We start from the raw sequence: 57,671 nt of genomic DNA, 5'->3' as shown, positions 1-57,671 counted from the left end.
GCAGTCGCTTAAAAGGTTTTTAAAGCGCCTCATTGCAAGTAAACAGAATAGTTCTCTCAAGGCTTCGAGAGGACGCAATCTGGTGGGGGTACCACCAGAACTAACCAATGCGGATCTGGAACAATTGTTTATCCAATTGTTAGAAGGCGTGCATCAAGCACGAGGACGACAGTGGGCATTGAGGTATCTGCAACGAATCGAAAATCGCATTCCGGCTGAACGTTGGATAGACTGGTTGGTGATGTTTGGTGAAAGCTTACTAGCTTCACCTACACCAAATCCTCTTTTAGCAACACAAATGGTGCAATTAGGGGAACTTGGTGTTGGCAGAATTGGAGAAGTTGCTTATGACATTGGCATTCGGCTAATGCAAAACTTACCTACAGAGATAGAATATCAGGACAATCAGGCACAAGATGATCTAGATGGTCTAGAAATCACTCCTGGGCAAGAACTGATCCGCGATTTGGGCGAGCAGTTATGGGAGTATGATGAGCCAGATGTAATCGAAACTACTCCTGGGCAAGAACTGATCCGCGATTTGGGCGAGCAGTTATGGGAGTATGATGAGCCGGATGTAATCGAAACTACAACCGATGAAGAAATTATCCCAACTTCTCCCGGACAAGAGCTAATCCTTAGCTTTGGCGAACAATTATGGGAATATGATGTGCCAGATGTTGAACCAATAACGTCAGCACCTCAAAATGCCTCTTTTGAGGAGAAATCGCCCGAAAAGTTCGAGGAACTGGTATCGGAATATGAAAGGGAAGACACCCAAGCCACAATACCAGAAAATATCCCCCTACCGACAGCAGAAGATACAATCAGCTTGTTAACTCAACTTCGGTTCGACGAAGAAATTGTTCAAATTACTACACCGGCAAATCTTCTTTCCACGAGACAAAGGACTGAGTTAGCAACGTCTCCCTCGGTGGAAACCTGGGATAACACTTTGACGAATTTAGAGCCAAATGTGGCTAATACTTTAGATGAGTTATGGGTGAAGTTGGATCAAAGTACCAATTTAGTCCAGCAACTTGCTTCAGATTTGGCAGTTCAAAGCAGTAATTCTCCTGGTATTATTGAGCGGCATAACGATAATCCGATTACCCACGCTCAAGGGTGGTTTTACCAAGGTTTAAGCCAAGCGAAAACAGGCGATTTGCTAGGCGCGATCGCATCTTATGACCAAGCCATTGAAATGCAACCCGAATTTTCCGAATATTGGTTTAATCGAGGCTTAACGCTGTTCCATTTAGAACGTTTTGATGAAGCGATCGCGTCTTATGAAACAGCCATAGAACTGAAACCAGACTTTTACAAAGCTTGGTACAACCGGGGTGGAACTCTCGGAGAATTAGGATACTTTGAAGAAGCGATCGCTTCTTTTGACAAAGCTATAGAAATCAAGCCAGACTATCAAGAAGCGTGGTCTAGCAAGGGTTTGGCACTGCTGAAATTAGGTTGGCTACCAGAAGCTATTGCTAGTTATGACCAAGCGCTACAACTCCAACCAGAAGACCAGGAAAACTGGTATTACCGAGGCATAGCCCTAGCTGTCAGCGAACAATTTGCCGAAGCGATTATATCTTACGATAGAGCTATAGAAATTAACCCAGAGTACCACGAAGTGTGGATAGATCGGGGTGTAGTGCTGTTTAATTTAGGCAGGTGGTCAGAAGCGATCGCTTCCTGGGACAAAGCACTTTCAGTTCAAGCTGACTTCTACTTAGCTTGGTACAACCGGGGTATAGCATTAGACAACTTAGGGCGGAGACAAGAAGCGATCGCCTCCTATCAACAAGCGATCGCCATTAAACCCGACTTCCACTTAGCTTGGTATAATCAAGCAGTAGCACTGTTTTATTTAGAACAATTTGCCGAAGCGATCGGCTGTTATGACAACGCTTTGCAAATTAAACAAGATTATTGGGAAGCTTGGATTGGTCGGGGAACTGCGATCGGTCATTTAGTAGTAGATTCTGACGAATTACTAAATTTGTCGAGTAGTATCATCGCGACAAATCCTGCCTTACAACAGGGCGGCTACGAAGGAAAATTAGCCAGCTACGAAGAAGGGTTAAAGCATCTGCGAACAGATACCCATCCAGAAGGTTGGGGTAGATTGCATTTTGCGATCGCTAATACTTACTATGAGCAAGGCAAAAAACATACCAATCCCCGCGATTATTGGCGCAAAGCTGCATCTGAGTATCATCAAGCGCTGTTAACCCTGACACTAGAATATTTTCCCCAGTTGCATCTAGAGGTTTTACAATCTCTAAGCAAAGTGCTGATGGGTTTGGGACACACAACACAAGTTCAAGAATTGCTGCAACGTGGGACAGATTTATTGCGACAATTACTGAGTGAAGAAACTCGCTCAGACGAAAGTAAAAAACAGTTAGCTTTAAAATTTACCGGCTTCGATCAATTAGCAGTTGATTTAGCTGTGGAGTCAGGTGATTTAGTAGAAGCTTGGGAAATTGCCGAACAAGGTAAAAATGCTTGTTTAAACTGGCTGCTTTCTGGCTGGAATGATAATATTTACTCGCCTTATTATGGCGCAATTCAACAACTATTCAATCCCACAACAGCAATTATTTACTGGCATATTAGCCCAGTTGCCCTACATACTTTCATTCTCAAAGACCAAGCACCATCACCAATTCTCCTGTTTACACCCATGCAAGATACTGGGGTAATACCTTTAGGAGAAGATGCTATCCGTCTCAATGAATTGCCTCTACCCGAAGCAGTGCAACGCCTAATTGAATTTGAAATTTGGTTAGAAGATTGGCATCAACAATACCAAGAATATCGCAGCACAGCCCACGACAAAGAAAGTAAAAGTCACCATTCTTGGCGAGTTGAGATGGAAGAGAAGCTGTTGCAACTGTATGAAATATTGAATATTTCCACAATTGCACAGGAACTCGAAGGTATCACCCAACTGGTTTTAATTCCTCACCGTGACTTGTACAGATTGCCCATTCATACACTTTTCCATCTTTCTTCGCCATCGCCGGAAGAGTTACCGAATGTGGAATCAAATTTCAGCGTCACCTATCTACCTAGTGCCCAAATAGGTTTATCAATTAGAACTGAGGATATTTGGCAGTGGCAAAATAAGTTATTGCTCAGTGTTGAACATCCTGAAAGTACAGGTTATCCCACGCTTAAATTTGCCAAATTAGAGTCTGAAATTGTTAGTCAGATGTTCAATAATATCCAACGAATTCAAGGGGCAGAAGCTACGAAAAGTATTGTTGAAAATGCCCTATCTGATAATTATAATATCTTGCATTTTACAGGTCATGTTACTAATAATTTAACTGAACCTAAAAAATCAGAATTAGCATTAGCGGGTGAAGACAGACTTACTCTAGATGAAATCTGCCAACAAAATCTAGATAGTTACAACCTTATTACCCTCTCTGCCTGTGAAAATTTAAGTACTAACAACTACACTATCAGCAGCGAATATGTGAGTTTAGTCAGTGGTTTTGTCACTCAGGGCGTACCTCATGTAGTGAGTACTCTTTGGAGTGTAGAATCTTCGGCTAGCGCCTTAGTGATGATCGAGTTTTACCGACGATTACAGCCCAATAAATCAGCAGTTACTGCCTTAGCTGAAGCAACACGATGGCTGAAAGAACTAACTGCTGGAGAACTGACAAAATGGTATGAAGATATTTTGAATAATCTGCATCCAGAAGAAGTAAGAATTCAAACTTATTTAGCGACCCAACTATATAGAAATAGTAAAATGGCATCAGATAAAAATCTTTATAATCATCCTTATTATTGGGCAGCTTTTACAATTATGGGTAAGCCTAATTAATACTTTGAAACTTTTATTCCAGCCATAAAATTAGCCAGATACTTGTTTTTAGCTTCACCTCTCTAAAAGTTCAATGATTTCACTAAAATAGTCTAATTATATACAAAAATTGGATGAATTCACTGTGGTCTTAAAATTAATGGCAAAAGTGAAAATTAAAAATAAATATGAAATCAGAAACCAGAAATATAGTACTTAAAGCTTACGCAGAACTATATAAGTAAGTCGGCAGAAAAAACCAAACTAAGTAAGTTGGCACAATAAAACTAAACTATGTGAAGAGAGGTAAACTAGACTAAAACTTTCTTTCCTCCTGCCTTATCGCAACGATAAATTTTTACGCCGAACTACAGCTTTGTCTAAACCTATAATTACCGTTCGCCTAATTACACGCGACGAACTTCCCCAACTTTTGGCTTTATATAAGCATCTAAATCCTGTCGATGCGCCTCTACCGACTGATGATGTCTTACAATCTATCTGGGATGGAATTTTAGATGATCCCCGTTTGTATTACATTGTGGCTGATGTTGATAAGCAGTTAGTAGCAACATGTAATTTAACTATTGTTCCCAACTTGACGCGTGGCGCACGTCCATACGGCATTATTGAAAATGTTGTTACCCATCTCGATTATCGACAACAGGGATTTGGTACACAAGTGCTGCATTATGCCTTAGCTTTAGCATGGCAGCAACAGTGCTATAAAGTGATGCTTCTAAGCGGCTCAAAAAACGAGGAGACGTTGCACTTCTATGAAAAAGCAGGATTCAAGCGTGGACTAAAAACAGGATTTGTTGCCCTACCTCCAGAGGAGTTGTGAGCAAAATTTATACAGATTAGCCAGCTTACAAAAATCCTAGTTTATCTTTGGGTTCGCTTTTATAAAATAGTCTTTTGGAAAAAAATAATTCTTAGCCAAAAATCTTGGCGCAATCAGGCTCGAAATTTTGGATTGCGATCGCTAATTTCCCGTCTAGTATTTGAAAATTTACCATCAAGGACAACTATCTAAAGAGTGAAAGTTTTTCTTCAAAATCCAGCCCTGAGTTAGTTGTATAATCACAATAAAAGATTAACAATACACCATATCGCCAAGATTGATTTTATTTCTTAAATCTTGCTAAAGATCATGATACATTGAGTTTAACGGCATTAACCCTCCTCGGCAATTATAAAGAGACGGCTATTAAAGGCCAATTATTTTACTGCTTGACTGCAATTTTAGAACTGAATAAAATCGCCTACTTGCATTAATTCTCTTTATTGTTGCGACATATTATATTACCACAGGAGCCATGCTTATTTTTAGTGTACTCTGCGGTTCTTAAAAAAAAATAGGAATTCGATACTATGTGTGGTGCACATGAGGATAAACGTTATGAGATATCAGAGCAGCTACTCATAATGTCCAGCGTATTAATTTTCCAGAGCTAACAGGTTTCATTTCTGGTTTTCATGTCGAGGCGAACCAAATAATCATCTAGATATTTGTATTCACTTAACCTTGCATCCAGTATTTTCCATATAGTCAACCCAAGAAATTGAAAAGAGGATATTTCCATGTCTAGTTTGTCTCGTTGGTCATCAACAAAGGTTGCTTTGCTAGTTCTGGGAATGACAGCTGCTACAATAACCCCCATCATAATTTCTGCCCCAGCTTCATCTCAAACCCCTGTTCCATCTACGACACCATCACCTGATACACCATCACCTGCAACACCATCACCTGCGACACCATCGCCTACGTCAACAGTTAACCTGTCTGATGTTTCCTCAGATTATTGGGCGCGTCCCTTCATTCAAGCCCTAGCTGAGAATAACGTGATTAGTGGCTTTCCTGATGGCACTTATAGACCAAATCAGCCTGTGACTCGTGCAGAATTTGCTGCTTTGATTCAAAAAGCTTTCAGTAACCAAAACCGAGTCCGACAATTAAGTGCAGGTGGATTTAGTGATGTTCCTGCTAACTACTGGGCCGCTGCTGCAATTCAAAACGCTTACGAAACTGGATTTTTGGCAGGCTATCCTGGGAACGTGTTTAGACCAAATCAAGAAATTCCTAGAGTGCAGGGGATCGTTGCTTTAAGTAGTGGTTTAGGTTTAACTGGTGGCGATACAAGTACTCTCACTACTTACTACAACGATGCCTCAGCTATCCCAGAGTATGCTGTTGGCAGTGTGGCAGCAGCGACAGTAAGTAATCTTGTTGTCAACTACCCAGATGTAAAACAACTCAATCCGCAACAGTCTTTGACTCGTGCTGAAGCAGCAGCACTTTTATATCAAGCTTTAGTTAAACAAGGACGGGCGCAACCCATTGCTAGCAATCTTCCAGCTAGTCAGTACGTTGTAGCTGGAACTCCTGCCGGTACTGATATTGTTGCTCTAGCGTCATCCAGTAGTTCTTTTACAACTCTGACTTCTTTATTAAAGACAGCCGGTTTAGCAGATATTCTTCAACAGCCAGGCCCTTATACAGTCTTTGCTCCCACCAATGACGCATTTGCTGCTTTACCTGCTGCTACCTTACAACAGTTAGAGCAACCAGAAAACAGAGAAGCGTTAGTTAAAATTTTGAGATATCACGTGGTTCCCGGTGCGGTAACTTCTAGTCAACTCTCAGCAGGGGAGTTGACAACCGATGAAGGAAGACCTGTAAATATTAAAATCGATTCCGCTAACAGTCAAGTCTCGGTAAATAATGCCAGAGTTCTCCAGGCGGACGTGAAAGCTAGCAATGGTGTTATCCATGCAATTAACCAAGTCCTGATTCCGCCTGATGTTAACATCAGTCAGTTAAATCAGCCACCAACAGGAAATGGGACACCTGATGTTAACGTAGGTAGAAGTACTCGTGGTGGCAGAAGCTATATCGGAGTTGGTGGTAACATTGGTTTGAGCGGCGATGATACAGCTCTGAGCGACACTAACTTTACAGTGATCAGTAAACTTGGTCTGACAAACAATATATCAGTGCGACCATCGGTAATCTTCGGGGACGATACAATATTTCTAGTTCCCGTGACTTTAGATTTTTCTCCCCGCAGAGCAGGTTCAGTGGGTGAAAGAACCTTTGCTATATCTCCTTACATCGGTGCTGGTGTAGCAATTGAAGCTAATGCTGATACTGATATTGGATTACTACTAACAGGTGGTGTAGACATTCCTCTCGGTTCTAGACTTACGCTAACAGGTGGTGTAAATGCTGCTTTTGTAGATGATACTGATGTAGGACTACAGTTAGGAATTGGCTATAACTTCAGGTAAATAGAAGTAGAACATGCAATAAGGGCGCACAGTTAGTTGTGCGCTCTTGCTGTATTAACGTCGCTTGATTGCTAAAGTAAGTCCATCGGCGATGGGGACAAGGGAGAGGGTAACTCGTTCGTCATGATGTAACTTTTCGTTTAGCGCCCGGATTGCTTGGGTGCTTTCATCTTGATTTTGCTTATCAGCTACTTGTCCAGACCATAAAACATTATCGATCGCAATTAATCCACCTGGACGAACTAATTGCAGCGATCGCTCATAATATCCATCATAATTTTCTTTATCAGCATCAATAAAGGCAAAATCAAAAGTTTCGGCTTGTCCAGTTGCTAATAACTTATCTAAAGTTTCCAAAGCTGGTGCCAATCGGAAATCGATTTTATCAGCAACCCCAGATGCTTGCCAATACCGCCGAGCAATCGCAGTAAATTCTTCACTCACATCACAAGCGATAATCTTGCCATCAGGCGGTAGTGCCAAAGCTACAGAAAGCGAGCTATAACCCGTAAAGACTCCAACTTCTAAGGTTTTTTTCGCTCCAATCAACTGCACCAGAAGGCTCATAAACTGCCCTTGTTCTGGTGAAATCTGCATTCCACTCCGGGGATGATTGGCGGTTTCTTGGCGCAACTTCCCAAGAATTTCTGGTTCTCGTAGCGAAACAGATAAAAGATAATTGTAAAGTTGGTTATCAAGACCTATAGACTGTTTTGGCATGATAGATCGGAGAATTGAGAGAAACTACAGTTATACTATCGCTGATAAGTGGAATCTCAGGAATAACATGGTGCGGTTAGTTTTGACAGCAATATTGCTGGTGCTAGTGACAGCTTGTGGCAGTATTGGACTGCTACCAACTAGCGATTTAGTGCAAAAAGCGATCGCCCTTGGGCTAGAACAAACTCAACAAAAACTTAGCCAACAGTTGGATTTAGATTTTCAAGGATTTGAAATCAAGCGGCTATCAATTACCCAAGAACAACCACTGACGATTGAAAATTTACCAGCTTTCCACGTTCGGGGAACCTACGACTTGATTCTCAAGCTACCAAAACGGCGCTTGACGCAACCAAAACAACCCTTTGACGTTTACTTGCAAATTCAGCAAGAAGGTAAAACTTGGCGATCGCTAATTCCAGAAAAGGGTAGTAAAGATACTCAACCAACCTGGCGCAGTTACTTAGTTGAGTAAACCTGTGTCATCAAAGTGCTTTTTTACGGTTGTGTAAGAATTGCAAACCAGTAGCGTAAACACCAAATGCCAGTAAACCTGACATAAAATTGGGTTCAGGAACACTAGCAGTAGATACAGAATTGATACCAACAGCAAAGTCTTGATTTAAATCTACATTATCAACAAATGAACTGTCGGCAGCACCAATAAATATAAATTTTGCATCAATGGGAACTTGTACAATAGCACCATTAAAATCTACACGTGAGATGTAAAAAATACTATTGTCTAAACACTGCAATGGAAGACAACCGTTGGGAAGAATTGGATTAATAGCACCAGGAACTCTGTCAGTCGTTGCGCCATTATACTCTCCGGTATTTGGTAGCAATCTATTGTCAGCGCTGAAAGTAGCCCACATTGCACCAAAGTATTCGTCAGTCGGATCGTCAAAGGGTGAAAAACTGCCAAACCGTTCCAGTTTAATTGTGTCCCCTGAATTAACTCCCAAGTTTGTTAGAGAAAAAGGTACGCTGTCAGGACTAAATGTATATGAGGAAATAAAACTTGCACTGGGGTCAATATTGAATTTGGCTGCCAAAGCTTGAGCAGAATCAGTTTTGAATAATAGTATTAAGCTGAAAGCGGTTTGAGCTGTTACAACTGATAATTTGGTGAATAATTTAGGAGCTTTTTGATTAAAAAAAAAGATTGACATAGTGATTTTTTACAAATTGTTAATTACTGAAGTTAGACAAAAAGTGAGGTATTAAAGGATAACTCAGCTATCTTACTGTTTAATTTTTATTTATGAGTATATTTAAATATTTAATCGTCAAAATATCTTATAAAAAATAAAATTGTCAATCTACCAATAGCTAGTTGACAATTAATAACGAGACTAAATTAGAAGTTTTTATTTAAAATTTGGTTGATGAATTGAAATTTTTTTATCAGGGTAAAAGTTCTGCGCCACCTCTTGTAAATTTTGATCAATGATTGCATGAGGCTATTGTTCCGAAGTCAAAAATACAATGTCTTCGGATAGAGAAACTTTTTATTGGTAATTAACGCTTAAAAAGTTCAAGAAATAAAGCTAAGTTTGTCGCAGTTGTGGAAAAACTAGATTAAGGGTTTTTAAATTTTGAATGACGTACAGTGGAATATGTGCTATTAAAAAAACTATCACAAGGATTCTGAACACAAAAATTTTTAAGGTTTGAATTCCGCACAGTAGGATATGTGCTACTCAAAAAACTATCACAAGCATTTACGTATAACCGCTAGGGTACAGTCACGATCGAGGTATAGTTTCATCGGAGACAGGGTAAGATGTATATCAACTTTTTTATCAGTTCCATTATTGGAATTGTGGTTCCGGTGCTGGTGGCTTTTGGCTTACTACAATGGTTGCACATACCTACAGGTAACTTTCTTGATTGGGTGATTGGTGGTGCTAGTTTTTGGTGGCTGTTGGTAATTGTTACCGTACCGTGGAATGTGCATTTTCAAGCCAAAGAAGTCTTAGCAGAAGCAGCACAATCAACTGAGAAAGGCATTCCAGTTGATGAGAAACAAGTGAAGTATGTCACATTGTTGGCAAAGCGATCGCTCTGGGTTGCTATTGCTTTACACTTATTCTCAGCTGTTGGTCTTTATACTCTTGCTGTCACTGGTATTAGTACAGTTGGATATATAAGTTCTGGTGCAGCTTTATTATTAACAATTCTGCGTCCCGCGATTCGCGCTTATGAGTATTTATATGCGCGGTTAGCGATGATTCGCCAAGAATGGAAGTATCCGCGCGAAGATATTTTGGAACTGCGCGATCGCTTCTCTATATTGGAACAAAAAATCCAGTCTTTGGAAGATCAACTCAACCCAGAACAACCCTATTCCTTATCCGCAACTCAACAACGTTTTGCCGAAGAAACTCGCAGAGATTTAGCCCGAATTGCGGCTAATTTAGAAGAATTACGGGCGACAAATCAAACGGAACATGAGCGTTTGGCAAGAGAAGCTAGAAATGCGATCGCGCAACTTTCCACCGACGGGCAATTTCTCGATCATGTCCGCGAAATCATTCGATTTTTTAAGACAGCTTGATTATTGCTCTCATAACTGACCAAATTTTAAGTTTTGGATTGTGATAGTGAATATTCATCATCCAAAATTTAAAAAATTTTTTCCAAAAGGGTTAAGTATACCCTACAACCAAAAGGAAAAATTTGACATAAATTGCAGAGTTCGGTATGCAATGCTTCTATATGTTGTAAAAAAGGAAAAAATTGCAAATGTTGGATTCTCTTCTCTTGTTTTTTATATTAGCCACAATTATTCCTTTTTTTATTGCTCAGATTATGCCGAACAGCAAGTGGCTAATAGGTTATGCTATTTGTTTTGGAACTTTTGCTATTTCTCAGTATTATAATCACTTAACAACGCCAATCGAGCAACGAGGAAATGGTTTTGTTTACGCCTGGGCAATGCTTGCGAATTATTTAATTAATACATCGGGAACTGTGGGAATAATCGACAGGGCTATTGTATTATACTTTAAGTCAAGAGGGTATAAAATCAATATATGGTTCATAGTTAATATAATTTTTCTTGATTTGATGCTTGTTTACATAGCGATATTGATAGTTAACATTCCTAAATAGATAGGCATTATTAAACAGAAAACAAGGATTATCAGGACTTTAGTCCTTATTACAAACTTTAATTGATTTAGGTCTAACGACTTAGTAAGTATCCCTTCATTTCTACTAATTTAAAATCCACTATTGAGGCTCATAGTATACCTCACTAGAGCAGGAAAGGCTATAGTGAAGTTCACATAACATCAGGAGTACTCATAGTGAATCAGATACAACTCACTTTAACTATTAGTTACTTGTTAATGTCATGCTATTTTTTAAGCAATTGGTTAATATTTTCCCTGCGTCATCCCACTTCTACTCCCGATGATAAATTTTTATCGGTTGTGATGTTTTTAGTCACAGCTATCTTCTGGCCTATGATGATTCCGATGTCTTGTTTAGAAATGGTTCAACAAAAGCGCATAGACTTTAGTAAAATTATTCCTGTTCTATTAGCAATATTTGTATTTAGTGTTTCATATTATTTAACCGAATAATTAATAATTCCTCCTTACCAATTGCATATATATAAAGAGAAGCCGGAGGATTGACTTGTTACCCTCCGGCTTCTTTATGCACAACTACCTTAACTTGTTAGGCAGTCTATTTATTAAACTTGGAATTGATTAACGGCGTCTGCTGCCAAAACCAGTTGAGCGACGAGGTGCTGAACTACGCCCACTACCAAAACCACTGCCAGAATTGCGTCTGGGTGAAGTGGCTCTGCCAGAGGGTTGCAAGGTGCTACCACCAAAACCAGAACCAGAAGGACGGTTATTACCTGTAGTGCTACGCGGTACATTGCGTACATTTGAATTTCCAGGATATGACCTTCTAATTGTCCCTGTATTGCGGAAGGCAGTGCGATTTCTCACGGCTGCGGGTTGCGTATTATAGCGAGTTTGGTAACTTTGAACTGCTTGGCCATAGCTTCCGCCATATCCACCAAAGCCACTTAATCCTTGCCCTGATTGATAGACAGGGGGTACATAATACTGGGGCCTAAACAACATACTACCAATTGCCTGACCGGCCAAGCTACCAGCTACAGACCCAGCAAATGGTGCCCAAAAATTATTTTCTCGACGGACTACAACCGTCTCTTGTTGTCCTGTTTGAGGATTGGTTTTATTCTCGGTAACGTTGTGGACGTACTCAATTTTAAAATCTTCCGTCAGATATAAAATCGGTTGTCCTTTATCTACCTTCAGATAGGTTTTTTTACCCTGCTTGATTTCATCATCAGTTAACCGTGCCATTTGCAAATTTTCGGTTGCAAAGGTTGGAGGATTATTGTTAAGTAAAAACAAGCTGTATTCACCAGTTGCATCGTCATAAGTGGCTTGTTGTATTTGATACTCACCATCACTCAACTTTGTATTAGTAGAGGTTTGGCTAACGTTCTTAGCTGGAGGAGTACTTTGGTTCTCGCCACCACAAGCAACAGTTGTGATACACAAACTCAGAGCTAAAAAAACGGCTGTAAATTTACGTACTATGGTCATGATCATTGGATTATTGTCCTATCTCTGAGCTTAACAATTTATCATCTAAGTAGTAAGTACGGACTACCCAACAAATTACAACAACAAATTACAAAGGAATCAATTCTGGGTAATATTGCAACAGTTGATCGCTAGTGAGTTCATCGCCCAACTGTGCTGGAGAGAAATGCACTTGAATTGCCTTTAATCTATGTTTATAATGCAAATTTATCAATGCTTTCAATCCTTCCTTGAGCGCCTGAACGTTAGAAAGATCGGTTTCCAAATCTGGTACTTCTCCTTCATAAGCTACTGTAATCATCACAATGACGTTGCGGGTTACAGGTATAGATAAAGGTTCATTCGATCCATTGGAAGCGTAATCTGGTTCGCTGAGATATCTTTCGGCAGAGTCAGTAAATAATTCATTCACGTAATCTCCCGCTTCGCCCTCATTAAAAAATACGTCACCTTCGTTAGCAGCAGAAAGCCAATATTCATCGTATTGCAGCAGGGTTTGGCTGATTTCTACCAATCCTTCTCCTAAAACTTCTAAATCGCCATCGGCATCGATCGCATCCCGTCCAGCACTATTTAAGACTCCCAAAATTGGCGCTACTTCACCTCCCCCTAAATGCAGAAATAGGCGAAACACAACATAGCGAGTTCGACCGATCATTTTATTAAAAAGATTGCTCATTTTTTCCTCCAAAATTTTGTCATTTGTCATTTGTCATTGGTCATTGGTCATTAGTTCAATCCCCGATGCCCAATGACGGCAGTTGCTCCACTTGGGGAGACCGCAAGACCGCACTGCCTCCCCAATGTCCAATCTCCATAACTAATGATTAATATAATGAAATCCTTTAACAAAATCTATAATAATATCTAATGAAGGTAATATATTTTTTGTTGAATCACTAGACATATCATAAGCTGAAGCATTAAGAGCAGAGCGATTAATAAATCTTTTTCCAAAGTTGGGATGGTCATAAACAATCAAAGTGTGGGCACTGGAATTCGTTAAAACTATTTGGGTTGGGGCTTTACAAAAATTTAATTTTGCGGCTACTTCGATATTTTTTTTCATCTGTTTAATTGTTGTAGCCTGATTCATAGCTTGTTCAAAAAGAGTATTTAATTGTTTCACTATCTGAGGCGATTTTAAGTCTTGCTTTGCAATAACTTCACTGTTAATCATTTCCACTATACTGGAGATATTTTTTTGAGTAGATGCCGCATCTAGAAAGGGAAGAATGACAATGTAAGCAGTGGGAAATAACGCTTCGTCGCTATCTACATGAAAGGTGAAAATAGTCCGGCGACGACCACTTTCGATGCTTGGAGGTTGTTTCAACCCTCGATATTCTTGAGCAATTTGGTAGTAAGCGCCAGCGATCGCAAAATTAGCTTCATGTTCTAGAGCTGCATCAACAATAATCCGAATTGTTGGCGGTGTTTCGTTAAAAAAATCTCGTGACTCTTCAGAATGGAAATTTTGGACAATAGAGCGATCGCCATTTGGGCTAAGATCGACCCATTCACAAACTATGCCTTCGGTTTTTAAACCAAATCTGGAAGTGGCATAAAGCTTGGCTCCTGTTAAAGTTGCTCCTGTTAAGTCAGCACCGATCCATTCTGCCCTAATTAATTTTGCCTGAGTTAAATTGGCGTGGACTAAACTTGTATTTGTTAAATTGGCATTGCTTAAATCTGCGCCAATTAAATCAGCCCCGCTCAATTTTGCGCCGCTTAAATCTGCCCACCGGAGATTTGCACCACTCAAATCTGCCCACCGGAGATTCGCTCCACTCAAATCTGCCCCACTCAAGTTAGTCTGGCTGAGATTGGCTTGTCTGAGTTCGGCATCTCGCAAATTTGCACCGCTCAAGTCAGAACGACTGAGATCGCTGGCGTTTAAGTTAGCCATCTCCAAGTTGGCTCCAGTTAAAGAAGCACCTCTCAAGATCGCCTCACTCAAGTTAGCGTGACGGAGATTCGCTTGGCGGAGTGTCGCTTCTCGCAAATCAGCACTGGTGAGATCGGCTTCCAACAAATCAGCGCGACTGAGGTCAGCGCGAACTAACTCGGTGCGGATTAATGAGGCTCCTCTCAGTTGAGCGCGACTTAAATCCGCTCGAATCAAATTAGCGACGTTGAGACTGGCGTTATTAAGGATGGCGCTGCATAGATTTGCACCACTCAGTCTAGCTACATTCAGCTTGACATTGCTCAAGTTAGCTTCACTCAGATTCGCGCCACTCAGGTTGACTATACTCAAATTAGCATCGCTCAGATTTACACCACTGAGTTTTACTCCACTCAAGTTGGCTTCTGGGAGGTCAACACCACTAAAGTTTAAGACTCCTGCTGCGTATTGTTCCAGTAATTCCTCTACAGTCATCGATGCTACCCCTTGGATGCCAACTTTAATAGTTGGTAAAGTCATAAAAAACGGAATGTCAAAATCAAAAATGAATATTGGAATTTTAGGATTGGGACTGATAGGCGGATCTTTGGGTTTTGATTTGCGATCGCAAGGACATCATATCTTAGGAGTTAGTCGCCGTGAAGCAACCTGTCAAAAGGCAGTTACCTTGGGCAGTGTTGATGAAGCATCAGTCGATCTGAGCCTATTAGCAGCCGCAGAAGTTGTATTTATTTGTACACCTCTAGCCCTTATTGTGCCCCAATTTGAACAGTTAGTCGCTCATTTGCCTATGGCTACAGTCGTAACTGATGTAGGTTCAGCGAAAGCACAAATAGTCAGGGATATTACTCCCCTTTGGAAAAATTTTATCGGCGGTCATCCAATGGCGGGCAGAACAGATAGTGGGATAGAAGCTGCACAGCGAGATTTATTTGTTGATAAACCTTATGTATTAACACCGATAACGACAACACCAACTAATGCAATTACAGTTGTAGAAGAAATTGTGCGATCGCTCGGAGCTAACATCTATTTTTGTCAACCAGAGCAACACGACCGCGCTGTGAGTTGGATTTCCCATTTACCGGTGATGGTTAGTTCCTCGTTGATTGCTGCTTGTTTGAGCGAAACAGACCCCGATGTTTTACAATTAGCCCAAAAGTTAGCTAGTTCGGGTTTTCGGGATACCAGTCGTGTGGGTGGCGGGAATCCAGAATTGGGCGTGATGATGGCGCGGTATAATCGTCAAGCATTGCTGCGATCGCTACAACAATATCGTCAAAGCCTTGATGAGTTAACTAATTTAATTGAGCAAGAAAATTGGGCAGTTCTAGAGGAAAAGTTCAAATCAAGGCAACAGGCACGACCTGATTTTGTTTAATAGTTGTTGGGTGCGTTTAGCTATGGATAACGCACCCATATTTTAATTTAGTGAGTTAATTAATAAAGTTTGTTGGCTGCTTTTTTGTCAAAACAACTCTCCACAGCTACTCAGAAATTCCCACAATAAAATCTTTAAAAATGCTACTCAACAGTCTGATAGTCACCAAACCGATGTACCATACAGATAAATTTACAAAAATCAACAATGGTAGAACGTCCAATTAAGAAATCGGAACGTCAGGCTCAAGCAAACACTGACAGCAATTCCGAAAATTCGGATTCTGTAACCCCGATTGAATCTAACCCCAAAAGCTCAAAACCGAACCGCGACCGCTCGTCTGACAAAGGGAAAAAAGGCTCGTCATCTAGGGATGAAAGCAGACCACCGGTGAATCCTGCACTAGCGCGTGGCCCAAAACCGGTTAAACCTCCAACCCCCAAAGTTAAAACAGAAGAACTTGAAACCGAATCAGAATCTATCTCTGAGGAGTCTCAAGACTAAAATTACAAGTGTTGTTGTGTGTGATGTGGGAGGCTATAAGCATATTAAAGACTGGGATTTCTGACTCCGAAGGCAGCGATCGCGCCCCCCATCACCATTAGATTATTTTTAGCGATCGCATCTCTCATAGAGTTCCTGTATGTCAAATGCGCGAATGGGTAGGTGTACAAATTCCACACCCCCAAAAAATTGCTTCTATCTCAATCCCAGTAAGCATTTCACCCCACTCATCACCCAATTATCATCCGCGCAATCTCTGAAATGCTTACAAAAACTAGGATGTCAGCCTTTAACTTTTCTCGGCACTCTTCCCAAAGGAATTCTCTAATGCTATGATTGCTCCAGAATCGCGCAACCGCACCTTGAAAACTAAATACAGCTTGGCTTTCAGGCTCTTGCTATTGCAATTCATCAAAATCCCTATTAGGGATTGAAACGCAGTGGCAGATACGGTAATAGATGAGAGGCTGCGAAGTAAATTGCAATTCATCAAAATCCCTATTAGGGATTGAAACCAGAAGTTGCTTAGGGGTCAACGTGTAGCCTAGGGATTGCAATTCATCAAAATCCCTATTAGGGATTGAAACATAGTCTTCTTCAGTTAGCCCAAAGTCGTCCACAATTGCAATTCATCAAAATCCCTATTAGGGATTGAAACAAGGGGTAAACAAAAAAGCCCTAGAAGAATCTAGATTGCAATTCATCAAAATCCCTATTAGGGATTGAAACACTAAGAGAAACGACAAGCTACAAATGGGTTGTATCAAATTGCAATTCATCAAAATCCCTATTAGGGATTGAAACATAGCCCCTGAAGCCTCTATCCATAGACAGCCACCATTGCAATTCATCAAAATCCCTATTAGGGATTGAAACGACAAATCCTAAATATTAATAGATACTAAAGAAGTAATTGCAATTCATCAAAATCCCTATTAGGGATTGAAACATCACGATATTATCAAAGCCTCCTTGGACGGAGAGATTGCAATTCATCAAAATCCCTATTAGGGATTGAAACAACCATACTAAAATAGCTACATAGCCTCACAGGAGATTTAATTGCAATTCATCAAAATCCCTATTAGGGATTGAAACAATCCCTAGATGCCACATAGCCCGGTTCACGCATTGCAATTCATCAAAATCCCTATTAGGGATTGAAACTTAAGTCTCTGGGATGCTGGTGAGTTCCCCGTATTGGATTGCAATTCATCAAAATCCCTATTAGGGATTGAAACTGACAAGGCAGAAGCCGCAGAAATATATGTTAGATTGCAATTCATCAAAATCCCTATTAGGGATTGAAACTTTTATGGCTTTTTTGACTTGATTAACCACATTAAATTGCAATTCATCAAAATCCCTATTAGGGATTGAAACGAGACACATCACACCAGCGATCGCTAGGGCTGCCAACATTGCAAAGAATTGCAATTCATCAAAATCCCTATTAGGGATTGAAACGAGACACATCGGAACCTAAAGCAGCTTTCTTGATTGCAATTCATCAAAATCCCTATTAGGGATTGAAACTCAAGGGGCAACTGAAGACCTTACGGACGCCATAAAGATTGCAATTCATCAAAATCCCTATTAGGGATTGAAACAAAACCATTTGGGTTACACACAGCCCCGGATAATATTGCAATTCATCAAAATCCCTATTAGGGATTGAAACAGCAAGATTATGATACTAGCCATTGCTTACATTACATTGCAATTCATCAAAATCCCTATTAGGGATTGAAACCACAGTAAAAGCCAAGGATGTCTCAGACAGTATTAAGATTGCAATTCATCAAAATCCCTATTAGGGATTGAAACAACTGACAGACTTCCGCCCAGGTAGCCCCATAGCTGCATTGCAATTCATCAAAATCCCTATTAGGGATTGAAACGTAAGGCAGCGGCTGCTGGTATGGCAACTACATATTGCAATTCATCAAAATCCCTATTAGGGATTGAAACCTTAGCCTCCATAACTGAGGATACAAACCGATTCTCATTGCAATTCATCAAAATCCCTATTAGGGATTGAAACCGCGCTTGCTGGAACAGGTACACTTAAATATTTAACATTGCAATTCATCAAAATCCCTATTAGGGATTGAAACTTGGACATCCAAGGGCATAAAGTAGATGATGATTTAATTGCAATTCATCAAAATCCCTATTAGGGATTGAAACTACCCTATTAAGATTAGAGTTACCAATAAGTAACTCATTGCAATTCATCAAAATCCCTATTAGGGATTGAAACTTAAAAACTTTGCATCCTCACCCAAAATTTTTGCAGATTGCAATTCATCAAAATCCCTATTAGGGATTGAAACACTTATGTATGGGTAAAGGATGGATAGAATAATAATTGCAATTCATCAAAATCCCTATTAGGGATTGAAACGTAGGCTCCCAGGCCGGCCTAGGGAAATCTACCCAATTGCAATTCATCAAAATCCCTATTAGGGATTGAAACAGGTTTATAATCCTTTGGCTTATTGTAATGGGGCATTGCAATTCATCAAAATCCCTATTAGGGATTGAAACCAGCCTTGACGCGTACAGTCTGCGATCGCTGAGTAATTGCAATTCATCAAAATCCCTATTAGGGAAGCTAAAACCCCGTATAGGTTTTAGCATTAGCGTTGCTAAAACCCTCTTCCCTCCTGCCTCTTGCCTGATCCCAACGACAAATATTTACACGCACCTACTTATTACAGTTCTTCGCCTTTTTCTTGAAGGAGCGATCGCCAATCTTCAATCGCCTTCTCCGTCCACAGCCAATTTTTAGCTAATTTATCTACCTGGAAATTTTCTCGATCGGACTTGAGAACCGTTTGCCGCAATTTGATCGCTTCATTCAAATATTGCGTCTGCTTACCATTAGATTGACTAAGTGCAGATTTATACAATCCAAGAGCTAAACCAGCATAAGAAGTTAAAGCATCTTGAGGAACTGTTGTATTTCTGGATGTTGAATTTGTGTTCTGTTCTTTGAGAGCTAAATTCAAAGCCTTGAACCAAGCATCATTGGCGCGATTCAGATTGCCTTCTGTGTAGTAGGCAAATCCCAAAGCGTTATTATATAAAAGCGATTCGGGTTTAGCTTTGGCAGCAGTTTCCCAATAACGACGGGCATCATCAACGCTATAGTTATTGTCTCCAGTTTGGATCGACTGCCACGCCAATCGCCCCTTGTAAAAATTCACAGATGGATCGTCAGCTTGTTTACTAGGAATTAGTTTTAAGGAAGTTTCAGCCGCAGCCAGTGCGCCGCGATTCAGTAGTTCTTCTACAGCCAATAACCCACCTTGCAAGTCACCCTGACTCAATTTTTCCGTAGCAGTAGCGGTGACAATTCCAGTTGCTTCTATTCCTAAATCGATATTCGGCTGCTTTTGAATCGGTCGAGAATCAGGTAGAGACTGGGCGGGAATTTCTGGTATTTTAGGCAGTGCTTGGGGGCGATTTTGCCACCAATTTAAACCGATCGCTGCTGCGATCGCACCGATCCCCACAACACCCACAATCGGCCACAACTTGCGGCGACGGGTACGATTTCTTGACGGGGGTGGTTGCGATTGCGAAAAATTAGACTTTTGCCAATTTTCCTCAAGGTTCCCAGGAGTTGGAGGTGGCGGTGGTGGAACTTCTCCCCACAAATCTGCTGACTCTTCTGAGGAAGTCGTTTCCTCTGAAATCTGGCTTTGGTGAAGACTATTTTCGCTAATTTGTCGATCCGGTTCAGTTGCAGGTTTTTGGTTATCTAGCTGACGAAACAAATCCGAAACGATCGCAGAATCTTCTTCATAGCTTGGGTCATCATACTCAATTTCATCAACCAGATCGCCCCAAGTATCTTCACCTAGCCAGTCCAACCCAGAATCCCGCGTCAAACCACTAGGAATCATATCTTCCATTCCTAAAGGCATCTCGCTATCATCAGGTATACCAGGGTACATCATGGAAGTTACCCCTAAAGGCGAACTATACTGATTCAGCGAATCTGTACTTGTAGATACCTCAGCTTCTTGACTTAAAAAACCGTCAAATTCTGGCTGGAGATATAAAATCGGTAATGCCCAGTACATCTGGTGAGAACCATAAGCAGAAATTAATCCTTGGCGCACCCGACTTACACACAAATCTACTGGATATCCCTGATTTAAATTGCGGTAAAACAATTGTGTGAGCGTCAACGCCACTTCATCAGGAATCCGTTCTGACATCGCCAAAACGCTTCTAATTCCGCGCTTCACCAGACTTTCCGCTAAGTTTCGTTCGCCAGTATCTCCAGAGGGATTAGACGCTGCTGTGTATGCCCCCAAGCAGGAATTAAACACTGCCATTTGAATATTATTGTTGACGAGCAAACCTGCCAAATCGTCCCCAGTTAAGATTTCCGTTAAGCCAGTTCTGCGGCTAACAAGATAAATTTCTCCCCCATTTGCGCCTAAGTTACTATGACCAGAGTAATGGAGAACGTGATATCTACCTTGTTCTAGGGCTTGCGTCAGTTCTTCCCGTCCTGGTTGGTCTAAGACAGTAAGTTCAATTTCTGGGAAACGATTCCGACTTTCACCAAGTCGTGACGTTTGACGGTGAAGTTCCGCTTGCAGTTTAATTGCTTCTTGTTTCTGTAAGTCAAGACGGACTTGATCTGAGGGAGAAGCAATTACCATCAAGACTCTGACACCACCTTGTTCTGGTGGTGTGGGCATATTTTGCGACCGCAAAGGAGAAGCCCCCAAAATTCCACTTTGGAAGCGAGAAAAAGCCACATAAGGCCCAGTGGCCAGAGGGCGATCGCCTGCGTGCATCACTTCCCAAGGCAAACGAGCTAATCTAGTGTCTTTTAGCCCCAAGCGTAAGCGTAGTACTTGTTGATGGTTCTGAGCAATACCTTGGGCAGTAATCCAACTATCTCTGAGAGTGCCTTGAAATAGGGCGTTATAAAATTGTTGACCCAACGCCACCAAATTCACAGAGTTTCTGGCGATATCGCTTTCATGTCCGCCAGAGGTAAATGGATCTCCTTGCAACACTGAATTCAACGGATCATTCATCAAATGCCCAGCAGCCATCAACCAATCAGCTATAGGCCAAGTCACCAATTCTTCTGCCAATGGTACCCCAGGCGCGACTTGTTCCGTCCGCACCAAGTAGTCATTTTGCCCTACTGGGGTTACGGAAATATGGAATTCCTGGGTCACAACTTCTCCTGTCCGCCTCCTAAATCTGGTTTGAAACGCGAAAGTTTCAAGTCGATTTTTCGCTTTCTCTGATAATTTAGATGCATCCTGCCCCTGAATGTTTCTGATTCGGTGTCGTTTTGGTTTTTCTGCCTTTACAACTTTATCCGGATCGGATTACCTGGGTCTAGAACACTTAATTGGTAGATGCACCTTGATCTTCAACTCCCCTAGTTGGCTAACACCCACTGGGGGTTTTTTTATTTTTGGCAAACAACAGCAACTTCTGACGCAGATATTCTCTACCAGAAAATAGTGCTTAATCCTAGAATACTTGATTAATAGATGGATGTCCCTCGATCTTTAACTCCCCTAATTGAGTTAATATCCACTTTGGTTTTTTTGAGACACGATAACAATCAATTTTCTCATAAATTTATCCGGAGCATGGTGGTTAAACCTAGAACATTTAAGTGGTAGATGCACCCTGATAACTAGCTCCCCTGGTTGGCTAACGCCCACTGGGGGGTTTTTTTATGAAAATTGAGTCCTATTGATTAACCCTGCAACACCCATTTTGTAAAGCAGCGCACCGATCGTTTAATTGGTAGGTCTGTCCTGATAACTAACCCCTCTAAGGTTTTTCTTCCATCGACAAACAGTAACAACTTCAACTTCTGCTAATTTATCCGGTAGCGACCCATTTATTTTAGAAAAGATTATTGGTAGATGCACCCTGATAACTCACTCCCCTGGTTGGTTAACACCCACTGGGGGTTTTTTTTAATTGCATCACTGATAGCGATCGCAAATGCCTCTCGTAGAGAAATGTAAGCGAGTCTTTTCCTCTCAAAGATGCTACGCGTAGCTTGCTTTTCCATAGAGGTACGAGCTTTACAGCCCATCGTAGACATCAACTCTGATTTAGTTCATTTTTCCCGGAAGATGCTATCTGCCCCTAGAAAAGATTATTGGTAGATGCACCCTGATAACTCACTCTCCTAGTAGGTTAACACCCACTGGGGGTTTTTTTTATTAAAAAAATAACTGACCCTGATAACTCACTCCCCTGATAGGTTAACATCCACTGGGAGTTTTTTCTACTACTTGCGTTACCAATAGCGAGACGCATTTGCGTTTCGTAAAGAAATATTAGCGAGTCTTTTCCTCCTTTTCCATAGAGGTACGAGCTTTACAGCCCATTATTGTAGACATCGCCTCTGATTTAGTTCATTTTTCCCGGAAGATGCTAGCTGCCCCTAGAAAAGATTATTGGTAGATGCACCCTGATAACTCACTCTCCTAGTAGGTTAACACCCACTGGGGGTTTTTTTTATTAAAAAAATAACTGACCCTGATAACTCACTCCCCTGATAGGTTAACATCCACTGGGAGTTTTTTCTACTACTTGCGTTACCAATAGCGAGACGCATTTGCGTCTCGTAGAGAAATGTTAGCGAGTCTTTTCCTCTTAAAGATGCTACGCGTACCTTGCTTCTCCATAGAGGTACGAACGTTACAGCCCGTTATAGACATCGCCATCGCCTCTGATTTAGTTCATTTTTCCCGGAAGATGCTAGCTGCCCCTAGAAAAGATTATTGGTAGATGCACCCTGATAACTCACTCCCCTAGTAGGCTAACACCCACTGGGGGTTTTTTTATTTAAAAAATAACTGACCTTTGTCCAAATTTATCCGGAGTATGGTCTTCAACCTGAGAACACTTAATTGGTAGATGCACCCTGATAACTAACTCCCCTAGTAGGTTAACACCCACTGGGGGTTTTTTTGCCCTAGACGCATAGCGGTGAGCTACATAACCGGAGTAAATCACTATCACTACTCTTGTTGTTACTCCTGGTAGACCTTGAGTATCTTCCTGTTCCCAGGATAGAGCATAACTTACTCACTCAATTCCTGAATCGCTTTCTTTTTATTGTGAGCTAGAGACGCCACTCCAAAATGATTGCTATGATATTTAATCACATTCTTAATTTTTTTTATATATTTTGACGAGTTTCCTTTTAACTTTCACTATTTGTCTGCCTCAGCAAACCTTACCTTCTCAGCACAGACTAACAGACTAAATATCAGGCTACCGCTAACAGCACTCCCGAAGCAATTGAAAACAGTTAGAAATTCCAATTTTTTAGCTGGTTGGGATTAGACGGTAATTGTGTGGTAAACAGGCGGTCTAAAATTTCTGATTTCTGTTCTGAACTGAAGTTGTCATAAAAATTTTCAAGCTTCTCAACTATTCCGAAATTTCTGAAAGCCTCTAAATTAGAATCTGGTTTTTCAATTAAAGGTTTTTGTCTATTCTGGGAATAACTAAGTATATCTACTGTATGATTATTCCTTCGATGCACAAGCTGCATCAATAAATCGATTGCAACAGTTGGCAGAACGCGGTAGGTAGAAGTCACAAAAAAATCAAAAGTCATATTTCCTAGACGGATGCGATCGCCGTCTTTAAGCTTAATCGGCCTAACAACGCGATTACTATTCACAAACGAGCCATTGGTACTGTTGAAATCAATTAAGTAAAAGCCTTGCTCGTCAATATGCTGAATAGCAGCGTGGCGACGAGACAGATGATTGTCAGCAATGCAAATACCACTGGTGCGATTACGACCTATCGTCCAGATTTGTTGTGGCTGTCGTAAACTCTGAGTCTGATTGTCGCCCAAGTTAGTCATCAAATAAACAGCAGCACTATCCACTACGCCATGTACGTAACCCGCCTTGACTCTCCTCAACGACGGTTGAGATAAATTTTCTAGCTGAAGAATTTCATCTAGAAGGCTGCTGTGGTGTTCATACACCTTGAGGAATACTTGATATAAAGTTAATCGCCGTTCTATTTCCGTTTGTGCAAAGTCAGTCATTATACGTAAACCTTATACTACCTGATTTCAGTTGTAATATACATCTCCAGCCGACAATCAGGGATAATTGATTTTTTGCTTTTTACTACCATCTGAAAAATTTAGTGGTTTAGGATCGTGCTATTTTATTTACAAATTTTAGGTTTGGGATTCTCTGTTATTTATAGCCAGAAAAAGCATATAAATACCTTTAGAAAATTATCATGATGCTTTATTGTTTATTGTAAATAATCATTTGTTATTTGTAACAGATAAAACTCATAAAGATTTCATAAAGAAATAACAAACATCTACGTATTTTTGCTAGATATTTGGATATTTCTTAATATTCGTGAGAGTGATAGTCATCAATCAACCTAAACATTATACATATTTGTTCGATTTTGAATAAATCTAAGTTTTATCGAGAATAATCAGGGCTAATTTTCCCATATATAAGAAAATTTCAGCATTATGATGCTGATAAAATAAGTGTTTTAAAATTGTTAATAAAAACGGAGAGCTTAAAAGCAGGGGGTTGAGGCTATTCTGCTAATCTCAAATAATTAATTTTAAGAAAAAGGATTCATCCGTCAGGATAATCTAAAACCTAATATAGGAGAATATTCGCATAGAAATAGGGCGACAAAAGAGGCTATTCCCGATGAATTAGGAAATTCTATCCGTCTATAAATTGGGGTAGTTGACATTTTAAAATCACAACAGGCCTCGTTTTCCATTGGGACGCACAGTCATCCAATTAGTTTTTGCTAGTGCTAGCTGCTCATCAGAAATTTTGGCACTGGTGAGATTAGCACCACACAGATTTGCTCCTCGGAGGTTAGCATTGCTGAGATAAGCATTACTAAGGTCTGCGCCTCGCAGGTCTGCTCCTTCTAAATCAGCATGGTTAAAGTATGCTTTGCTTAAATTAGCATCCTTAAGATTTGCTCGAGTTAGACTGGCTCTGCCAAAGTCACTATTGTGAAGATTTGCTCCCTGAAGATTGGTTTTTTGTAATTGAGCAGAATGGAAATTTGTTTGAGATAAATCAGCACCTTGCAGATTTAGCAAATTTAAATTGTGTAAGGCAAAATCTCGTCTTCCCTTCAGATAAGCTGTTAATAAACCTTGGGTATCTAACTTGCGCCCAACTTTAGAATTTTGACTTTGTGAACCATTGCTGTTGCTACTGAAAGTCGTTGATTTGGCCATCCCAGAACCCTGGTGTAATCCCGCAGCTTCCGCTGCCTTGGCTCGTCTAGCACGAATCGCTGCCGCTACCTGTGCCACTCCAGTGTTGGTAGCAGCAGGGTTGTTACATAAAACAGCAGAATTTTCCAGGTGGTTATATGTTCGCTCTTTAGATCGATTATCAGATTTAGTCAGCAAACCCTTTGCTAAACTATCTAAGTATGGTTCTATTTCCAATGCTCTGAGAACTTCTGCCGCTGACTGATAGCGATTACGTACAGATACCTCTAACATTCTTCGCAACACATTGCCTAAGTGATCGCTCACTTGCACAAGCTGCTCCCACATCATCTCGCCAGTGTTGGGATTGTAATCTAAATCTTTAGGAGTTTTGCTAGTCAGTAAATAAATGCATGTCACACCTAGTGCATAAATATCACTGGCGTAGACTGGACGCATAGCCATTTGCTCTGGAGGTGCAAAACCAGGAGTACCAATAGCATACGCAGTTAATGCTGTCTGTCCTGATGGGCCTGTCGCACTTTGGCTAATTTGGTTCTTGACGGCACCAAAGTCGATGAGTACCATTCTGGCATCTTGAGTGCGGCGGATTAAGTTGGCTGGCTTAATATCACGGTGAATCACCTTTTGATCGTGGATGTATTGCAACAGTGGCAAAATCTCGCTCAAAAATTGCTTGACTCCAGTTTCGCTCAAGATGCCGTTAAGTTTGACCTCCTCTTGCAAGGTGTCACCACTGATATATTCTTGAACTAAGTAAAATTGCTCGCGGTCTTCAAAATAGTCTAACAATCTTGGCACTTGGGGATGATTGCCAATCTTACCTAGAGTTTTGGCTTCTCGTTCAAAGAGTTCTCTGGCCATCTGTAAAACGTGTGGGGCGCTTCCTGATGGGCGTAATTGTTTGATTACGCAACTCGGTTCTCCTGGTAAGCCTCGATCGTTGGCTAGGAAGGTCGCTCCAAAGCCACCCTGACCTAATGGTTGGATTGCCTGATAACGATCGCGCAACAGTAGTTGCGAGCCACAAGACTGACACCTTTGGCTATATACCAAATTTTCTGGATTGGAACAGGTAGGATTTAAGCAGTAGCTCATGCACTCTCAACTCGCTGCACGAATAATCACGGGGAGTGTTATACTCCCTTCCAATTATTTAGACATTAATCAACTCTTGCCAGGTAATTTTTGCTGGAAATCCTTTGAAGAGTTCCTAAAGTTTAACTGAGATTACCTAAAGCGATCGCTAAACAAGATTATTTATTATACTTACATTGGCAAATACTGTTTATGCTATTTTCTAGCAATTCGTAATTCCTAATAACGCTCTATCAAGGCTTGTGGCGTTCATCGCGCTGTTATCCCATTCAGAAAATCAGCTTTAATCTGGTTTTTGTATGGGAAAATTGGTATTAAAAGGTATTGAAGGGCAGTGCCTAACACCAGTTACTAATTTGGGGAAACCCCAGACGCTCGCGGACTCGCTCTAAGCATTGGCGCAGCCTCTCTAAGAGTTGCTATGCCGTTGGCTAACGCAAGTGCGGGTCGCAGACAAGCCTCTCGTACCACTTTGTGGAAGCAAGCTACGTGTAGCGTCTCCCTTTGGGAGAAGAGAAGGCTTTACGCTGCGCTATTGCTTTTAGCGTCTCCCCTTCTTCCTAAAGGGAGAGGCTAACCTAACGCCAAGGGAGAAAACCGCACTGGCTACCCTACAGAAAGTCGCTGTAGAATTTTGGATGCCCAAATTTGGAGGCAATTTAGAATCATCTTCATTAGTCCTTAAGAGATTATTAGCTAGCTTTCATGTTCACACTAATCAGCTGTTCGATAAGTGCAAAAACATCACTGCGGCTGAGTTTCTCTTTACCATTAGCAAGGGCGTCAAGAGTGCCGTTTGCCAAAGTGAAGGGGATTTGACAAAAATCTAAGGCTGGCCCGGTAGGAAGGTCTTTGATATAAGCTTCTGCCAGGGCTAGATTGCGTCGGGCATAGTCTTGCATATTTTCTGCACTCCAACCTTCTGGGAAGAATTCTACCCCACGCCCCAAATCTTCAGTATGGTTACGCAGGATATTAACTGCTTGTAAACCGCGACCAAACCCAATCGCCTGGGTACGGTTCGTTTGTGTTCCATCATACCAAGTCCATAAGTCAGAAAGTAACAGTCCCACTGCACCTGCAACTCCAAAGGTATAACGATCTAAATCAGATTCTGTATAAATTTTCCAGTTTTTTTCTGCCCAATAAGCCATCCGGTCTGCCATTGCAGCAGTGGCATCCCAAATTCGAGGTGCAATGGTGTCTGGTGCTAGCAGTGACCATTCTCTAATCCTCAAAGTGACTTCTTCTAATGAATTCTCATACCCACTAAATCCTGCAAAGAAAGCATCTACCGCAAAGCCATCAACTCCTGCCTGTAATGTCAAGCTAATCGTTCTTAACAGCTTTGCTTTAGTAGCGTTATCTAGTTCGGGATGATCTTCAATTTCATCAATAGCACGCATACACAAATATGCTGATGCTACTGCTTCTTGCAATCCTGGCGGTAAAACACTAATTGGAATATAAAAAGTTCGGCTAGTTTCTTTGAGGATTTGCAATGCATCTCTACGTAAATTCATGTTTTCACTCCCCACTTGATTTTTGCACCACATGAAGTTTCCAGTTTTTTGATGATACTGGATATAGTTTTGACTAAACTTTAAAAACTATAGACTATAAGATACGCTAGTATTTCATCTAAAAATTGATAGTTTTTGGTGTTGCAATTAACAAAACTCTCAAATTTATCAAAGTCTAGTCTAGTATAGAGGTTTTTGGGTGCAAAAGTGTTTAAAGTGTCGTTTGATATAGCTTTCATAAACTTTTAGCATACATATAAAGAATTATGGTAATATTTGGTTGGATATGACGAAATTGTTCTATAAGCAAACATCCATTTTAGCGATTTGAAAGTGCTTTAAGTCTGCGTTAATCTGACTAAGAAAGTGGAATGATTGTATATATAAAGACAATTCAGGAAAAGCTGACAACGGATAACAGCATTGGTATATACCTTTGGATGAGTACAGTGGTTTAGCGAAGAGTTAGGGTCAGTTAAATTGGACGACATATAAGGCTGTAATGCCTGAGTTGTGACTATAGACTATACCTAATCTATTGGAGTCAGAACCGCTTTGCTGTTCAAAGTGACATAAAGTGACCAAAATTCAAAACAAGAAGTTCCCGTATATTTACGAGATTGACAATAAAAGGGAAAATTCCATACCTTTTCCCGACTTTTGCAAGAAGTGGGAATGAGAGGACACCTCCCCATCTGCTCTTAGCAAGGGGAGATGCCATAGGCATTGGGGTTATTTCGCGTATTCATCAAGAATCGGTGTTATAGTCCAGATTATGTTTACAAACAAACCGAATAGTCTGTAAAAACTCAAAAAAATATCGAAGTATTCCTAATTATTAAATTTTCTGAATCCCTTGTTGATATTGTAAATATTTTTTCTGTAATTCCTCTGGAATGGGAATAAGACGATTATTTTGCAGACTGACAAAACCACCCTTCTGACTAGCTACTGCTGCTAACTCATTGTTAGATAAAATTTCAGCTTGCACAGTCCACTTTAAGCGTCCTAAACCACTCAGCCATAAACGCCCAATCACTCGATCGATAATCTTTATTGGACGTTTGTATTCAATTTCAGTCCCAGCTAGAATTGGTGTATATCCTAGCTCAATTTGTTGATTGAGTTGCCAATGTTCATCTAAAAACTTTAGACGTAAATCCTCTAGCCATCTGATATACACGATATTACTCACAATTCCCATAAAATCAATGTCGTATGTTTTGACAGGAATTGCTAATACTACTTCTAATGGTCTGTGTAAGTTGTTATTTACTAGCATTATTGATCTTGATATTTTTTAATACTGCTTGGTCTGTTCAATTAAAGAGAAGTTTTCAAGTATTGATTCAGGTGATTCATTACTCTATGGATATGAATTGAATCTCCATAAAGCTTGCTGATCATTATGCCTCCTTCCAGCGTTGCAATTATGATGGTAGCGATTTCATCAGCACTCACTTCCGGGCGAATTTCACCTTTTTCAATTCCTTTTTCAATAATTCGACAAATTAGATGTAGCCAAGAGTTCATCGCTTGTTGAGCACGTTCTCGCAACGCCGGATGAGCATCATCACTTTCCACAGCAGTATTCAGCAGTGGACACCCGCCCTTAATCGGTGGATTTTCTGCAAAGCTACTAAACACCCCAATGATTGCTTGCAGACGTTCTACTGCGTGGTGTTTGCTTCGTAATGCAAATCTAGTATGCTGTTTAATGCGAGCGATCGCAAAATCAAAAGCCTGTAGTGCGAGATCGTCTTTGCTTTGGAAATGATTGTAAATTCCTCCTTTCTGCAATCCAGTTACACGCATAATGTCTGACATCGATGAGCCTGCATATCCCTGTTGGTTAAACAGTTCGGCTGCTTGGTGGAGAATTCTACTTTTTGTTTCTTCGCCTTTGGACATTACAGCGATTTATTAGAGTAGGGAGTTGTGAGTTTATTGAACTAAAAATTACTGTAAATTCAAAATTACCGACCGAACAGTCTTTTTGTTTCTACCATAATATATGTTTGCAGGTCAAGTATTTTTCAACGCTGAGTTCTGAACAAAGATTTATTTGATGAAGTCAAGCCATACATAGATTTGCACGATGGCATTTGAAGTGAAGACAATATACTTAAGTAAGTTAACACAACGTCCAGACAACGCAGATTTCACCCGGTCATAAATACTATTAGTTTTGATGCTACCTCCAGTGTCGGCAATGATAAATTTTGGCATCAACAGAAATTTCAGCAGCAATATTGGCGATTTGAGCTTTGCTAAACAGGATTTTGACTGGGTTGTAAAAACAAAATTTTCCATGAGTTATTAGACTTGCGGTCTATTATCCAGAGAATATAGCGATATACAAAGCGAATACGCTGGACGTTTGATGGCGTTTACAAGTAAAATACGGTAAGTACATCGCTTTACGGGCTTTTGTATGTAAAACCGCAGAAAAACCAGTAAGAAGTTAATTTTAGTCAAACAACTGACCTATAAGCAGTTATCAAAGTCTGTTTCAGCTAAATGTTAGTTGTCATACTTCCAAAAACTTCCAGACAGGTTTTAAGTTGTCCAGTAATCCTCTGCCCTAACTTTTAGCTGGATAACCTTTCCTTGTGTCACTCATCTTTTGAGAAACACAATAACTTGCCATGACTAGCTCTATCTACCACTGGGCTGTGATTCGGCTGAGTTATTGCTCTCTAGTAGTGAAGTTCTAGCTGACTTTCTCAAACCCCCAAAGAGTATGCACTATTTATTACTACCATTCTTAAGCTTCTTCGTTGGCATCATAGTTGGTTTGACGGGAATTGGCGGAGCCTCTCTCATCACTCCAATGTTGATTTTTGTTTTTCAGGTTCCACCTTCCATCGCCGTGAGTTCTGATGTTGTAGCTGCCACATTGATGAAGGTTGTTGGTAGCGTCAAGCATTGGGAACAAAAAACCCTGGATACAAAAGTTGTCAAATGGCTGGCCTTTGGAAGTGTTCCAGGCTCATTATTCGGAGTGGGGATTTTGCATCTCATTAAACATACAGGTAAGTATAACCTGGATAATATCTTGCTCCGTTTGCTGGGTGGGATGATTTTGCTAGTCACAGTGTTAGCACTAGTGCAATTGTTGTTATTGACTTTTTTCCCCAAATTTAATTTACCCGAACTGCCAAAGTTAGACTTAGAAACTAACTTCGGTCGATTTATAACAATTACTTTGGGAGCAATTTTAGGCTGTTTTGTCGGTCTAACTAGCGTCTCTTCAGGTTCAATGTTTGCCCTAGTACTGATTGGGTTTTTCCGTCTTGATGCCCGGAAGTTAGTGGGTACAGATATTTCACACGCAGCGATTTTACTGCTGTTTACAGCCCTTGGTCATCTCAGCCTGGGAACAGTTGATTGGAGTTTGGTATTTCCTATATGGTTAGGCTCTGTACCTGGGGTGTTACTAGGTGCTAAAATCTGCCAAGTAGCTCCGCAACGCCCACTACGGTTTATTATTTACGCCATTTTGATGATGGTAAGTTGGAAATTAGTTCATCAAGTGTAACCAAATTGAGATTTTAGCTCCCAAATCCAGCATTCAAAATCCAACCTTGATTAACTTCTTACCCAAGATAGTAGAGTGAATGTACCTCGCTCATACATAATGAACAGACCCAAGCCAATTAACACAAAAGGTACGGCAGCTTTACCGTAGCGACTTAAAATATTAGCAATGGTAGGTTGACGGCTTAAAAAATAAGCGATCGCACACCAAACCCCTACCATGATAAAAAATATACCTAAAATTACTCCCAAACTGGTAAGGTTATGACCAGCGAACAAAGGGATATATATACTAATATTGTCACCACCATTAGCGATCGTTACTGCTGCTACTTTATAGGTTTGAGGATGCAAAACACTCAGAATAAAAGACAATACCGGGTTAGTAGGTGTAGGCTTTCTAAAATCACTACTGACTGTCTGAACTGTTATAGTTTCTTCTTTTCTAAATATTAATTGCTGAATACCAATAGCAATTGGTAGTAGTCCTAGCAATCCTATCCATTCTCGCTGTACAACCAATCCACCAAAAAATCCTGGTAAGCTAGCGATGATAATGGCTGTAAAACCCAGATATTGACCGAGTAAGATATGCCGCCGCCGAAAATTAGCATCTATTTGTGAAAAAAATATTAACAAGATAATGATGTCATCTATGTTAGTGGCGATGAAGGCAATTATCCCTTCACTGAAGGCTGTCCCTAGCTGACTCATGCTGGATTTTTAGAATCTACGATTTACCACCATACCAAATTCACTAATTCGTAATTCGTAATGACGCTCGTTTCTCGCTACCGCTACTTAACGTAATTCGTAATTATTGGCGAAATCCTCGCGCGTCATTCTCAATCACGAATCATTTTAACCTTCTGGCACAACTTACATTTAAGATGACACAGTAATTATTACTGACTCCTAAATTTTTCTTTATCTTAAAATATGAACGAGTTAGTTACTGCAATGACTACAGGGGCAATTGCGTTCATTGCCACTAATATTGATGATATTGTCATTTTATTGTTGTTTTTTTCTCAAATAAATGCTAATTTTCGCCCCCGGCATATAGTTGCTGGTCAGTTTCTAGGTTTTACGGTTCTGTTAATTCTTAGTCTTCCTGGTTTGTTTGGTGGGTTAGTTTTATCAAAAAGCTGGATTGGATTACTTGGTTTACTACCAATGTCCATAGGTATCAGTAGTTTAGTGAATCGGGAAGAAGATTCATCAAAAGAAGTTATAGCTGAAACAGAAGAAGCGGAAGCATCAACAATTACTAGTTTTTTTTCTCCCCAAGCTTATAGTGTGGCAGCTGTTACAATTGCCAATGGTAGCGATAATATTAGTGTCTACGTGCCTTTATTTGCTAGTAGTAACTTAGAGACTTTTTTAGTAATTATCGGATTATTTTTTCTATTGTTAGGAGTTTGGTGCTACGCTGCATCCAAATTAACTAATAACAGAGTCATCGCTAATGTATTGACTCGCTACATTAATAATCTTGTACCTTTTGTTCTTATCGGATTAGGCGCTTTTATTGTATTAAAAAGTGAAGCTTTGAGTCCAATCAAGTTAGCTGCTAGTTGTTGCTGTTTAACAGTTTTGGTAAAAAGTGATGTTGCTAACCATTAACAAAAAATAATTTAGAAGCAGAATTGAAGATGCTCTGTTTCCGGTTAGTAGTTAGAGGATGTCTGAGAAGTATCAAATATTGGTTGATCCCCCCTTACCCTGTTAAAAAAGGGTAAAGAATAACCTTGAAGTCCCTCTTTTTAAGGGGGATTTAAGGGGAGCTTTGAGCGTTCGGTGTATACAAAAAACTTTTTAGACGTTCTCTTAGAATTCAGCTTTTGACAGGATTCAAAACAATACCTATAAAAAAGCCATCACTTTCATTCGCATTTTTTAGGGGAGCGATTTATAACATTAAGAGGCAATGTCTTTTGAAATTCCTTAATTGCTTCAATATGAGTTTGAGTTATATTTATATGTTCCTCTACTGCCTCTGTAAACACTTCTGTTGAGCCATCTTCTGCTAATTTTTTCGTCAAATCTTTGACTTTCTGCGCCTGCTTCTGGATACTTTCTCCGCTATCTTCGATGCGTTTGCCTTGTTGGTGACTAGTATGGTCATCTGTTTGTAAACTCTCACCCAACTCTTTTACTGCTTTGCCTTGCTCAAGTAATTCCTGAGCATGTTTCTGTGCGGTTTGTATAGTCTGCTGGGAAATTTTATGCATAATATGAATCCTTGTATTGCAATTTGATTGCAATAATTTCAGTACAAAGTGATTTTGTTTACTAATCTTTATTAAGGAGCGATCGCTACAATAAAGAATTTACCCACTAAAAAATTATATGACTTGTTAAAAACTCACCAACCTATCATTCGACAGATTAAAGTCATATATCAAAAGGTCAAGATTAATAACTGTTGGAAAATTTTCAAAATCAAAGCGATCGCTTATCACCATTGCGTATGCTTAACTTTTATCAAATGATGATTTGCACTGTATATAGCGGTTCTCGTTTACGTGAGGTATACCTGTAAGGGCACGGCACTGCCATGCCGCTACACCTCGCAATATAATGTTGTACCGCATCTGAATGGGAACCGCTATATATTGTGACTAATCAACTATCCAAATAGGTATAACACACGCTACAAAATCAAATATTAAACTTTACTCAACCACTCATTCTCTTCTGGATCTTTGAACAGTGAGGTGCTGAGGTAGCGTTCGCCGAAGCTAGGCTGGATCGTGACGATGAGGCGACCCGCATTTTCTGGCCGTTGTGCCACTTGAATAGCCGCGTATAAAGCAGCGCCAGTAGAAATCCCTGATAGTAATCCTTCTTCTTTTGCGAGGCGACGGCTGTAAGCGATCGCTTGCTCATCGGCTACCTGAATCACTTCATCTACCAGTTCTGAACGGTAAATTGCTGGGACAAATCCCGCGCCGATACCTTGAATTTTGTGAGGGCCTGATTTACCGCCTGCTAATACCGGACTGTTACTTGGTTCAACTGCGATCGCTTGAAAACTCGGCTTCCGTTTTTTAATAACTTCTGCAACTCCGGTAATCGTTCCACCAGTACCCACTCCCGCCACGAGAATATCTACCTCTCCATCGGTATCATTCCAAATTTCTTCAGCTGTGGTTTCGGCGTGAACTTTCGGGTTAGCGGGGTTGCGGAACTGCTGCAACATATAAGCATTGGGCGTTTTAGCTACAATCTGCTCTGCATGAGCGATCGCTCCTCGCATCCCTTCTACCCCTGGTGTTAACTCTAGTTGAGCGCCATAAGCTTTGAGCATGGATCGTCTTTCGTGGCTCATTGTGTCAGGCATCGTTAGAATGAGATGGTAGCCCTTGGCAGCTGCCACCATCGCTAGCGCAATTCCTGTATTTCCAGAAGTCGGCTCTACTAAAATAGTTTTTCCAGGGTGAATCAAGCCTGCTTCTTCTGCCGTTTCCACCATACTCCCGCCAATCCGGTCTTTCACAGAAGATGCTGGATTCATGCTTTCTAGCTTCACCACAATCCGAGCAACCGCTCCTGACGCTTGGGGAATCTTGTTTAATTGAACTAAAGGAGTTCGGCCGATTAACTCTGTGATATCTTTCGCTATCCGCATGTGGGTACTCCGTCGTGTCTAAATATAATACATTGGACTCTGCTGGGCGCGAGTTTCTCTTTCCTCGCACAAGTCTTGGAGTGTATAACGACCCAAAACTTCTATTGAGGCAGCGTTAGCTTGCTCCCAAACTTCATAAACTAGAGTCTTTTCCAGAGTCGGAGAGTTAGAGGTATCTTTCTCTTTCCGCTCACCTTCAACCAAAGTGACAATTTCAAGTATTGTAATCTGCCAAGGTTCCCGAACTAAAACGAAACCTCCTTTAGAGCCGCGTTGGCTCTGCACCACACCAGCACGCCGGAGGTTGGTCAAAATTTGTTCCAGATAGCGCTCAGGTATGGGTTGTTTGGCAGTAATCTCGCTCATGGTTAAAGGAAGTTTTTTTCCGTGATGGCTTGCCAGTTCTAATAGTGCCAGCAGCGCGTATTCCACTTTGGAAGACAGATCCAAGAGAGCGTAGTTTTGGCTATTCAACACTGTACTCAATATACTACGGTGAATTGGGGGACTTATCGCAGTTTATGCGAAATTAATTTTTTTCAACTGTGGAATGTGATAACATCCCACTTATTACCCACAAAAACACTATACTCTATCGACTTACCGTAGATTTAGATATTACACAATTCCCAATATAAGGACTCGATCTTTTTTTTGGGAATCATCCTGAGTTTCTGTTTTCAGAGCCTCACCTACCAACAAAAATCTCAACAGAGTATGCTAATAACTGATTTGCGAACCATTTTTGAGCGCGATCCAGCAGCCCGTAACTGGCTAGAAGTATTGTTTTGTTACCCTGGACTGCAAGCTCTAGTGTTTCATCGATTGGCGCACTGGCTGTATAAAATTGGAATTCCCTTTATACCAAGATTCATCTCTCATCTTAGTAGGTTTTTAACCGGAATTGAAATCCATCCTGGGGCATTAATTGGTCAGGGAGTGTTTATTGACCACGGTATGGGAGTTGTGATTGGCGAGACTGCGATCGTAGGTGACTATGCTCTGATTTATCAAGGTGTCACCCTTGGCGGGACTGGGAAAGAAAGCGGCAAACGCCATCCAACTTTAGGTTCTCATGTGGTTGTGGGAGCAGGTGCAAAAGTATTGGGAAATATTCAAATTGGCGATCGCGTCCGTATCGGAGCCGGTTCTGTGGTGCTACGAGATGTTCCCAGTAACACTACAGTAGTTGGGATTCCAGGGCGTGTAACTCGTCAGAACAACTTAAATAGCAATGTTCTGGATCATGATAAAGTACGCGACGTAGAAGCTGAAGTCATCCGTGCTTTATTTGAACGCGTCAAGTCTCTAGAGAAACAGTTTGAGCAGTTGGAACAATCAAGTTTGTCCCCAACTGAGCTTGGCGACGAATTAACTGACAACCCTAAGAGCAAAAACTCTGATGGGATGATTGAAGATTTTCTTGATGGTGCGGGAATTTAATTTTGGGAATGGGGCATTGGGCATTGGGCATTGGGCATTGGGCATTGGGCATTGGGCATGAGTTATTCTTCCCCTGCTCCCCCTGCCCCCTGCCTCCTGCCCCCTGCTCCCCTCCTCCCCTCTTTAAAATATCCATAGGTTCTTATAACCTGATATAAATATAATACTACGGTTAATTTATCGGAGAATAGTTTTATATATATGGTGTCTTTGTACACAAGCGTATCTAGTTCAAGCAGTAACAATACTAAGCAACTTTTTGCCCGTAGGTCATTTCTGCCAGAGCATCATAACGACCTTTGGAAGATTGAAACGGGTTTTGTAAGAACTTTTAGCTATCTGGAAGATGGTACAACTGTTGCTCTGGGATTGTGGGGCCCTGGGGATGTCGTTGGTAAAAGGTTGTCAAAATTAGAACCTTATCAGATGGAATGCCTAACTAAAGTGGAGGCAACAGTTTTACCTCTAGAAGAGTGGACTGAACTAACAGAAACTCTACTTGCCCATATCCAACAGGCTCAAGAATTGATGATCATTCGTAGCCATAAAAAAGTGGATACTATGCTTATCAAGCTATTGGCATGGTTATCCAAAAAGTTTGGTTCGGAAGTTGAGAAGGGGCGTTTAATAGATATGCGTCTGACTCATGAAGACCTGGCGGAAATGCTCGGTTCAACTCGTGTTACAATCACTCGTGTTCTTGGGCAGTTTGAGCAAGAAGGCTTGATCGATCGCCTCTCCCTACATCGAATTGTGTTGCGAGAAGAAGAAATTTGGTACTATGAAATTTAAATTATTTCAGTAAGACCAGCTATCGCCGTCAGCATTCGGCTTGCCCACAATTCTAAGATTCAAGGATTCTAGGTAAGCTAAACCGCTAGAAATTTGTGGCACTGTTCCCCGTAGTTCAATGTCAAAGCATCCTTCTGTATTTGGTTGTAGCACAGCTTTGGTAATATTAACTACCAAGCCGTAAGTAGAAATTAACTGCGAAATCACGGGCGCTTGCAGATAGCATTTGGGAATATGTATCCGCAGACGAATCTGAGTGACTTGGCTTTTTTCAGAAACTGAAGAAACCAGTGATAATCTATTTTGGGAATTGGTTTTTTGGTTATTTAGTGCTGACATTGAATAGTGATGATTTTATTAATTAGCGTAGGCGTAGCCCGTCGTAGACATCGCTATAAACGCTAGACAAATCTAGCCAAATCGGTAGTCCCAGTTTTTCTAAATAACTCAAGCTAGAGTAGAGTTGCTTTGTTCTTCCCCACAAATCCAAGTCAAACCAGCCGTCATCTTGCGTATCGGGTTGAAGTAACGCGCTGGTGATATTGACTGTTAGTCCATAACCAGAAACTAACTCGGAAATCACTGGTTCTTGGTAATAAGATTTTAAGATACACAGTTGCAAGCGTAATCGATTGGTTTGACCCTGAGAAATCCATTGCTGGAATTGTTCTTGCCATTTATTTGTCAACCATGCAGAGTCTTTGGGACTCAATTTGCTACCTGGATTTGGGAAAGGTAGAGTGTGCTGGTTGGGTTGAATTTGGTTAGCGATCGCTAGTTGCAGCAAATTCACTCCTAATCCTTGCAAGTAAGATAAGCTATTTGTCAGTTTTTGAGGATTTCCTGAAAGTTCCAAATCAAACCAGCCATCGCTGTCACTGTCGGATGCCAGGGATGCAGCTTTAATATTGACGGTTAAATCATAACGAGACACCAGTCGAGAAATTACAGGTTGCCTGTTATACCGTTGAGGCACGAGAATTCGACTGTGGACTGAAGCAGGTTCTACAGATTTACTCTGAGACATCAGATTAATTTCCCATCGCCATGCCTACGGTGGTAACACGGCTGGTGAGCGGCTCCTGAGCGCAGTCGTTCGCGTAGTGTTCCGCAGGGAAGGGAGTCGAACCATGCCGAAGTGCTACGCAATTTTTGGGTTCGGCAGAGAATCTTGTTAATGCCGTGCCCCTACAATTCAACTGTGTGTGGTTGAATATCAGCCTGATAGAAATTTTCATATTTCTGGATTTTTATTAAACTACGGTAAATCTACAGGTTTAATGTATTTAGTTGTTATCTACAGGAAGGTATCACAAAAACCGTAAAAAAGCAATCAGCAAATTAACGTAAGTTAGGAGTAATGTATGTAGAGTACTTGACAATAAACGAATTGGGAATTTATTTCATCTGTCTCTTCACTGATATCGTCATTATCTTGGAATCAAAACTGAACGCTTACCAAATCTCTGAGTACTTAGTTAAATTAAAGCCATCGATAAGGACGAAAGCAAACCTCTTGAACGACATGAGCGAGCCACACGCAACTATGTAGGACTTAGTTTGTACTTGAGTTAATTATTAATAAACTGACTGGTCAGTGCTGACGCGATCGCGAAAACTTTAAACTTTAAGTTCATATCCTAAAATTACCTTGTTCTTTACCCTGTTAGGATATTAATCAGCATAAGATAGTCGGTTAATTTTTGATTATAAAGTTTGATGATTAATATTACTAAATTAAATAAAATTGACTTTCTCGTTTTGATTGGGATTGTGATTATTGGTCTTATACATTTACCTTTTCCATTTGACGGAGATCAAGCATTTTTTCGGCTTGGTGCTTTGGAGATGCAACAAGGAAAATTACTCTATCGTGATTTTTGGGATGTGAAGCAACCAGGGATTTTTTGCTTTTACTTTTTAGCAGGAACTTTATTTGGTTTTAATGAGATTGGTATCCATCTCTTTGAACTTATTTATATGGTGTTTCTGTCTATAGTATTGTTGCTAAGTCTCAAAAGCTATTTTCAGCATCCGATAATCGCAAGTTTAGTACCTTTGTTAACGGTTGGCGTTTACTATACTGTTTCACAGCCTTGGCATCTGACTCAAGTGGAAGCATTGGTTAGTTTGCCTTTATTTACTTGTGTTTGGTTAACTTCTCAATCTTTTAAATATGAAGGTAGAAAAGCATTTTTTATACTTTTACTATCAGGCTTTATTGGTGGAATCGTTATCACATTTAAATTAATACTTTTACTAATATTACTTTCCTTTTGGTTAACTATTTTGATATATTCTTTGATGATCAAACGGCAGCCAATTTCAAAAGTATTTGTAGAAATCTTTATTCCCATTTTTATGGGGATTATATGTCCTATTTTATGTATTGTTAGCTATTTTGCTTGGTTTAATAGTTTACCAATTTTGTATCAGACATTTTTTTTATATCCACCTCGGATTGTTGCTAATTCCCAATTTAACCCAACTGGGCTTTTTGTAGGAATAAAATGGTTATTAAATAATTTTTACCCTCTACTTTTAGCCGCGATTGTTGCAGTAGATGTATCATTGCGTAAGTCTAAGAATATATTGACTTTGCTACTTGTGATTTGGTGTATTTTTGCTTGGGGTGTGATTGTTCTACAACGTGGGGCATTTTGGGAATACCATTATTTACTATTGTTTGTACCTTTAGGTGTTTTAGCAACTAAAGGATTAGATGTTTTATGGGAGTCTTTAATAAAATTGAGTTCCCCATTTACGGCAATCCTGCTGATATTTTTGTTTTTCTTCCCTTTATCGCACACTCTGATAAAAAAGAGCATTGTTCTGGCTAATAATAACTTTGCTTTAACTGAAGATACACGATTCAAATATCAGACTGTTTTTAGAGAAAAATATCCATCTCTTCGTTCAGAGGCTGAATTTATCTCCCAACCAGGAAGTCTTCCTGGTAAGATTTATGTAGCTGGCGATCCATCTATTTACTACTTCTCCAATCGTACTCAGGCAACATCACTACGTGGTTGGGCACTTGAATATTTCCTGCCTGAGCAATGGACAAAACTTCTAGAAGAGTTAGATTCATCTAAGCCTCCTTATATCTTTATTGATTATATTCAGCAACCTACTATCAACAAAAATTTTCCCAGAATGCTAGAATTTCTTCAGGGAAAATACCGTATTTTACGTCAGAATGATAACGGTATTTGGTATACCCTTTTGTAGACAAACCACTACACCAATTCTGAATCATTCATGAGAAACAAGATCCCCGACAACTTTTACGAAGTCGGGGATCTGCGGGTTGCAATTCTCTTAAAATCAGATAAATAAACTGTTTATGTTGCTATAATCCTTACCAATCGCTTGCTTTAGTATCATCCCAGACTTCCAATTCCAAATCGCGGAGATAAGTTAACCCGCTTTGAATTTGTGCATCTGTTCCTTGTAGTTCAAGGTCAAACCAACCATCTCCGACAGCATTGGCTCCCAAAATCGCTGCTGTGATATTCACAATCAGTCCGTAGTCAGACACCAGGCGAGAAATAACAGGTTCCTGGTGATAATCTTTAGGAATTCTAAGTCGAATCCGCTTATTGGTAAGTGTATTGTCAGTAGCCATATCTGAGTTATTTCAATCCCTAATCGGGATTGGTACAGAACTACTCTTAACCCTAACGGTAATTACCTGATAGGTACTAGGTAGCTCGTACCATGTCCCATGATTTGCTTGTATCCTATTCAAAAGATAACTATAATTGCTTGATTTTTCTATTCAACGTCTTTAATGCGGGTTTTTCGTTCTAGAATCTCCTTCAGCACCAAGGTTACTACTGCTAACAACGCTAACAGTACAGCCGCAGAGAAAGCCGCTTCAGTTTCGTATTGTTTATAAGCGTCTTCTACAAACAGTGGTAGGCTCTGGGTTTGATCAGCAATGTTGCCAGATACTACTGAAACCGCTCCGAATTCACCCATTGCTCTGGCATTGGTCAAAATTAAACCATAGAGTAAGCCCCAACGGATACTAGGTAGAGTGACGCGCAAAAATATTTGCCAATCTTTCGCACCTAGAGTTCTAGCAGCTTCTTCTTGATCCTTACCAAACTCTTCTAAAACCGGAATCACTTCCCGCGCCACAAAGGGCATACTCACAAAGGCTGTAGCCAGTACCATACCTGGAAAGGCAAAGATAATCTTGATATCATGGGCCTGGAGCCAAGGGCCAAACCACCCATTCCGTCCATAAAGTAGGACAATCATTAACCCTGCAACTACGGGCGAAATCGAAAAGGGCAGATCGATAATGCTCAAAACTACGGCGCGTCCAGGAAATTTATGACGAGCGATCGCCCAAGCTGCACATAAACCAAATACCGTATTTAAAGGTAGAGAAATCACAGCTAATAACAGTGTCAGCCAAGCTGCATGGATAAAAGCTGGTCGCGTCAGGTTGGATAGAAACGGCCCAACACCCTTACTAAAGGCTTGAACAAAAACGTTAATTGCCGGGATATATTGAACTAGGGCTAAATAAGCGATCGCTATCCCAATTAAAACTATTGGCACCCAACTCTTCTGCTCTTTTGGCTTGGCCGTATGTGTCTCAGATGCAGATGAGTGAAAACTTGGCTTATCTACTGTCATATCGCCTTGCCCATGCTTGTAAGAAATTAATTGCCAATAACAGTACCAACGAAATTGATAGTAAAACTATGCCAATTACTGTTGCACCAGAATAGTCATACTGTTCTAGCCGTTGGAAAATCAGTACAGGTGCGATCAAATCTTGATAGGGCGTATTGGAAGAGATAATCACAGTTGACCCATATTCCCCAACTGCACGGGAGAAACCCAAGGCAACACCAGTCAAAATCGTGGGAAATAAAGGTGGCAAAATCACTTTCCAGAAGGTCTGCCATTGAGAAGCACCCAGACACCAGGCGGCTTCTTCAATTTCATGTTCCATTTCCTGAAGCACGGGTTGCACAGTTCTCACGATAAAAGGTAGTGAGATAAATATCATTGCTACCGCTACTCCTGTGCGGGTAAAAGATACCTTTATTCCCAGTGGTGCTAGTAGCGAACCTAGCCAGCCGTTATCACTGTAAACTGTTGCCAAGGTTAGCCCTGCTACGGCAGTTGGTAGTGCAAAGGGTAAATCCACTGTGGCATCAATCAAGCGCTTGAAGGGAAAGTCGTAGCGAACCAGAACCCAAGCAATCAGAGTTCCAAATACGCCATTGAGTAAGGCAGCAAATATTGCCGTCACAAAAGTTACGTTGTATGTTGCTAGTGCGATATCACTGGTTGCGATCGCCCAAAACCTAGATGGAGGTTCTGTAGCTGCTTTCAGAAACATGGCAGCTATGGGGACAAACAACATCACCGTCAGGTATGCAATGGTGATTCGCCAAGTCCAAGGAACTCGTCCCAATCCCTTCCAGAATGGCGTTTTGCGTTCAACTTCCACAGAAGGAGATACAGATGTCATAGTGAAAAATTCAAAATTTAAAATTCACAAGGAGCTTTTTGCCAGTGTTCGTAATTGCTAATGACGCTCTCTACGAGACGCTAAAAGCGTAGCTTGCAACTCTTACAGAGTACGCGGACTCGCTACCGCTACGCTAACGTAATTCAACCACAGACCAACTATTTTTAATTCTGGAGAAAAGAAAGTTGTGGAGTCAGAATTACGAATTACGTAGCTTGCTTCTCGCAGCGAGTATTACGAATTACGAATTATTTTTTGCCTTGAATCTTGTCAAACACGCCCCCATCTGCGAAGAACTTCTGATCGATTGCTTCCCAACCGCCCAAGTCTGCAACTGTACCCAGAGTTTTCAGCTTAGGAAATTTGTCAGTGACTTCCTTGGTTTGAGCTAAAGCCTCATCCACAGGACGGAATCCTAATTTGACAAACTCTTGCTGTGCTTCTGGGCTATAGAGGTATTTCACAAAACCTTCAGCAACTTCGCGGGTTCCGTGCTTATCGACGTTTTTATCTACCACAGCGATCGGATTGTCAATGGATATATTCACATCGGGAACAACATAATCAACCTTTTCGCCCTTTTGTTGTGCCAAAAGAACTTCGTTTTCGTAGTTGATTAAGACATCACCCTGCCCTTGCTTGGCGAATGTATCAGTAGCTTCCCGTGCATCTTTAGGCAAGATTGGGACATTCTTGTAAACTTTAGTCACAAATTCAGTAGCTTTCGCCTCATCGCCACCTGTTTTAATTACAGAATCCCATAGTGCTAAGAAATTCCACTTAGCACCGCCGGAAGTTTTGGGGTTAGCAGTAATCAATTTCACACCGTCTTTGGCTAAATCTTGCCAGTTCTTGATGCCTTTAGGATTGCCGGAACGAGTGACTATTGCTGCAACAGATTTGGAGACAATACCATTGTTGGGAACTTCTTTCTCCCATCCCGGCTGAATCAATCCAGCCTTCTCAATCTTTGTGGTGTCTCCAGCTAATGCTAAGTGAACAACATCTGCTTCCAAACCATCAATAACAGCGCGAGTTTGGGAACCAGAACCACCATAGCTTTGCTTGAAGACGACAGTTTGATTATGATCTTTTTTCCACTGTTCTACAAACTTAGGAATAATTGCTTCGTGAGCGGCTTTGGTGACAGCAAAGGAAACTAAAGTTAGTTCAACATTATCTTTGCTTGCAGCCACAGGAGTAGCATTAGCAGCAGGGGTTTCAGAGGAAGAAGTACTCCCAGTTTCTCCACCAGAGCAGGCAGCAAGGGCTACACTCAATACAGTACCTACTAAAAAGAGTGATACAAAGCTTTTGAGCGAATTTAGTCTGAACCGATACGTTCTATTGAACGCGTAGGCGTAGCCCGCCTTCGGCATCGCTTGTAACCTTTTCAGTAGGCGTTGCCACAAACTCATTCTATTTCCTCCACTAAATAATCTACAAATAACTGATGGGAATACAGTTATATAGTGTTTATCATACTGGATGATTCCATGTATCTAGTTGCAAACACCAAAAAACCTCATATTCTTTATCAAGAACATGGTGATTTTACCAGTTCTGTAAAAAATTAAAAATGCTTTTACTTTCAACTATCAAATTGCATAGGCGTGGCCCGTTGTAGGCATCGCAATCAACTATCTGGTGCATCAAGCAACTTGCTAGAGAATAGCTAATCTAGCGTAGGCGTAGTCCGCACTTCGACAAGCTCAGTGACCATCGTAGATATCGGCTTCGCTCAACGCAGTGCAACAAAATCAAATAACGTCTTGAGGGCAAGAGAAATTACTGTAGTGAGAAATATACGGCGCAACCAGAGGTTACTAAGTCTGAGAGCAACCCGCGATCCAACAACTCCACCAATGAACATAGTAATACTCAGAATAATACCTAGTTGGTAATCAACTATTCCCTGTGTAAAGAAAATAATAGTGGCAATCAGTGAAGAAAAAATATTGATAAATTTTGTGTTTGCGATCGCCTGCACAAATGTCATCCGAAATAGACTGACATAAGCTGCTGTGAGCATAGTGACATAGCCACCACTAAAAAAACCACCATAAACACCAAGTACAAAAGTTGCCACATATCCACCAATTTCTGCTATTGGTGAGGGTTTCCCTATTTTTGAAACGATTCCAGCATTCCGATTGGTGATTGAAAAGACGGTAACTACAATCATCAAAATCGAGATAATCAGAGGCATCGATTTTGAAGGTACAACTAAAACAAGTAATGCACCAATAATTGAGCCTAAAAGTGTTAATAAAATCATTATTGGCAAGCGACTGCGGTCAATTACTTTTTTACCAATAAAAGGCAATGTACCACCAACACTCATAAAGGTTAATGCCAGCATATTAGTGGCAAGAGCAATACGCGGTTCAATGCTCAATTGAAACATTACAGGGACGGTAATTAAAGAAGTGCTTCCTGTAATGACACTTATAACACTTGTGAGAAAGAAAACTGCGATGAGTAAAAGTAATTGAGTAGCATTCATTAGAGATTCGATCTTTATGTTGTTATAAATACATTTTTTTACAGAATGCTTGCAGTAGATAAAAGATATCTAAAGCCTTTAGTATGAAAGAAATACAGCTTTTTGAAATTATATTAATATAAATATAATTCCGTGTAAACTTATAATTTTATACCAATATAAATGGTAAATTTTATATATTGTTAACAACTAAGTTGGGGGACTTTATATAAATTGATAAATTACAACAGTGAGCCACATCCAATACTGTGCGATCGAGGGTTATTGGTATAGATGATTGGTCTTTCAATGCGCGATAAATCGCGTCTCTACATTAGGATTTGATTGCTTGATGAACCGGATATATTGCAATATAAATAGCATCAAAAACAAAACCCATTTAGAAATTATCTAAATGGGAAAAATTGAACAAATATTTATGATTAACTGAATCCATCTTTCAGGGGTAGCCCGTCCTGAAAAACTAGTAATTCCCCTGGTTGAATTTGTGTCCAAACTTCATTGTCAGTCAGGGGTGTGGTAGCAATGACAGCGACGCGATCGCGTTCAGTAGTCACTTCCCGAAAATCTACGGTCATGTCTTGGTCAATTAAATGAGCAGCAGCAAAGGGCGCTTGGCGAATAATGTAGCTGAGATTAGTTGAGCAATAAGCAAAAAAGTGTTCTCCATCTGATAATAAGTAATTAAATATACCTACTTTCGCAATTACAGCAGTAATTTCTTGCAGCACAAAATACAATTCCTTGATATCGGGCTTACCTTTAGGAAAGCGCGATCGCAATGTTTCTAGGATCGTACAGAATGCTTTTTCACTATCGGTATCACCTACGGCTTGATAAAAGCCCAAATTTTCTGGATCGAAATCTGGCAAATTACCGTTGTGGGCAAACACCCAATACTGACCCCACAATTCTCTGCGGAAAGGATGGCAATTGTGCAGGGCAATTTCACCCTGAGTAGCTTTGCGGATATGGGCTATGACGTGGGTTGAGTGGATGGGATAACTCCGCACAAACTCCGCTACCGGAGAAGCAACAGAAGGTTGAGCATCTAAAAACATTCGACATCCCTTTCCTTCAAAGAAAGCAATGCCCCAACCATCGCGATGGTCATCCGTTTTTCCTCCCCGTGCAGAAAACCCTTCAAAAGAAAAGCAAATATCCGTTGGAACATTGCAATTCATTCCGAGCAATTGGCACATTAGCTCTCAATTTTTGACTAAGGTCTCAGGATCAAGATACTTCAGAATGCTGCATTGATTCTGGAGCGATCGCTTCAATCTTAGAATTTAAGGCTGAGATGTTCCAAACGATCTCCAAAAATAAAGAGTCTGCTTCTAGTTAGCATGATGACACTATGCCAAAAGATTGTAGCGGCGGATATCTGGTGCAGCAGTCACTAAACCTTCGAGTTTAGCTGCTGCCGCTTGGAAATGGGGTGAATCTAGATGAGTATTCAAGGCTTCATGAGAAGCCCACTCTTCTACAAAAGTAAAGTCTGTTGGATCGTATTGGTTTTGCAAAAGTTCATACTTAATCGCACCTGCCTCCTGACGGGTTGGCTCAATAAGTTCCAACAGTACAGCTTTTAGTTCTTCTACTTTGTTAGGCAAAGCAATAATACGGGCAACAATCTGAATAGTTTGGTTTGTCATTTGTCATTTGTCATTGGGCATTGGGCATTGAGAAGAGACAAGGTAGACAAGGAAGAGGGGGAAGACAAGGGAGAGATTTGTTCAATAATTCCCTCTTGTCCTCTTGTCCCCCTTGTCCCCCTTGTCCCCTTGTCTCCCTCATCTTCCCTGCTGCTCTGGTATTAATATTTATTAAAACATCTGCTGTAAATATTGCTCATAGCCTAATTGTTCTAGTTTTGCTTGCTTTGCAATTACTGAGTCACATAAGGTTTGGCGATATTGTTGCACTTTTTCTAACAATTCTGGTTGATGAGTTGCGAGGATTTGTATTGCTAAAAGACCGGCATTTTTGGCATTACCGATCGCTACTGTTGCCACAGGAATACCACCAGGCATCTGTAAAATAGAATACAAAGAATCTACACCTTGTAAGTTCCGAGTGGGTACAGGAACACCGATCACAGGAAGGGGAGTTAAAGACGCTACCATTCCTGGTAGATGGGCAGCACCACCGGCACCTGCAATAATTACCTTAATACCGCGTTGGTGTGCAAGTTGAGCATATTGCACCATGCGTTCTGGGGTGCGGTGAGCCGAAACGATCGCAACTTCGCTCTCAACACCAAATTCTTCACAAACTGCGATCGCATCTTTCATAGTGGGCAAATCGGAATCGCTGCCCATGATAATACCAACTAGGGGAGCCATAGAATTTTGGATTTTGGATTTTGGATTTTGGATTAATCGTCGGTTGTTTCATCTAAAATCGGAGAGATTTAGCTATCTTCTCCTCAGTGTGATGACCCAAGCAACACAAAATCCTGTAGATATTATCAATGCTAGAGTGACTGGTTACAAAGATTTGCAGATGCTCTTGGTCGATCAAGAGGGCATAATTGAGCAAATCTTGCCAATGGATACAGTCGGGAAAGACATCTGTGCATCTGCGATCGATGTTGCAGGTGACTGGATTTCATTGGGTGGCGTTGATTTACAAATTAACGGTGCGTTGGGTTTGGCATTTCCTGATTTAACGGCTGAAAATGCTCATGTACTCCAGAAAATAACGCAATTTTTGTGGGATGTCGGGGTAGATGGATTTTTACCGACACTTGTGACAACTTCAGTAGAAAAGATTCAGCGATCGCTTGCTGTGATTGCTGATATTATCCCCTGTAAACAAGCTGGTGCCAAGATACTTGGAGTTCATTTAGAAGGCCCATTTTTGAATTACCAAAAGCGCGGCGCACACCCAGCAGAGTACTTATTACCCTTAACAATTGACGAGGTAAAGCGGGTTTTGGGAGATTATGCCCACGTCGTAAAAGTCATCACCTTAGCGCCGGAATTAGATCCCACTGGTGAAGTAATTCCATATTTGCGTTCTTTGGGAATTACCGTTAGTTTAGGACATTCTCAGGCGACATCAGCCCAAGCACAACTCGCTTTTGAACTCGGTGCAACGATGGTAACTCATGCTTTCAATGCCATGCCACCATTGCATCACCGCGAACCAGGATTATTAGGGACAGCAATTACCCATTCTGATGTGATGTGTGGTTTTATTGCTGATGGCGAACACGTCTCGCCCACGATGCTGCAAATATTACTTCGCGCTAGCTATGAAGAAAAAGGGCTGTTCCTCGTCAGTGATGCCCTTTCACCTCTGGGGCTACCCGATGGCGTGTATCCTTGGGACAGTCGGGAAATTGAAGTCAAAAACGGTACGGCACGACTAGCCGATGGCACTTTATCGGGGACGACTTTACCTTTATTAGTGGGAGTGCAGAATTTGGTGAAGTGGGGAATTTGTGATGTGGAGACTGCCATTTTACTAGCTACGGATGCACCTAGACGAGCGATTGGTTTATCTGGAATTGCCAAGAGTCAACCCGCTAATTTATTATGCTGGCATTGGGATGAAGCGAGAAAAGAATTAACTTGGCAGCAATTACTGGGCTAAATTTCGCTTCAAGGTGACAGAGAAAGATACGTTAATATACTTAGTAAAAATGTACATTTGTGAGATAGACATCATAAACCAATGGATATAGCTCTACTTGTTAAATTTCTCGCTCCTTGTCTGCCATTTCTGTTAAATGTGGGCAATAAAGCTGTAGAAGGGGCATCTCAAAAAGTAGGTGAGGATGTTTGGAATAAAGCCAAAGCTATTTGGGCTAAGTTACATCCCAAAGTAGAGGCTAAGGAAGCAGCGAAGGAAGCAGCAACGGATGTGGCACAAAAGCCAGAAGATGAAGATTTACAAGCAAGTTTGCGAGTGCAACTTAAGAAGATTTTAGAAGCGGATACAGCGCTTGCAGAGGAAATAGCTAAAATTTTACAAGCATCGACTGACCAACCCGGAGACAATATTCAGGTCAGTGCTAATGCTTACGACCAAAGTACGGTGAAGCAAGTTGGAAAGATTGACGCAAACCAAGTAAGTTTTTAATTGAATAGGGTGGATAGAGTACTGCCTACACTAAAAATTTTGATGTTTCGAGTTCTAAACAGAAACGGCCGGGTTCTGAGCAGGAACGGCCGAGTTCTGAACAGGAACGGCCGAGTTCTGAGCAGGAACGGCCGAGTTCTGAACAGAAACGGCCGAGTTCTGAACAGAAACGGCCGAGTTCTGAACAGGAACGGCCGAGTTCTGAACAGGAACAGCCGAGTTCTAAACAGGAACGGCCGAGTTCTGAACAGGAACGGCCGAGTTCTGAACAGGAACGGCCGAGTTCACAGCCACAATATCAAGCAAAATTTTTACCTACTGTAAGCAATGGCAGAGGAACCCAGCTCCAGTAACTCGAACAATATTGAAATGAATCTCACTGCCTACGGTGACAGTAAGGTAACTCAAGTAGGACAGATAAATGCAGTAGAAGTCAAGATTATTGTTGACCGAATAGAACCAGTACTAGAGCGATTGCAACAAATCTCTCCACCAGAATCGCCGGGGGTTCTCAAAGCAGGGAATCCCGGTAAAAGTTTGGCTTACTGGCAAGGAAGAACAGCAGAAATCGCCCAAATACAGCAATGGTTAATTGATAAAAATACCTTTTTAATTGGTATAGAAGGCATCGGTGGCACGGGTAAATCGATGCTAGCTGCTAAAATTTATGACAAAATTGAAGGTTTCCCTAAGCGATTTTGGGCTGATGTTAATTATGGCGCAGGTTTTAGCGATTTAGCTCGCCAAGTCCTCAGTGAATTTGGCTTTCCGGTTCCAGAACAAGAAGCGCAGTTAATGCAAGCGCTAGTTAAGTGTCTGCAATCTGGGCAATATTTACTGATCGTTGACAACCTGGAGAGTTTATTACAGCCAGATAGACAGTGGGGAAGTCAATTCTACGGCGACTTTTTCAATGCTTGGGTGGAATATGGCGGTAATAGTAAGGTAATAGTTACCACTAGGGAAAGACCAGAATTACCAAAATTTACATGGCTACCCCTGAAAGGTTTACAACTCGCAGAAGGGGTAGCACTGTTAACAGAGTTAGGCATTCGCGGGGATTTAGGGGATTTTGTCAAATTGGTAGATGGGCATCCTTTGCTGTTGAGATTAGTAGCAGATTTATTAATAGAAGAATATCGCCAAGACCCGGATTTAAGACGATTAGCAGATTTAGGCTTAGGGAATTTGCGGCAGTTGTTGACAGATTCCCAAGTGGTAGGTATCCATCGCCGGGAAAATGTGGGGATGGTGTTGGTGTTGGATGCCAGTTTTAATCGGTTGAATGAGTTACAAAAGGCGTTATTGCTGAATATTAGTGTTTATCGTGGTGCGGTTGAGAGTGCCGCAGCAGTGGCTATGTTGCCGGGAAGTTCAGCACCAGAGATTGAGGGAGAACTGAGGAACCTTATTAAACGTTCTTTGTTGTTAGAAAAACTCAATGGTAAGCGGCGGTATGAGTTTCAGCCTGTTATTTTAGAATATGCGCGGTATAAGGCTGGAAAACAGACTGAAGTGCATCAACGAGCTATCAATTACTATCTTTTGAATGTTAAACAACAACCTTGGCGGACTAAAGAAGATATCAAAGAATATTTAGAAGTTTTTCATCATTGGTATCAACTGGAAAATTATGACACGGCATTCGATGTATTAAACTTTTGCGATAATTTTTTAACCTTGCGGGGCTATTACACCGAGCAAGTTGACTTATGGGGACAGTTGATAGCAGCTTGGGACAAAATTGATGAACGAGAAAACTGGAATTATCGGGCTACTCTCAATAATTTAGGCACTGCTTACTACTTACTGGGACAGTACCAAGGGGCGATTGAGTTATTCCAGCAGTCTTTGGAAATATCTAGGGAGATAGGCGATCGCAATGGCGAAGGTTCTTCCTTAATCGGTTTGGGCAATGCTTACAACTCCCTGGGACAGTACCAACGGGCGATTGAGTTCTCCCAGCAGTCTTTGGAAATCAAAAGGGAAATAGGCGATCGCAATGGCGAAGGTAATTCCTTAATCAATTTGGGCAATGCTTACAACTCCCTGGGACAGTACCAAGGGGCGATTGAGTTCCACCAGCAGTCTTTGGAAATAGCTAGAGAGATAGGCGATCGCAATGGCGAAGGTACTTCCTTAAACAATTTGGGCAATGCTTATGACTCCCTGGGACAGTACCAAGGGGCGATTGAGTTCCACCAGCAGTCTTTGGAAATAGCTAGGGAGATAGGCAATCGCAATGGCGAAGGTAATTCCTTAAACAATTTGGGCAATGCTTACAACTCCTTGGGACAATACCAACGGGCGATTGAGTTCTTCCAGCAGTCTTTGGAAATCAAAAGGGACATAGGCGATCGCAATGGCGAAGGTCATTCCTTAAATAATTTGGGCAGTGCTTACAACTCCCTGGGACAGCACCAACAAGCGATTGAGTTCTTCCAGCAGTCTTTAGAAATATCTAGGGAGATAGGCGATCGCTATGGCGAACGTAATTCCTTAAACAATTTGGGCAGTGCTTACAACTCCCTGGGACAGTACCAACGGGCGATTGAGTTCTTCCAGCAGTCTTTGGAAATATCTAGGGAAATAGGCGATCGCAACGGCGAAAGTGCTTCCTTAATCGGTTTGGGCAATGCTTACTACTTGCTGGGACAGTACCAAGGGGCGATTGAGTTCTTCCAGCAGTCTTTGGAAATATCTAGGGAAATAGGCGATCGCAACGGCGAAAGTGCTTCCTTAATCGGTTTGGGCAATGCTTACTACTTGCTGGGACAGTACCAAGGGGCGATTGAGTTCTTCCAGCAGTCTTTGGAAATATCTAGGGAAATAGGCGATCGCAACGACGAAAGTGCTTCTTTAATCGGTTTGGGCAATGCTTACTACTTGCTGGGACATTACCAAGGGGCGATTGAGTTCCACCAGCAGTCTTTGGAAATCAAAAGGGAGATAGGCGATCGCAATGGCGAAGCGATCGCATGGTTTAACTTAGGTCTGTCATTAAAAAACGTTAATCGAGAATCAGATGCGCTGGGTGCTTATCGCAATGCCCGTGAACTTTGTCAGGCGATGGGACTTGATGCTAAAGTGCAAGATTGCAACAATGCAATTGAGCGTCTTTCGCAACCAAAAACGCCTGTACTTTCTCGCCGTGGGTTTTGGGTGTGGTTGCGTCGGTTGTGGCGTTGGGTATGCAGTTGGTTTCGGCAATAATATTAATTTACTATCTTATGAAAAGGGAAATAGTGGGCTATTTTTCAACTATATGCTGCAAAAACCACTGGTCAGTCTGTTAACTATGGGATTGTTTGTACAACCTATTGCTACTCACTCCCAGGCTTTAACCTATAATTACAACAATGCAAATTTATCTGAGCAATCCTTACTAATAAGCCAATTTAGACCAGGGGCTAGTTGTGAAGCCAACGATAACTTAAGTTTGTTTGCTGATACTTTTATTAGTGTGTGCCGAAAAGCATCGATTAGGCGGGAGTTTCCGAGCGAGTTTCTGAACTCTTATTTAGAAGACATCAAGAAAAGCAGATCGGCTAGTGGTAAAAAAGCTTGGAAGTTATTGAATGATAATAGATTCAAAAAATAGCTATAGAGAACATGAAATGGAAACTAAAAATGCAAATAAAGCAGAATCCTTCTATATTGCTATAATTCTCTACAAATCATCTTCAGATAAACCTGATTATCAACCTTTGTACCAAGAAAGCTTTGTTTTGATTAAAGCCACTTCTTTAGAGGAAGCAAAAGCAAAGGCTTTGAATCATAGTAAAAATGAAAGTGTCAGCTATACAAATGAAAATGGAGAAACTATTACTTGGTCTTTGCAGCAATTAGTAGACGTGAATTCAGTTTTGTATGATGACTTTGATTCATCTGAGGATATTGTTGATTTATATGCTCGACATTTTCGGAACTATCAGGCTTACCAGTCATTTGAGCCATTATTATCTCAAGAGTAACTTGGAGAATAGTTATCAAACCACGCGATCGCACACGTGTAAAAGCACTAAGACAGGATGATTTAAGTGCTACTGACTTTGGCTCATGTGTAATAAACATCGGGCATTTCGGGCATTATTATACTTCTATTCATTGTTATATTCATTTAAAAAATGATTGTTACACACCTAGCAAACAAAAAAGCCTGCATCCGCAGGCTTTCTAAATTAATTAAGTTATTGCTTTACTTACCGTTTTGCCAACTTCTTCGACATCTTCCGCAGACGAATTGATTGGGGTGTAACTTCCACCAATTCATCGGGGCCGATGTATTCCAAAGCACGCTCTAGGCTCATGTCTATTGGTGCTTGCAGTTGCACTAATTCATCGCCACCAGCCGCACGGTGGTTGGTTAACTGCTTGGTTTTACAGATATTTAATTCCAAATCTTGCGGACGATTGTGTTCGCCCACAATCATGCCTCTGTAAACCTTTGTACCGGGAACAATAAAGAATGCTCCTCTATCTTCGGCGTTCCTCATGGCGTAGAAGGTAGAAACGCCTTCTTCAAAGGAGATTAAAACGCCTTTGTTACGGGCTTCAATATCGCCACTGAGTTGACGGTAGTCTAAGAAGCTGTGGTTCATGATGCCTTCGCCACGAGTCATCCGCATGAATTCACCCCGGAAACCAATCAAACCACGGGCGGGAATGACAAACTCTAGTTGGGTGCGATCGCCACTACCTGGTTGCATATCTTGCATTTCGCCTTTGCGTTGTCCCAGGCGTTCGATACAGCTACCCACAGCATCAACAGGAATGTCTAACACCAAGAGTTCGTAAGGTTCGCAAGGTTGACCGTTGACTTCGCGGTAAATAACCTGTGGCTGAGATACCTGAAACTCGAATCCTTCCCGGCGCATGGTTTCAATTAAGATACCCAGGTGGAGTTCTCCACGACCGGAAACGAGGAATTTATCGGGAGAATCGGTTTCTTCAACGCGTAAAGCCACGTTGGTTTCAAGTTCGCGGAAAAGGCGATCGCGCACTTGTCTTGATGTCACCAACTTACCTTCTTGACCCGCAAAGGGCGAATCATTCACCCAGAAGGTCATTTGCAAGGTGGGTTCATCCACTTTAATTAGTGGTAAAGCTTGGGGTTCGTTAGGATCGGTAATCGTTTCTCCAATGTAAGCATCAGCGAAACCAGCCACCGCCACAATATAACCTGCGGTTGCTTCTTCCATTTCCACCCGTTTCAAACCTTCAAAGCCCATCAATTTGGTAATTTTACCTTTGACAATGGTGCCGTTTTCTGTAACTAAAGCTGCTTGTTGTCCTGAACGGATAGTACCATTGTGAATTCTGCCAATGATAATCCGTCCCAGATATTCAGAATAATCTAGGGTTGTGACTTGTAATTGCAGAGGTTTATTGCGATCACCTACTGGTGATGGAACGTGTTTTAGAATCGCGTTAAATAAAGGTTGCATGTCTACCGATTCTGCTTCCAAGGTTTCCTTAGCAAAACCTCCCATCCCGGAAGCGAACAGATAAGGAAAATCACATTGGTCTTCATCTGCGCCTAATTCTAAGAACAGATCCAAGACTTTATCAACTGCAACGTGGGGGTCAGCCTGACCGCGATCGATTTTGTTGATCACAACGATGGGACGCAGCCCTTTTTCCAAAGCTTTTTTCAGAACGAAGCGCGTTTGAGGCATGGGGCCTTCATTGGCATCGACAATCAGAAGACATCCGTCAACCATACCGAGTACCCGTTCAACTTCGCCACCAAAGTCAGCGTGTCCAGGAGTATCAACAATATTAATTAGTGTTTCTTTGTAGCGAACTGCCGTATTTTTGGACAGGATAGTAATACCCCGTTCCCGTTCTAGGGCGTTGGAGTCCATAACGCAATCCGGAACGTCTTCGCCTTCGCGGAAAATGCCGGATTGTTTGAGGAGTGCGTCAACCAGCGTGGTTTTGCCGTGGTCAACGTGGGCGATAATGGCGACGTTGCGAATTGGGAGCGTCATAGAAGCTTTTGGTGAACTCTAGAGGGTGTTTATAAGATTTACATTTGAATGCTAGGCTGTTTTAACAGAATTGAGAAGGATCGGCAAATTCTGTAAAGAACCTTTAATAATTCTAGCGTAATCGTCACAATTGCGGGGAGTTTTGTAAACCCCACAATCGAGATGTGTGGTAATTACGGCGTTGGTGGGATAAAAAAAGCTGTCTGTGACAAACAGGTGTTAACTGAAGGGCTGTATTGCTTTTGAGAATTGCGGTTGATTCGCATAGAGGAATTTAGTCATTGAAATACTTTGGTGAAAAGTGCGATCTTTGTTCCAGAGAGATGAAGTTCCTGGCTGCTAAAAGTCAGGTTATTTCGTGTTTGGGATCGATAGAGAAGCGATCGCCAAGCGTGGTTTTTATTGACTAGAATGGGGTGGGTATATCTACAAAAATATTCAGTGTACGCAAAACAATCGCAATGTAGAGCCAGGTCAATTGTTTACGAGAGTAAGAAGCGATGTCTACGACGGGCTACGCCTAGGTCATTATCTATGTAGAGACTTTACAATGTAACGCTTCTAGAGAATTTAAGGTATATCCTAAAAACTAATAAAATGACAGCGATAATTATATGGTCTGCTGCCTAAATCCTAATTGCGAGAATCCCCAAAATCCTGACGGGGCAAATTTCTGCCTCAGTTGTGGCACAGAGTTGGTATCGCTATTGAGAAATCGTTACCGAATCATCACACCATTAGGGAGAGGAGGGTTTGCACGCACATATATCGCCGAAGATATAGACAAGCTTAATGAACGATGTGTTGTGAAGCAGCTGGTTCTAAGTCAATTTTATGCCAGTCAGGGTAGTCAGGCACATAAAAAAGCGACTGAGTTGTTTGAACGAGAGGCCAAACGTCTCAAAGAACTAGGAGAACATGTCCAAATTCCCAATTTGTATGCATATTTTAAGGAAGCTGAATATCTGTATTTAGTGCAGCAGTTTATCGAAGGACAAAATCTGTTACAAGAGTTAAAACAACAAGGGGTTTTTGATGAAGCCAAGATTCGAGATGTTTTAAAGAATTTATTATCTGTACTGATATACATACATCAACAACAAGTAATTCACCGAGATATTAAACCAGAAAATATTATTCGCCGTCAAAATGATGGGAAGTTAGTACTAATTGATTTTGGAGTGGCAAAACAAAAAACGGAACCTACAAACACTACGATCGGGACAATTATTGGTTCATTAGGTTATGCACCAGTTGAGCAAATGCAAACGGGTAAAGTTTTTCTGTCTAGTGATATCTACAGTTTAGGAATAACTTGCTTTCAACTGCTGACCAATATCTCTCCTTCGAGTTTGTGGATGAAACAAGGCTATGGTTGGACTTCTAGTTGGCGGCAGCATTTAACGCGACCCATAAGTCAAGAATTAGAGATAATTCTTAATAAGTGTCTAGAAGAAAATCACGAACAGCGTTATCAATCTGCACAGGCTGTCTTACAAGATTTAAAAAAGTTGCCACCGCTAAGGTATACATCACCTCCTACAGTTATTCCACCTACTTTACCATCAAGGACGCAACCGCAAAATCAACATCAATCAACTCGATATCTACCACAATTATCTAACAGTAGATTATTATCTGGAGCAATCATAGCTGGATCGGGTAGTTCATTTTTAGCGATCGCACTTATAAGTTTTCTCGGAACGACTTGGATTAGCTCTGGATTGTGGTTGCTCATTTTAGGAGGATTAGTCTTTATTCAATCTCGCCCCCTTCTAGAAAAAGCTTATTTAATTGTTATTGCTATCATCGCCAATTTACTCGTTGTCTTTATTTTCAGAAATCTTTTAACTAATAATCTTTTCAAAGCTGGTTTAAATGGGCTGTTACTTGTAGGATTGCTAGTTATTCTAGCAGGTATATTGACAATTATTATTGTGGGTGTATCTGAAATAATCAACAACCTGATTGCTAAATATCTTTAGTTTTTTGTATTGTTCAATTGTCATAAATCTCTTTATTTAAAATAAATTTTGTAAGT

Annotated in this window: 45 protein-coding genes, 1 pseudogene and 1 CRISPR repeat array (1 of these 47 only partly in view); of the genes and pseudogenes, 19 read left to right on the top strand and 27 right to left on the bottom strand. The window is 41.0% G+C overall.

Annotation, left to right across the window (positions count from 1 at the left end; all coding sequences use genetic code 11):
• The 3 genes from RMX89_RS11105 to RMX89_RS11095 form a co-directional block, all read left to right on the top strand.
• Positions 1–3,847: the 3' portion of a CHAT domain-containing protein gene (locus tag RMX89_RS11105; RefSeq protein WP_322688954.1), read on the top strand. 17 nt of this gene lie to the left of the window's left edge; the window shows 3,847 of its 3,864 coding nt (coding positions 18–3,864); the start codon falls outside the window, past its left edge; it ends in the stop codon at positions 3,845–3,847.
• A 355-nt stretch (positions 3,848–4,202) separates the two neighbouring features.
• Entirely contained in the window at positions 4,203–4,670 is a 468-nt protein-coding gene (locus RMX89_RS11100; protein WP_322670878.1) for a GNAT family N-acetyltransferase, read from the top strand.
• A 740-nt stretch (positions 4,671–5,410) separates the two neighbouring features.
• The gene (locus RMX89_RS11095; protein ID WP_322670877.1) at positions 5,411–7,117 is read left to right on the top strand and encodes a fasciclin domain-containing protein; all 1,707 of its coding nucleotides are present in this window, start codon (positions 5,411–5,413) and stop codon (positions 7,115–7,117) included.
• A gap of 54 nt (positions 7,118–7,171) precedes the next feature.
• Here the strand turns inward: RMX89_RS11095 and RMX89_RS11090 are convergent, their stop codons facing one another.
• Positions 7,172–7,837: a class I SAM-dependent methyltransferase gene (locus tag RMX89_RS11090; protein ID WP_322688953.1), complete on the bottom strand. Its 666-nt coding sequence runs from the start codon at positions 7,835–7,837 to the stop codon at positions 7,172–7,174.
• A gap of 67 nt (positions 7,838–7,904) precedes the next feature.
• On the opposite strand from RMX89_RS11090, the gene RMX89_RS11085 reads away from it, so the two are divergent.
• Positions 7,905–8,312 (top strand): hypothetical protein, encoded by a 408-nt coding sequence (locus RMX89_RS11085; RefSeq protein ID WP_322684173.1) that lies wholly within the window; start codon positions 7,905–7,907, stop codon positions 8,310–8,312.
• A gap of 10 nt (positions 8,313–8,322) precedes the next feature.
• Here the strand turns inward: RMX89_RS11085 and RMX89_RS11080 are convergent, their stop codons facing one another.
• Complete coding sequence (locus RMX89_RS11080; protein ID WP_322688952.1) at positions 8,323–9,012, bottom strand: hypothetical protein; 690 nt, start codon at positions 9,010–9,012, stop codon at positions 8,323–8,325.
• 614 nt (positions 9,013–9,626) lie between these two features.
• Here RMX89_RS11080 and RMX89_RS11075 point away from each other — a divergent pair.
• A complete protein-coding gene (locus RMX89_RS11075) occupies positions 9,627–10,400 on the top strand; it encodes a hypothetical protein (protein WP_322670874.1) in 774 nt (257 codons plus the stop codon).
• A gap of 188 nt (positions 10,401–10,588) precedes the next feature.
• Positions 10,589–10,957, top strand: coding sequence for a hypothetical protein (locus RMX89_RS11070; RefSeq protein WP_322688951.1), 369 nt, complete (start codon positions 10,589–10,591; stop codon positions 10,955–10,957).
• Positions 10,958–11,562: 605 nt separating this feature from the next.
• On the opposite strand, the gene RMX89_RS11065 is transcribed toward RMX89_RS11070, so the two are convergent.
• From RMX89_RS11065 to RMX89_RS11055, 3 genes are all read right to left on the bottom strand, one after another.
• Positions 11,563–12,447: a hypothetical protein gene (locus RMX89_RS11065; RefSeq protein ID WP_322688950.1), complete on the bottom strand. Its 885-nt coding sequence runs from the start codon at positions 12,445–12,447 to the stop codon at positions 11,563–11,565.
• A gap of 82 nt (positions 12,448–12,529) precedes the next feature.
• On the bottom strand, positions 12,530–13,120 hold the full coding sequence (locus RMX89_RS11060) for a DUF1517 domain-containing protein (protein ID WP_322670996.1): 591 nt from the start codon (positions 13,118–13,120) through the stop codon (positions 12,530–12,532).
• 141 nt (positions 13,121–13,261) lie between these two features.
• The gene (locus RMX89_RS11055; protein WP_322688965.1) at positions 13,262–14,824 is read right to left on the bottom strand and encodes a pentapeptide repeat-containing protein; all 1,563 of its coding nucleotides are present in this window, start codon (positions 14,822–14,824) and stop codon (positions 13,262–13,264) included.
• A 70-nt stretch (positions 14,825–14,894) separates the two neighbouring features.
• Between RMX89_RS11055 and RMX89_RS11050 the strand changes: the two genes are divergently transcribed.
• Positions 14,895–15,731: a prephenate/arogenate dehydrogenase gene (locus tag RMX89_RS11050; protein ID WP_322688964.1), complete on the top strand. Its 837-nt coding sequence runs from the start codon at positions 14,895–14,897 to the stop codon at positions 15,729–15,731.
• A gap of 207 nt (positions 15,732–15,938) precedes the next feature.
• Positions 15,939–16,235 (top strand): hypothetical protein, encoded by a 297-nt coding sequence (locus tag RMX89_RS11045; RefSeq protein WP_322670870.1) that lies wholly within the window; start codon positions 15,939–15,941, stop codon positions 16,233–16,235.
• Between the two features lie 400 nt (positions 16,236–16,635).
• Positions 16,636–18,857: a CRISPR direct-repeat array (repeat unit 37 nt; unit sequence ATTGCAATTCATCAAAATCCCTATTAGGGATTGAAAC).
• A gap of 95 nt (positions 18,858–18,952) precedes the next feature.
• Here the strand turns inward: RMX89_RS11045 and hetF are convergent.
• The 7 genes and pseudogenes from hetF to RMX89_RS11010 all read right to left on the bottom strand — a co-directional run.
• Entirely contained in the window at positions 18,953–21,451 is a 2,499-nt protein-coding gene (gene hetF, locus RMX89_RS11040; protein WP_322688949.1) for a cell division protein HetF, read from the bottom strand.
• Between the two features lie 2,111 nt (positions 21,452–23,562).
• Positions 23,563–24,318, bottom strand: a complete 756-nt coding sequence (locus RMX89_RS11035) for an FHA domain-containing protein (RefSeq protein ID WP_322670868.1) — start codon at positions 24,316–24,318, stop codon at positions 23,563–23,565.
• A gap of 696 nt (positions 24,319–25,014) precedes the next feature.
• A complete protein-coding gene (locus RMX89_RS11030) occupies positions 25,015–26,610 on the bottom strand; it encodes a serine/threonine-protein kinase (protein ID WP_322685897.1) in 1,596 nt (531 codons plus the stop codon).
• Between the two features lie 692 nt (positions 26,611–27,302).
• Entirely contained in the window at positions 27,303–28,133 is an 831-nt protein-coding gene (locus tag RMX89_RS11025; RefSeq protein ID WP_322670866.1) for a phytoene/squalene synthase family protein, read from the bottom strand.
• A gap of 838 nt (positions 28,134–28,971) precedes the next feature.
• Positions 28,972–29,415, bottom strand: a complete 444-nt coding sequence (locus RMX89_RS11020; RefSeq protein WP_322670865.1) for a thioesterase family protein — start codon at positions 29,413–29,415, stop codon at positions 28,972–28,974.
• A gap of 41 nt (positions 29,416–29,456) precedes the next feature.
• Positions 29,457–30,044: a TetR/AcrR family transcriptional regulator gene (locus RMX89_RS11015; RefSeq protein ID WP_322670864.1), complete on the bottom strand. Its 588-nt coding sequence runs from the start codon at positions 30,042–30,044 to the stop codon at positions 29,457–29,459.
• Positions 30,045–30,269: 225 nt separating this feature from the next.
• Positions 30,270–30,453, bottom strand: a pseudogene (locus RMX89_RS11010) (NADH-dependent alcohol dehydrogenase); the annotation flags it as partial.
• 423 nt (positions 30,454–30,876) lie between these two features.
• Between RMX89_RS11010 and RMX89_RS11005 the strand changes: the two are divergent.
• Positions 30,877–31,674, top strand: a complete 798-nt coding sequence (locus RMX89_RS11005; RefSeq protein ID WP_322688948.1) for a sulfite exporter TauE/SafE family protein — start codon at positions 30,877–30,879, stop codon at positions 31,672–31,674.
• Positions 31,675–31,724: 50 nt separating this feature from the next.
• Here RMX89_RS11005 and RMX89_RS11000 read toward each other — a convergent pair whose 3' ends face one another.
• Positions 31,725–32,387, bottom strand: a complete 663-nt coding sequence (locus RMX89_RS11000; RefSeq protein WP_322688947.1) for a cadmium resistance transporter — start codon at positions 32,385–32,387, stop codon at positions 31,725–31,727.
• Positions 32,388–32,612: 225 nt separating this feature from the next.
• Between RMX89_RS11000 and RMX89_RS10995 the strand changes: the two genes are divergently transcribed.
• Positions 32,613–33,299 carry a cadmium resistance transporter gene (locus tag RMX89_RS10995; RefSeq protein ID WP_322688946.1) on the top strand — a complete coding sequence of 229 codons (687 nt, stop codon included), beginning with the start codon at positions 32,613–32,615 and terminating at the stop codon, positions 33,297–33,299.
• A gap of 260 nt (positions 33,300–33,559) precedes the next feature.
• On the opposite strand, the gene RMX89_RS10990 is transcribed toward RMX89_RS10995, so the two are convergent.
• From RMX89_RS10990 to RMX89_RS10980, 3 genes are all read right to left on the bottom strand, one after another.
• Positions 33,560–33,907, bottom strand: coding sequence for a hypothetical protein (locus RMX89_RS10990; RefSeq protein WP_322670858.1), 348 nt, complete (start codon positions 33,905–33,907; stop codon positions 33,560–33,562).
• 437 nt (positions 33,908–34,344) lie between these two features.
• Complete coding sequence (gene cysK, locus RMX89_RS10985; protein ID WP_322670857.1) at positions 34,345–35,307, bottom strand: cysteine synthase A; 963 nt, start codon at positions 35,305–35,307, stop codon at positions 34,345–34,347.
• Positions 35,308–35,325: 18 nt separating this feature from the next.
• Positions 35,326–35,808, bottom strand: coding sequence for an Rrf2 family transcriptional regulator (locus tag RMX89_RS10980; RefSeq protein WP_322685903.1), 483 nt, complete (start codon positions 35,806–35,808; stop codon positions 35,326–35,328).
• Positions 35,809–36,024: 216 nt separating this feature from the next.
• Here RMX89_RS10980 and cysE point away from each other — a divergent pair, with 216 nt between their 5' ends.
• Together cysE and RMX89_RS10970 are read left to right on the top strand one after the other, a co-directional pair.
• Entirely contained in the window at positions 36,025–36,750 is a 726-nt protein-coding gene (gene cysE / locus RMX89_RS10975; protein WP_409883909.1) for a serine O-acetyltransferase, read from the top strand.
• A 201-nt stretch (positions 36,751–36,951) separates the two neighbouring features.
• Positions 36,952–37,542, top strand: coding sequence for a Crp/Fnr family transcriptional regulator (locus RMX89_RS10970; RefSeq protein ID WP_322685891.1), 591 nt, complete (start codon positions 36,952–36,954; stop codon positions 37,540–37,542).
• A 6-nt stretch (positions 37,543–37,548) separates the two neighbouring features.
• Here RMX89_RS10970 and RMX89_RS10965 read toward each other — a convergent pair whose 3' ends face one another.
• Both RMX89_RS10965 and RMX89_RS10960 read right to left on the bottom strand, forming a co-directional pair.
• Complete coding sequence (locus RMX89_RS10965; RefSeq protein ID WP_322688945.1) at positions 37,549–37,881, bottom strand: NIL domain-containing protein; 333 nt, start codon at positions 37,879–37,881, stop codon at positions 37,549–37,551.
• A 22-nt stretch (positions 37,882–37,903) separates the two neighbouring features.
• Positions 37,904–38,569, bottom strand: coding sequence for an NIL domain-containing protein (locus RMX89_RS10960; protein ID WP_322688944.1), 666 nt, complete (start codon positions 38,567–38,569; stop codon positions 37,904–37,906).
• A gap of 692 nt (positions 38,570–39,261) precedes the next feature.
• Here RMX89_RS10960 and RMX89_RS10955 point away from each other — a divergent pair.
• On the top strand, positions 39,262–40,773 hold the full coding sequence (locus RMX89_RS10955) for a hypothetical protein (RefSeq protein WP_322688943.1): 1,512 nt from the start codon (positions 39,262–39,264) through the stop codon (positions 40,771–40,773).
• 130 nt (positions 40,774–40,903) lie between these two features.
• Here the strand turns inward: RMX89_RS10955 and RMX89_RS10950 are convergent, their stop codons facing one another.
• From RMX89_RS10950 to purE, 8 genes are all read right to left on the bottom strand, one after another.
• A complete protein-coding gene (locus tag RMX89_RS10950; protein WP_289797696.1) occupies positions 40,904–41,170 on the bottom strand; it encodes an NIL domain-containing protein in 267 nt (88 codons plus the stop codon).
• Positions 41,171–41,319: 149 nt separating this feature from the next.
• Positions 41,320–42,195, bottom strand: a complete 876-nt coding sequence (cysW, locus tag RMX89_RS10945) for a sulfate ABC transporter permease subunit CysW (RefSeq protein WP_322670851.1) — start codon at positions 42,193–42,195, stop codon at positions 41,320–41,322.
• Positions 42,182–43,042, bottom strand: a complete 861-nt coding sequence (cysT, locus tag RMX89_RS10940) for a sulfate ABC transporter permease subunit CysT (RefSeq protein WP_322670850.1) — start codon at positions 43,040–43,042, stop codon at positions 42,182–42,184. The genes cysW and cysT overlap by 14 nt, the downstream gene beginning before the upstream one ends.
• 248 nt (positions 43,043–43,290) lie before the next feature.
• Complete coding sequence (locus RMX89_RS10935; RefSeq protein WP_322688942.1) at positions 43,291–44,460, bottom strand: sulfate ABC transporter substrate-binding protein; 1,170 nt, start codon at positions 44,458–44,460, stop codon at positions 43,291–43,293.
• 323 nt (positions 44,461–44,783) lie between these two features.
• On the bottom strand, positions 44,784–45,548 hold the full coding sequence (locus RMX89_RS10930) for a sulfite exporter TauE/SafE family protein (RefSeq protein WP_322688941.1): 765 nt from the start codon (positions 45,546–45,548) through the stop codon (positions 44,784–44,786).
• A gap of 422 nt (positions 45,549–45,970) precedes the next feature.
• Positions 45,971–46,750, bottom strand: a complete 780-nt coding sequence (locus RMX89_RS10925; RefSeq protein ID WP_322688940.1) for a class II glutamine amidotransferase — start codon at positions 46,748–46,750, stop codon at positions 45,971–45,973.
• A gap of 153 nt (positions 46,751–46,903) precedes the next feature.
• Positions 46,904–47,203 carry a putative quinol monooxygenase gene (locus RMX89_RS10920; RefSeq protein ID WP_322670846.1) on the bottom strand — a complete coding sequence of 100 codons (300 nt, stop codon included), beginning with the start codon at positions 47,201–47,203 and terminating at the stop codon, positions 46,904–46,906.
• A gap of 171 nt (positions 47,204–47,374) precedes the next feature.
• Positions 47,375–47,893 (bottom strand): 5-(carboxyamino)imidazole ribonucleotide mutase, encoded by a 519-nt coding sequence (purE, locus tag RMX89_RS10915; RefSeq protein ID WP_322688939.1) that lies wholly within the window; start codon positions 47,891–47,893, stop codon positions 47,375–47,377.
• Positions 47,894–47,984: 91 nt separating this feature from the next.
• Here purE and nagA point away from each other — a divergent pair, with 91 nt between their 5' ends.
• From nagA to RMX89_RS10890, 5 genes are all read left to right on the top strand, one after another.
• Positions 47,985–49,148 (top strand): N-acetylglucosamine-6-phosphate deacetylase, encoded by a 1,164-nt coding sequence (nagA, locus tag RMX89_RS10910; protein ID WP_322688963.1) that lies wholly within the window; start codon positions 47,985–47,987, stop codon positions 49,146–49,148.
• Positions 49,149–49,229: 81 nt separating this feature from the next.
• A complete protein-coding gene (locus tag RMX89_RS10905) occupies positions 49,230–49,637 on the top strand; it encodes a hypothetical protein (RefSeq protein ID WP_322685884.1) in 408 nt (135 codons plus the stop codon).
• Positions 49,638–49,964: 327 nt separating this feature from the next.
• Positions 49,965–52,850, top strand: a complete 2,886-nt coding sequence (locus RMX89_RS10900; RefSeq protein ID WP_322688938.1) for a tetratricopeptide repeat protein — start codon at positions 49,965–49,967, stop codon at positions 52,848–52,850.
• 52 nt (positions 52,851–52,902) lie between these two features.
• Positions 52,903–53,238 (top strand): hypothetical protein, encoded by a 336-nt coding sequence (locus tag RMX89_RS10895; protein ID WP_322688937.1) that lies wholly within the window; start codon positions 52,903–52,905, stop codon positions 53,236–53,238.
• 16 nt (positions 53,239–53,254) lie between these two features.
• On the top strand, positions 53,255–53,611 hold the full coding sequence (locus RMX89_RS10890) for a DUF4288 domain-containing protein (RefSeq protein ID WP_322688936.1): 357 nt from the start codon (positions 53,255–53,257) through the stop codon (positions 53,609–53,611).
• A gap of 228 nt (positions 53,612–53,839) precedes the next feature.
• Here RMX89_RS10890 and typA read toward each other — a convergent pair whose 3' ends face one another.
• Complete coding sequence (gene typA, locus RMX89_RS10885; RefSeq protein ID WP_322688935.1) at positions 53,840–55,630, bottom strand: translational GTPase TypA; 1,791 nt, start codon at positions 55,628–55,630, stop codon at positions 53,840–53,842.
• Between the two features lie 614 nt (positions 55,631–56,244).
• Between typA and RMX89_RS10880 the strand changes: the two genes are divergently transcribed.
• Positions 56,245–57,615 (top strand): serine/threonine-protein kinase, encoded by a 1,371-nt coding sequence (locus tag RMX89_RS10880; RefSeq protein ID WP_322688934.1) that lies wholly within the window; start codon positions 56,245–56,247, stop codon positions 57,613–57,615.
• Positions 57,616–57,671: the final 56 nt, after the last annotated feature.

It is taken from the genome of Nostoc sp. DedSLP04 (genome assembly GCF_034530775.1).
Taxonomy (GTDB): Bacteria; Cyanobacteriota; Cyanobacteriia; order Cyanobacteriales; family Nostocaceae; genus Nostoc.
This window is presented reverse-complemented; position numbering and strand designations above follow the sequence as displayed.

Excerpts from the sequence above, each read along its gene's own strand:
- RMX89_RS11085 (WP_322684173.1), top strand. The coding sequence starts at position 7,905 with ATGGTGCGGTTAGTTTTGACAGCAATATTGCTGGTGCTAGTGACAGCT.
- RMX89_RS10950 (WP_289797696.1), bottom strand. The coding sequence starts at position 41,170 with ATGGCTACTGACAATACACTTACCAATAAGCGGATTCGACTTAGAATT.
- RMX89_RS11030 (WP_322685897.1), bottom strand. The coding sequence starts at position 26,610 with ATGAGCTACTGCTTAAATCCTACCTGTTCCAATCCAGAAAATTTGGTA.
- RMX89_RS11090 (WP_322688953.1), bottom strand. The coding sequence starts at position 7,837 with ATGCCAAAACAGTCTATAGGTCTTGATAACCAACTTTACAATTATCTT.
- RMX89_RS10925 (WP_322688940.1), bottom strand. The coding sequence starts at position 46,750 with ATGTGCCAATTGCTCGGAATGAATTGCAATGTTCCAACGGATATTTGC.
- RMX89_RS11095 (WP_322670877.1), top strand. The coding sequence starts at position 5,411 with ATGTCTAGTTTGTCTCGTTGGTCATCAACAAAGGTTGCTTTGCTAGTT.
- RMX89_RS11055 (WP_322688965.1), bottom strand. The coding sequence starts at position 14,824 with ATGACTGTAGAGGAATTACTGGAACAATACGCAGCAGGAGTCTTAAAC.
- RMX89_RS10995 (WP_322688946.1), top strand. The coding sequence starts at position 32,613 with ATGAACGAGTTAGTTACTGCAATGACTACAGGGGCAATTGCGTTCATT.
- RMX89_RS10920 (WP_322670846.1), bottom strand. The coding sequence starts at position 47,203 with ATGACAAACCAAACTATTCAGATTGTTGCCCGTATTATTGCTTTGCCT.
- RMX89_RS11000 (WP_322688947.1), bottom strand. The coding sequence starts at position 32,387 with ATGAGTCAGCTAGGGACAGCCTTCAGTGAAGGGATAATTGCCTTCATC.
- RMX89_RS11070 (WP_322688951.1), top strand. The coding sequence starts at position 10,589 with ATGTTGGATTCTCTTCTCTTGTTTTTTATATTAGCCACAATTATTCCT.
- cysK (WP_322670857.1), bottom strand. The coding sequence starts at position 35,307 with ATGCGGATAGCGAAAGATATCACAGAGTTAATCGGCCGAACTCCTTTA.
- typA (WP_322688935.1), bottom strand. The coding sequence starts at position 55,630 with ATGACGCTCCCAATTCGCAACGTCGCCATTATCGCCCACGTTGACCAC.
- cysE (WP_409883909.1), top strand. The coding sequence starts at position 36,025 with ATGCTAATAACTGATTTGCGAACCATTTTTGAGCGCGATCCAGCAGCC.
- RMX89_RS10965 (WP_322688945.1), bottom strand. The coding sequence starts at position 37,881 with ATGTCAGCACTAAATAACCAAAAAACCAATTCCCAAAATAGATTATCA.
- RMX89_RS11015 (WP_322670864.1), bottom strand. The coding sequence starts at position 30,044 with ATGTCCAAAGGCGAAGAAACAAAAAGTAGAATTCTCCACCAAGCAGCC.
- cysW (WP_322670851.1), bottom strand. The coding sequence starts at position 42,195 with ATGACAGTAGATAAGCCAAGTTTTCACTCATCTGCATCTGAGACACAT.
- RMX89_RS11050 (WP_322688964.1), top strand. The coding sequence starts at position 14,895 with ATGAATATTGGAATTTTAGGATTGGGACTGATAGGCGGATCTTTGGGT.
- RMX89_RS11080 (WP_322688952.1), bottom strand. The coding sequence starts at position 9,012 with ATGTCAATCTTTTTTTTTAATCAAAAAGCTCCTAAATTATTCACCAAA.
- cysT (WP_322670850.1), bottom strand. The coding sequence starts at position 43,042 with ATGACATCTGTATCTCCTTCTGTGGAAGTTGAACGCAAAACGCCATTC.
- RMX89_RS11005 (WP_322688948.1), top strand. The coding sequence starts at position 30,877 with ATGCACTATTTATTACTACCATTCTTAAGCTTCTTCGTTGGCATCATA.
- RMX89_RS10930 (WP_322688941.1), bottom strand. The coding sequence starts at position 45,548 with ATGAATGCTACTCAATTACTTTTACTCATCGCAGTTTTCTTTCTCACA.
- RMX89_RS10970 (WP_322685891.1), top strand. The coding sequence starts at position 36,952 with ATGGTGTCTTTGTACACAAGCGTATCTAGTTCAAGCAGTAACAATACT.
- RMX89_RS11060 (WP_322670996.1), bottom strand. The coding sequence starts at position 13,120 with ATGAGCAATCTTTTTAATAAAATGATCGGTCGAACTCGCTATGTTGTG.
- RMX89_RS10955 (WP_322688943.1), top strand. The coding sequence starts at position 39,262 with ATGATTAATATTACTAAATTAAATAAAATTGACTTTCTCGTTTTGATT.
- RMX89_RS11065 (WP_322688950.1), bottom strand. The coding sequence starts at position 12,447 with ATGATCATGACCATAGTACGTAAATTTACAGCCGTTTTTTTAGCTCTG.
- RMX89_RS11075 (WP_322670874.1), top strand. The coding sequence starts at position 9,627 with ATGTATATCAACTTTTTTATCAGTTCCATTATTGGAATTGTGGTTCCG.
- nagA (WP_322688963.1), top strand. The coding sequence starts at position 47,985 with ATGACCCAAGCAACACAAAATCCTGTAGATATTATCAATGCTAGAGTG.
- RMX89_RS10960 (WP_322688944.1), bottom strand. The coding sequence starts at position 38,569 with ATGTCTCAGAGTAAATCTGTAGAACCTGCTTCAGTCCACAGTCGAATT.
- RMX89_RS10905 (WP_322685884.1), top strand. The coding sequence starts at position 49,230 with ATGGATATAGCTCTACTTGTTAAATTTCTCGCTCCTTGTCTGCCATTT.
- RMX89_RS11025 (WP_322670866.1), bottom strand. The coding sequence starts at position 28,133 with ATGAATTTACGTAGAGATGCATTGCAAATCCTCAAAGAAACTAGCCGA.
- RMX89_RS10990 (WP_322670858.1), bottom strand. The coding sequence starts at position 33,907 with ATGCATAAAATTTCCCAGCAGACTATACAAACCGCACAGAAACATGCT.
- RMX89_RS10880 (WP_322688934.1), top strand. The coding sequence starts at position 56,245 with ATGGTCTGCTGCCTAAATCCTAATTGCGAGAATCCCCAAAATCCTGAC.
- RMX89_RS11035 (WP_322670868.1), bottom strand. The coding sequence starts at position 24,318 with ATGACTGACTTTGCACAAACGGAAATAGAACGGCGATTAACTTTATAT.
- RMX89_RS11020 (WP_322670865.1), bottom strand. The coding sequence starts at position 29,415 with ATGCTAGTAAATAACAACTTACACAGACCATTAGAAGTAGTATTAGCA.
- RMX89_RS11045 (WP_322670870.1), top strand. The coding sequence starts at position 15,939 with ATGGTAGAACGTCCAATTAAGAAATCGGAACGTCAGGCTCAAGCAAAC.
- RMX89_RS10935 (WP_322688942.1), bottom strand. The coding sequence starts at position 44,460 with ATGAGTTTGTGGCAACGCCTACTGAAAAGGTTACAAGCGATGCCGAAG.
- RMX89_RS10890 (WP_322688936.1), top strand. The coding sequence starts at position 53,255 with ATGGAAACTAAAAATGCAAATAAAGCAGAATCCTTCTATATTGCTATA.
- RMX89_RS10900 (WP_322688938.1), top strand. The coding sequence starts at position 49,965 with ATGGCAGAGGAACCCAGCTCCAGTAACTCGAACAATATTGAAATGAAT.
- RMX89_RS10895 (WP_322688937.1), top strand. The coding sequence starts at position 52,903 with ATGCTGCAAAAACCACTGGTCAGTCTGTTAACTATGGGATTGTTTGTA.
- purE (WP_322688939.1), bottom strand. The coding sequence starts at position 47,893 with ATGGCTCCCCTAGTTGGTATTATCATGGGCAGCGATTCCGATTTGCCC.